At 68.8% G+C, this 53,047-nt stretch carries 51 protein-coding genes (1 of these 51 cut by a window edge); 23 read left to right on the top strand and 28 right to left on the bottom strand.

All coding sequences use genetic code 11. From position 1 onward, the window contains the following. Positions 1–552: L,D-transpeptidase family protein (locus ABB55_RS31265; protein WP_152982243.1), on the bottom strand; the 552-nt coding region annotated here is incomplete at its 3' end. Positions 553–654: 102 nt separating this feature from the next. Next, on the bottom strand, positions 655–2,265 hold the full coding sequence (locus ABB55_RS08250) for a sigma-54-dependent transcriptional regulator (RefSeq protein WP_054358388.1): 1,611 nt from the start codon (positions 2,263–2,265) through the stop codon (positions 655–657). Positions 2,266–2,503: 238 nt separating this feature from the next. Here ABB55_RS08250 and ABB55_RS08245 point away from each other — a divergent pair, with 238 nt between their 5' ends. The 6 genes from ABB55_RS08245 (at position 2,504) to ABB55_RS08220 (ending at position 8,119) form a co-directional block, all read left to right on the top strand. Continuing rightward, positions 2,504–4,351, top strand: a complete 1,848-nt coding sequence (locus ABB55_RS08245; protein WP_054358387.1) for a M3 family oligoendopeptidase — start codon at positions 2,504–2,506, stop codon at positions 4,349–4,351. 53 nt (positions 4,352–4,404) lie between these two features. Beyond that, positions 4,405–4,878: a hypothetical protein gene (locus ABB55_RS08240; protein ID WP_054358386.1), complete on the top strand. Its 474-nt coding sequence runs from the start codon at positions 4,405–4,407 to the stop codon at positions 4,876–4,878. A 109-nt stretch (positions 4,879–4,987) separates the two neighbouring features. Beyond that, positions 4,988–5,878 (top strand): heme-dependent oxidative N-demethylase family protein, encoded by an 891-nt coding sequence (locus ABB55_RS08235; RefSeq protein WP_054358385.1) that lies wholly within the window; start codon positions 4,988–4,990, stop codon positions 5,876–5,878. 102 nt (positions 5,879–5,980) lie between these two features. Beyond that, on the top strand, positions 5,981–6,205 hold the full coding sequence (locus ABB55_RS08230; protein WP_054358384.1) for an AbrB/MazE/SpoVT family DNA-binding domain-containing protein: 225 nt from the start codon (positions 5,981–5,983) through the stop codon (positions 6,203–6,205). Further along, positions 6,202–6,642, top strand: coding sequence for a type II toxin-antitoxin system death-on-curing family toxin (locus tag ABB55_RS08225; RefSeq protein ID WP_054358383.1), 441 nt, complete (start codon positions 6,202–6,204; stop codon positions 6,640–6,642). The genes ABB55_RS08230 and ABB55_RS08225 overlap by 4 nt, the downstream gene beginning before the upstream one ends. A 97-nt stretch (positions 6,643–6,739) precedes the next feature. Then, positions 6,740–8,119, top strand: a complete 1,380-nt coding sequence (locus ABB55_RS08220) for an ABC1 kinase family protein (RefSeq protein ID WP_054361912.1) — start codon at positions 6,740–6,742, stop codon at positions 8,117–8,119. A gap of 186 nt (positions 8,120–8,305) precedes the next feature. Here ABB55_RS08220 and ABB55_RS08215 read toward each other — a convergent pair whose 3' ends face one another. After that, positions 8,306–11,254 (bottom strand): autotransporter outer membrane beta-barrel domain-containing protein, encoded by a 2,949-nt coding sequence (locus ABB55_RS08215; protein WP_160321195.1) that lies wholly within the window; start codon positions 11,252–11,254, stop codon positions 8,306–8,308. Positions 11,255–11,815: 561 nt separating this feature from the next. Here ABB55_RS08215 and ABB55_RS08210 point away from each other — a divergent pair. Then, entirely contained in the window at positions 11,816–13,318 is a 1,503-nt protein-coding gene (locus ABB55_RS08210; protein ID WP_054358381.1) for an MDR family MFS transporter, read from the top strand. Between the two features lie 125 nt (positions 13,319–13,443). Next, complete coding sequence (locus tag ABB55_RS08205) at positions 13,444–13,818, top strand: hypothetical protein (protein WP_152981970.1); 375 nt, start codon at positions 13,444–13,446, stop codon at positions 13,816–13,818. Between the two features lie 68 nt (positions 13,819–13,886). On the opposite strand, the gene ABB55_RS08200 is transcribed toward ABB55_RS08205, so the two are convergent. Together ABB55_RS08200 and ABB55_RS30290 are read right to left on the bottom strand one after the other, a co-directional pair. Continuing rightward, a complete protein-coding gene (locus ABB55_RS08200; RefSeq protein ID WP_054358379.1) occupies positions 13,887–14,585 on the bottom strand; it encodes a hypothetical protein in 699 nt (232 codons plus the stop codon). Between the two features lie 12 nt (positions 14,586–14,597). Continuing rightward, a complete protein-coding gene (locus ABB55_RS30290; protein ID WP_054358378.1) occupies positions 14,598–15,074 on the bottom strand; it encodes a type III secretion system chaperone in 477 nt (158 codons plus the stop codon). A gap of 256 nt (positions 15,075–15,330) precedes the next feature. Between ABB55_RS30290 and ABB55_RS08190 the strand changes: the two genes are divergently transcribed. The 5 genes from ABB55_RS08190 to ABB55_RS08170 all read left to right on the top strand — a co-directional run bounded on the left by ABB55_RS08190 (position 15,331) and on the right by ABB55_RS08170 (position 19,675). Beyond that, positions 15,331–15,486 (top strand): aa3-type cytochrome c oxidase subunit IV, encoded by a 156-nt coding sequence (locus tag ABB55_RS08190; RefSeq protein WP_338053646.1) that lies wholly within the window; start codon positions 15,331–15,333, stop codon positions 15,484–15,486. A gap of 253 nt (positions 15,487–15,739) precedes the next feature. Next, the gene (locus ABB55_RS08185) at positions 15,740–16,870 is read left to right on the top strand and encodes a Re/Si-specific NAD(P)(+) transhydrogenase subunit alpha (RefSeq protein WP_054358376.1); all 1,131 of its coding nucleotides are present in this window, start codon (positions 15,740–15,742) and stop codon (positions 16,868–16,870) included. Positions 16,871–16,881: 11 nt separating this feature from the next. Continuing rightward, positions 16,882–17,340, top strand: coding sequence for a proton-translocating transhydrogenase family protein (locus ABB55_RS08180; RefSeq protein ID WP_054358375.1), 459 nt, complete (start codon positions 16,882–16,884; stop codon positions 17,338–17,340). Positions 17,341–17,353: 13 nt separating this feature from the next. Beyond that, complete coding sequence (locus tag ABB55_RS08175; protein ID WP_054358374.1) at positions 17,354–18,751, top strand: NAD(P)(+) transhydrogenase (Re/Si-specific) subunit beta; 1,398 nt, start codon at positions 17,354–17,356, stop codon at positions 18,749–18,751. Positions 18,752–18,859: 108 nt separating this feature from the next. Next, positions 18,860–19,675: an alpha/beta hydrolase gene (locus tag ABB55_RS08170; RefSeq protein WP_054358373.1), complete on the top strand. Its 816-nt coding sequence runs from the start codon at positions 18,860–18,862 to the stop codon at positions 19,673–19,675. A gap of 73 nt (positions 19,676–19,748) precedes the next feature. Here the strand turns inward: ABB55_RS08170 and ABB55_RS08165 are convergent, their stop codons facing one another. Next, complete coding sequence (locus tag ABB55_RS08165; RefSeq protein ID WP_054358372.1) at positions 19,749–20,582, bottom strand: hypothetical protein; 834 nt, start codon at positions 20,580–20,582, stop codon at positions 19,749–19,751. A 183-nt stretch (positions 20,583–20,765) separates the two neighbouring features. Here ABB55_RS08165 and ABB55_RS08160 point away from each other — a divergent pair, with 183 nt between their 5' ends. After that, a complete protein-coding gene (locus ABB55_RS08160; protein ID WP_054358371.1) occupies positions 20,766–21,014 on the top strand; it encodes a hypothetical protein in 249 nt (82 codons plus the stop codon). 21 nt (positions 21,015–21,035) lie between these two features. Here ABB55_RS08160 and ABB55_RS08155 read toward each other — a convergent pair whose 3' ends face one another. The 3 genes from ABB55_RS08155 to ABB55_RS08145 all read right to left on the bottom strand — a co-directional run bounded on the left by ABB55_RS08155 (position 21,036) and on the right by ABB55_RS08145 (position 23,762). Next, positions 21,036–21,497, bottom strand: a complete 462-nt coding sequence (locus tag ABB55_RS08155; RefSeq protein WP_054358370.1) for a hypothetical protein — start codon at positions 21,495–21,497, stop codon at positions 21,036–21,038. A 197-nt stretch (positions 21,498–21,694) separates the two neighbouring features. Beyond that, positions 21,695–23,107, bottom strand: coding sequence for a sensor histidine kinase (locus ABB55_RS08150; RefSeq protein ID WP_054358369.1), 1,413 nt, complete (start codon positions 23,105–23,107; stop codon positions 21,695–21,697). Continuing rightward, entirely contained in the window at positions 23,094–23,762 is a 669-nt protein-coding gene (locus ABB55_RS08145; protein ID WP_054358368.1) for a response regulator, read from the bottom strand. Before ABB55_RS08145 ends, ABB55_RS08150 begins: the two co-directional genes overlap by 14 nt. A 149-nt stretch (positions 23,763–23,911) precedes the next feature. Here ABB55_RS08145 and ABB55_RS08140 point away from each other — a divergent pair, with 149 nt between their 5' ends. The 4 genes from ABB55_RS08140 (at position 23,912) to ABB55_RS08125 (ending at position 28,414) form a co-directional block, all read left to right on the top strand. After that, positions 23,912–24,541, top strand: coding sequence for a cytochrome b (locus ABB55_RS08140; protein ID WP_054358367.1), 630 nt, complete (start codon positions 23,912–23,914; stop codon positions 24,539–24,541). Positions 24,542–24,612: 71 nt separating this feature from the next. After that, positions 24,613–25,953, top strand: coding sequence for a hypothetical protein (locus tag ABB55_RS08135; protein WP_054358366.1), 1,341 nt, complete (start codon positions 24,613–24,615; stop codon positions 25,951–25,953). Positions 25,954–26,166: 213 nt separating this feature from the next. Continuing rightward, entirely contained in the window at positions 26,167–26,550 is a 384-nt protein-coding gene (locus ABB55_RS08130) for a c-type cytochrome (protein ID WP_152981969.1), read from the top strand. 313 nt (positions 26,551–26,863) lie between these two features. Next, a complete protein-coding gene (locus ABB55_RS08125; RefSeq protein WP_160321194.1) occupies positions 26,864–28,414 on the top strand; it encodes a DUF4403 family protein in 1,551 nt (516 codons plus the stop codon). 38 nt (positions 28,415–28,452) lie between these two features. On the opposite strand, the gene ABB55_RS08120 is transcribed toward ABB55_RS08125, so the two are convergent. From ABB55_RS08120 to ABB55_RS08100, 5 genes are all read right to left on the bottom strand, one after another. Further along, on the bottom strand, positions 28,453–29,388 hold the full coding sequence (locus tag ABB55_RS08120; RefSeq protein ID WP_160321193.1) for a tetratricopeptide repeat protein: 936 nt from the start codon (positions 29,386–29,388) through the stop codon (positions 28,453–28,455). A gap of 508 nt (positions 29,389–29,896) precedes the next feature. Then, positions 29,897–30,142, bottom strand: coding sequence for a 30S ribosomal protein S21 (gene rpsU, locus ABB55_RS08115; RefSeq protein ID WP_054358363.1), 246 nt, complete (start codon positions 30,140–30,142; stop codon positions 29,897–29,899). A 418-nt stretch (positions 30,143–30,560) separates the two neighbouring features. Continuing rightward, positions 30,561–31,652 (bottom strand): 5-(carboxyamino)imidazole ribonucleotide synthase, encoded by a 1,092-nt coding sequence (locus tag ABB55_RS08110; protein WP_054358362.1) that lies wholly within the window; start codon positions 31,650–31,652, stop codon positions 30,561–30,563. After that, positions 31,649–32,146, bottom strand: coding sequence for a 5-(carboxyamino)imidazole ribonucleotide mutase (purE, locus tag ABB55_RS08105; RefSeq protein ID WP_054361910.1), 498 nt, complete (start codon positions 32,144–32,146; stop codon positions 31,649–31,651). Before purE ends, ABB55_RS08110 begins: the two co-directional genes overlap by 4 nt. Before the next feature lie 155 nt (positions 32,147–32,301). Next, complete coding sequence (locus tag ABB55_RS08100) at positions 32,302–32,508, bottom strand: YdcH family protein (RefSeq protein WP_054358361.1); 207 nt, start codon at positions 32,506–32,508, stop codon at positions 32,302–32,304. A 380-nt stretch (positions 32,509–32,888) separates the two neighbouring features. On the opposite strand from ABB55_RS08100, the gene ABB55_RS08095 reads away from it, so the two are divergent. Next, positions 32,889–33,068: a YdcH family protein gene (locus ABB55_RS08095; RefSeq protein ID WP_054358360.1), complete on the top strand. Its 180-nt coding sequence runs from the start codon at positions 32,889–32,891 to the stop codon at positions 33,066–33,068. Between the two features lie 854 nt (positions 33,069–33,922). On the opposite strand, the gene ABB55_RS08090 is transcribed toward ABB55_RS08095, so the two are convergent. Beyond that, positions 33,923–35,557 carry an acyl-CoA synthetase gene (locus ABB55_RS08090; protein WP_054358359.1) on the bottom strand — a complete coding sequence of 545 codons (1,635 nt, stop codon included), beginning with the start codon at positions 35,555–35,557 and terminating at the stop codon, positions 33,923–33,925. Positions 35,558–35,685: 128 nt separating this feature from the next. Further along, positions 35,686–36,165, bottom strand: a complete 480-nt coding sequence (locus tag ABB55_RS29620) for a hypothetical protein (protein WP_152981968.1) — start codon at positions 36,163–36,165, stop codon at positions 35,686–35,688. Positions 36,166–36,247: 82 nt separating this feature from the next. Here ABB55_RS29620 and ABB55_RS08085 point away from each other — a divergent pair, with 82 nt between their 5' ends. Then, positions 36,248–37,819 (top strand): S8 family serine peptidase, encoded by a 1,572-nt coding sequence (locus tag ABB55_RS08085; RefSeq protein WP_054358358.1) that lies wholly within the window; start codon positions 36,248–36,250, stop codon positions 37,817–37,819. Between the two features lie 214 nt (positions 37,820–38,033). On the opposite strand, the gene ABB55_RS08080 is transcribed toward ABB55_RS08085, so the two are convergent. Together ABB55_RS08080 and ABB55_RS08075 are read right to left on the bottom strand one after the other, a co-directional pair. Further along, positions 38,034–38,801 (bottom strand): sulfite exporter TauE/SafE family protein, encoded by a 768-nt coding sequence (locus ABB55_RS08080; protein WP_244471995.1) that lies wholly within the window; start codon positions 38,799–38,801, stop codon positions 38,034–38,036. Beyond that, on the bottom strand, positions 38,798–39,817 hold the full coding sequence (locus tag ABB55_RS08075) for a hypothetical protein (protein ID WP_054358356.1): 1,020 nt from the start codon (positions 39,815–39,817) through the stop codon (positions 38,798–38,800). Before ABB55_RS08075 ends, ABB55_RS08080 begins: the two co-directional genes overlap by 4 nt. A gap of 242 nt (positions 39,818–40,059) precedes the next feature. Here ABB55_RS08075 and ABB55_RS08070 point away from each other — a divergent pair, with 242 nt between their 5' ends. Then, positions 40,060–41,961 (top strand): propionyl-CoA synthetase, encoded by a 1,902-nt coding sequence (locus tag ABB55_RS08070; protein ID WP_054358355.1) that lies wholly within the window; start codon positions 40,060–40,062, stop codon positions 41,959–41,961. A gap of 105 nt (positions 41,962–42,066) precedes the next feature. On the opposite strand, the gene ABB55_RS08065 is transcribed toward ABB55_RS08070, so the two are convergent. After that, complete coding sequence (locus tag ABB55_RS08065) at positions 42,067–42,333, bottom strand: hypothetical protein (protein WP_152981967.1); 267 nt, start codon at positions 42,331–42,333, stop codon at positions 42,067–42,069. A gap of 555 nt (positions 42,334–42,888) precedes the next feature. Between ABB55_RS08065 and rcdA the strand changes: the two genes are divergently transcribed. After that, entirely contained in the window at positions 42,889–43,437 is a 549-nt protein-coding gene (rcdA, locus tag ABB55_RS08060) for a protease adaptor protein RcdA (protein ID WP_083463452.1), read from the top strand. Between the two features lie 243 nt (positions 43,438–43,680). Here the strand turns inward: rcdA and rpmE are convergent, their stop codons facing one another. Continuing rightward, positions 43,681–43,902 carry a 50S ribosomal protein L31 gene (gene rpmE / locus ABB55_RS08055; RefSeq protein ID WP_054358353.1) on the bottom strand — a complete coding sequence of 74 codons (222 nt, stop codon included), beginning with the start codon at positions 43,900–43,902 and terminating at the stop codon, positions 43,681–43,683. A gap of 385 nt (positions 43,903–44,287) precedes the next feature. Here rpmE and ABB55_RS08050 point away from each other — a divergent pair, with 385 nt between their 5' ends. Beyond that, positions 44,288–46,111 (top strand): ABC transporter transmembrane domain-containing protein, encoded by a 1,824-nt coding sequence (locus ABB55_RS08050; protein WP_083463451.1) that lies wholly within the window; start codon positions 44,288–44,290, stop codon positions 46,109–46,111. A gap of 57 nt (positions 46,112–46,168) precedes the next feature. On the opposite strand, the gene ABB55_RS08045 is transcribed toward ABB55_RS08050, so the two are convergent. From ABB55_RS08045 to ABB55_RS08010, 8 genes are all read right to left on the bottom strand, one after another. Next, positions 46,169–46,627 (bottom strand): GNAT family N-acetyltransferase, encoded by a 459-nt coding sequence (locus ABB55_RS08045; RefSeq protein WP_160321192.1) that lies wholly within the window; start codon positions 46,625–46,627, stop codon positions 46,169–46,171. Further along, positions 46,624–47,112: a GNAT family N-acetyltransferase gene (locus ABB55_RS08040; protein WP_054358350.1), complete on the bottom strand. Its 489-nt coding sequence runs from the start codon at positions 47,110–47,112 to the stop codon at positions 46,624–46,626. Before ABB55_RS08040 ends, ABB55_RS08045 begins: the two co-directional genes overlap by 4 nt. Next, on the bottom strand, positions 47,112–48,143 hold the full coding sequence (locus ABB55_RS08035) for a peptidoglycan -binding protein (protein WP_054358349.1): 1,032 nt from the start codon (positions 48,141–48,143) through the stop codon (positions 47,112–47,114). Before ABB55_RS08035 ends, ABB55_RS08040 begins: the two co-directional genes overlap by 1 nt. A 3-nt stretch (positions 48,144–48,146) precedes the next feature. After that, positions 48,147–49,178: a flagellar motor protein MotA gene (locus tag ABB55_RS08030; protein ID WP_054358348.1), complete on the bottom strand. Its 1,032-nt coding sequence runs from the start codon at positions 49,176–49,178 to the stop codon at positions 48,147–48,149. A 183-nt stretch (positions 49,179–49,361) separates the two neighbouring features. After that, positions 49,362–50,141: an inositol monophosphatase family protein gene (locus ABB55_RS08025; RefSeq protein ID WP_054358347.1), complete on the bottom strand. Its 780-nt coding sequence runs from the start codon at positions 50,139–50,141 to the stop codon at positions 49,362–49,364. Positions 50,142–50,260: 119 nt separating this feature from the next. Then, positions 50,261–51,949, bottom strand: a complete 1,689-nt coding sequence (locus tag ABB55_RS08020) for a tetratricopeptide repeat protein (RefSeq protein WP_054358346.1) — start codon at positions 51,947–51,949, stop codon at positions 50,261–50,263. Next, positions 51,946–52,581: a thiamine phosphate synthase gene (locus ABB55_RS08015; protein ID WP_054358345.1), complete on the bottom strand. Its 636-nt coding sequence runs from the start codon at positions 52,579–52,581 to the stop codon at positions 51,946–51,948. Before ABB55_RS08015 ends, ABB55_RS08020 begins: the two co-directional genes overlap by 4 nt. Positions 52,582–52,722: 141 nt before the next feature. Further along, on the bottom strand, positions 52,723–53,047 hold the 3' end of the coding sequence (locus tag ABB55_RS08010) for a phosphoglycerate kinase (RefSeq protein ID WP_054358344.1). 869 nt of this gene lie beyond the right edge of the window; only the last 325 of its 1,194 coding nucleotides appear in the window; its start codon lies off the right edge, out of view — the gene reads right to left on this strand; its stop codon occupies positions 52,723–52,725.

The following is a 53,047-nucleotide window of genomic DNA, read 5'->3' as shown; positions in this document are numbered from 1 at the left end:
GGCCGTGAAGTAGGCGAGGTGCACCTCGAGCTTGCGCTTCAGCCAGAGATACTTCTCGCCGCCGCCGATCATGCCCTTGAGCTGCTTGCCGTCGAGCCCACCCGGCTCCTCGGCGAGGAGCGCGTCGGCGAAGGCGAAGGGCTCGTGCACGCGCACGCAGCCATGCGACAGCGCCCGGTAGGTCTGCGAGAACAGGCCGCGCGAGGAGGTGTCGTGCAGGTAGACGGAATGCTGGTTCGGGAACATGAACTTGATGTTGCCGAGCGCATTGCCGCCGCCCGGACGCTGGCGCACCGAGACGGCATTCGGATTGACGTTGGCCCAGTCGACCTCGCTCGCGCTGACGACCCGCTTGCCGACGACGACCTCGTAATTGCCGCGGTCGAGATAGCTGCCGGCGATGTCCTGCGCATCATTGGCCGGCGCGACGCCGACGCCCGGGCCGGGTGTCTGACCCGGGGCGACGCCCGTCAGTTCCGCAGCCGCGCTCCCGGCGAGCAGCAGGAGGAGGGCGGTACCGGAGAAGAGATGCGACCACGAGCGGCGGATCATGCCTGGCTCCCGAACGAGGACCGAAACTTTTGGATGTCCCCGGCATCAGCAAAAACCCGAGCCGGTGATTCCTTTCAACAGCCATCGCACCGGGGCACGGCTTCACTCGGCCGCTTCGACATCCGGTGTGTCATCGAAACCATATTCCTTGAGCTTGCGATAGAGGGTCGACCGCCCGATGCCCAGCCGCCGCGCGACTTCTGACATTCGACCGCCATAGTGTTCGATCGCGATCCGGATCATTTCGGCTTCGATCGCGGCCAGGTCGCGGACATGCCCGTTCTGGTCGAGACTGCGCAGAAAACCGAAGGGTGCCGGGCCGGTTCCGCTCGAGAAGGCGCCCGGCGCCGGCGACCATCCGGACATCGGCGAGGCCGTCCCGGCCGACGTCGGAACGGGGGCGGCGGGCGGCGCGGGGGCATGAGTCAAAATGACGTGACCGGGGCTTTCGGACGGCGGATTCGGGGCGGCGGCGTCCCGAAGCGGCGCCGCCGCGCCGAGAATCGGCGGCATCCGCGGCTCGCCGACCAGGGCGGCAATCTGCGGGAATTCGCCGATGCCGAGATGGCTGGTGTCGTCGGCCAGCACCACGGCCCGGAACACCGCATTCTCCAACTGCCGGATGTTGCCGGGCCAGTCGTAGCGCTGCAGCAGGCCGATCGCCTCGGCCGTCACCCCGACCAGCCGGCGCTTCTTCTCCTCCGCGGCGAAGCGGGCGACGAAGTGCCGGACCAGATCCGGGATATCCTCCTTGCGTTCGCGCAGGGGCGGCACCCAGACCGGGAAGACGTTGAGCCGATAATACAGATCCTCGCGGAACCGACCCTGCCGGGTCATGTCGAGCAGGCTGCGGTTGGTCGCCGAGATCAGGCGGAAGTCGACCTTGACGGTGCGCCGCCCGCCGACCGGCTCGACCTCGCCCTCCTGGATCGCGCGCAGCAGCTTGACCTGCACGTCGGCCGGCAGTTCGCCGACCTCGTCGAGAAACAGGGTGCCGCCGTGCGCCTCCTGAAACTTGCCGGCATGCCGCTCCAGCGCGCCGGTGAAGGACCCCTTCTCGTGGCCGAACAGGATCGACTCGACGAGATTCTCCGGGATGGCGCCGCAATTGACCGTGACGAAGGGCTTCGAGCGGCGGTCGGACGAGCCCTGGATGGCGCGGGCGATCAGTTCCTTGCCGACGCCCGATTCGCCCTCGATCAGGATCGGGATGTTGGAGGCCGCGGCGCGCTCGCCGAGCCGCAGCACGCGCGCCATGGCGGGGCTGCGGGTGACCAGGTCGGAGAAGCCGAGGGTTCCCTGTTCGACCCGCCGGATGCGGCCGACCTCGTCCTCGAGGCTCGCCACCCTCAGCGCATTCTGGATCGAGACCTGCAGGCGCTCCGGACCGACCGGCTTGACCACGAAGTCGACCGCGCCGGCCCGCATCGCCGAGACGACCACGTCGATGCCGCCCTGGCTGGTCTGCACGATGACCGGGATGCTGACGCCGGCCTTGCCGAGACGGGTCAGGACCGACATGCCGTCGAGTTCGGGCATGACCAGATCGAGCACGACCAGGGAGATGTCGGCGGCCTCGGGTCCGGTCAGAATGTGCAGAGCCTCCAAGCCGTTGTCGACGCTACGCGAGGTATGGCCGAGGCGGCGGACGGCCTCCTCCAGCAGGCGCCGCTGGATGGGATCGTCGTCGACGATGAGGATGCGCTCGGCCATGGGACCCTGGAATCTGTTTCGAAACGGGACCGATCCTGGGGGCGAAGAGTTAACGGTTCGTTTGCCTTGGCGGGTCGTTTTGCAACGGACTGCAAACGGCCGGAGCCTGGGTGGTCTCCGCCGGCCTCCAAACGCTTGGCCAGGGAAGCGGCCCGTCGGCGTTGATCGGGAGGCGGCGAAAGGCCATATAGTCCGGCGAGGCCGACGGGATCGGCCGGTCATTTCGGTCGGGGTTGCCATGAAGAACGGGTCTTGCCGCGCTGCGCCTGCCATCGAGGGGGGACGCAAGCCCGCCGCCGATCTCGGGGCGTTGCCGGAATGGAACCTTGCCGATCTCTACCCGTCGATGGACGGGCCGGAGGTGAAGGGCGATCTCGACAAGGCGCTCGGCTGGTGCAGGACCTTCGAGGAGAACGCCAAGGGCAAGTTGGGCGGCCTCGCCGAGGCCGGGGCGGGCCACCGGCTGGCCGAGCTGCTGCGCGAATATGAGGCGCTGCAGGAACTGCTCGGCCGCCTCGTCTCCTATGCGGGCCTTGTCTATTCGGGCGATACCACCGACCCGAAGCGGGCAAAGTTCTATTCCGACCTGCAGGACAAGATCACCCAGGCTTCGACGCACCTGATCTTCTTCGAACTGGAGCTGAACCGTCTCGACGATGCCACCGTGGATGCGCTGATCGACGGAGATGCCGGCCTGCGTCACTACCGGCCGTGGCTCGAGGACATCCGCAAGGAGAAGCCGCACCAGCTCGCCGATCAGATCGAGCAGCTGTTCCACGAGAAGTCGACCACCGGCCGCGGCGCCTGGAACCGGCTCTTCGACGAGACCATCGCCAGCCTGCGCTTCCGCGTCGCCGGCGAGGACGAGGAACTGGCGATCGAGCCGACCCTGAACCTCTTCCAGGACCCGGACGAATCCCGCCGCAAGGCGGCCTCCGACGCGCTTGCGGAGACCTTCAAGGCGAACCTGCGCACCTTCGCGCTGGTCACCAACGTGCTCGCCAAGGACAAGGAAATCTCCGACCGCTGGCGCGGCTTCAGCGATGTCGCGGATTCGCGCCATCTCGCCAACCGGGTCGAGCGCGAGGTGGTCGATGCCCTGGTGGCGGCCGTGCGCAGCGCCTTCCCGCAGCTGTCGCACCGCTATTATGCGCTGAAGGCCAAGTGGCTCGGCAAGGACCAGCTCGACCACTGGGACCGCAACGCCCCGCTGCCGAAGTCCGACACCCGCTCGATCCCGTGGAGCGAGGCGCGCGAGACCGTGCTCGGCGCCTATTCGCGCTTCTCGCCGCGCATGTCGGAGATCGCCGGGCGGTTTTTCGAGCGCGGCTGGATCGACGCGCCGGTGCGTCCCGGCAAGGCGCCGGGCGCCTTCGCGCATCCGACCGTGCCCTCGGCGCATCCCTATGTGCTGCTCAACTACCAGGGCAAGACGCGCGACGTGATGACGCTCGCCCACGAGCTCGGCCACGGCGTGCATCAGGTGCTGGCCGGCCCGAATGGCGCGCTGATGGCGCCGACGCCGCTGACGCTGGCCGAGACGGCCTCGGTGTTCGGCGAGATGCTGACCTTCAAGGCGCTGCTCGCCAAGGCCGAGAGCCCGGCCCAGAAGCATGCCATGCTGGCCTCCAAGGTCGAGGACATGCTCAACACGGTCGTGCGCCAGATCGCCTTCTACACCTTCGAACGCAAGGTCCATACCGAGCGGCGCGAGGGCGAATTGACCGCCGACCGGCTGTGCGAGATCTGGATGGAGGTGCAGGCGGAAAGCCTCGGCCCGTCGATCCGCCTCGGCCCCGGCTACGAGACCTTCTGGACCTACATTCCGCACTTCATCCACTCGCCCTTCTACGTCTATGCCTACGCGTTCGGCGACTGCCTCGTGAACTCGCTCTATGCGGTCTACGAGAACGCCGCCGAGGGCTTCCAAGACAAGTATTTCGCCCTCCTGGAAGCCGGCGGCACCAAGCATCACAAGGAACTGCTCGCCCCCTTCGGCCTCGATGCCTCCGATCCGGGCTTCTGGTCCCTCGGCCTCGGCGTGGTCGAACGGATGATCGGCGAACTGGAAGCCATGGAGGCTTGACCGCAATGCGGCGCCAGTCGGCTCCGCAATCGGGTGGGGGAGGCTGAGATCATATGCGCCAGGTCCTGATGCTTGTCGGCGGCGTATTGGCCGGGTTCGTGCTCGCCAATGTGGCGATCTCCGCACTCTATTGGTGGCACGAACGCAACGAGGTGCCGCCGCCGCCGCATTTGGCCTTCTTGCGTGGGGCCTTGCAGGTCAAGGCCGACCGGATCGATTTCACCTCGCTCAACAACGGCAACTGGAGTTGGCTCTGCCTGTTCGGTCCCGGCACGCGGCCGGTCGATTTCGTGCGCACCGAATCGGCGCGGCGCGGCGAGACGGCCGACATTCAGATCCGCGACGCCCGGCCCGGCGTGCCGCGCGAGATCGGCGCGCTCGGAGCCCAGGACGGCGCCCTCTCGGTGGTCGATCCGCTCGGCTATGTCGCGATCGTCCTGTTCGCAGGGCTCGAGCCGATTGCCGGACTGAAGGGGCCGGTCTGCGCGGAACGCAAGGATCCGGTGATCAGCCTTGCCGGAAAGTAGGGGCTGGGACCTGAATCGCCCCCTGGTGCAGTGCAGCACGGCTCGCTAAGGTCGGCGCGTCGGCCTGCCGGACCCTGCGGCAGGCACCCCGGCTGGATCCGATCGACCGATGCTGCAATTCGCCCGCACGCCCTATGACGGCTCCAAGCAGCCCTTCTCCATCGGCCTGGCCCCGATCGACGAAGGCCGGTGGTTCGAGCCGGACGAGCATCTGATCGCCGAGCTTGACGAGAAGAACGCGCTCCTGCGCGACAAGGCCGATCTTGTCTTCCGCGCCGAGGCCGGGACCGAGGCGGCGCAGGCCGAGGTGCTGGAGCGCGTGTCGGCCTTCCTCGTCGGCCGCTACCCGGAGCGCTTCCGGCGCGAGGGCGACGGGATCGTGATCGCCGACGACGGCCGGCGCATCGAGGCCGGCGGCGAGCCCCCGCTGATGACCGCGGCGCGCCTCGTGCAGGACGATCTGGTCATCATGCGGCCCGCCGGTCCGGACGGCTACCGGCTGGTCGCAGCTGCGCTCTGCTTCCCGTCGTCCTGGTCGCTGTCCGAGCGCTTCGGCGTCTCGCTCGATGCGCTGCATCACAACGTGCCGGGCTACCAGGAGCGGCTCGCCGTGCGCATGAAGCGCATCTTCGACGGGCTCAAGGACGGCGTCATCGTCGAGCGGCTGAACTGGTCGATCTATCCGGACGCGGTCCTGCACCATCCGGAAACCAAGGAGCGCCCGCGCGACTGGTTCGGGCGCGACCGCGACGCCTTCGTCCGAGTGGAACGGCAGACGCTGCGCCGGCTGCCGGTCTCGGGCGACGTGCTCTTCACCATCCGCATTCTGGTCGATCCCTTCGCGGCCTTCGAGAGCAACCCGGACGGTCCGCGGCTGGCCGCCTCGCTGCGCGACCAGATCCTTAGCCTCGACCCCGATCAACTCCGCTACAAGAACCTGCACGAGCACCGGGATCTGGTCGCCGGCGAACTGGCGCGGATCGCCGGGCAGGCGCGGTAGGGCGGGCGGCCCCGAAGGATCGTGCACCTTCACGTCGACCATGGTGTCGAACCCTCAGGCGTGTTATACGTTTCGTACAACGCCGAAGCGGGGTATCGAGCCATGAAGTTGGAGATCAGGAAGATCGGCAATTCGACGGGCCTGATCCTGCCGCGCGATGCTCTGGCTCAACTGGGACTGAAGCTCGGCGATGTTGTCTTCGCCGTCGCGGACGGCGACGGTGGGCTGCGCCTGACGCCCTACGATCCGGAGTTCGAGGCGAGCATGCGGCTCGTCGACGAAATCATGGACGAATACAAGGATACTCTGAAAGAGCTCGCCAAATGACCGGGCCGGTCGCGGTCGGCTTCGGCGAACGGCCACAGGCCGGTTTCGGTCCGCGCTGGGTAGAGAAGGCCGAGGTTCTCGCCCTCCATGAGAAGCAGATCGACCGCTTTGGCGGTGCCGCGGGGATCCGGGACGAGGGTGCCCTCGAATCCGCTCTGGGGCGTCCGCGCAACAAGTGGGAGTACGAAGGTGGCGAGCTGGCCGTTCTGGCGGCCGCCTATGCTTTCGGAATCGCACGCAACCATCCCTTCGTCGATGGCAACAAGCGGGCCGCCTTCGTCACCATGATGCTGTTTCTGCGCAAGAACGGCACGATATTCCGGCCACCGCAGACCGAGGCGACGCGGATCATGTTGGACCTCGCCGCCGGATCGGTTTCGGAGGACGGTCTCGCCCGCTGGATCGGAAATCGGTCCGATGGCGCGGGAAATCCGTAGACGGGCCATGATGCCGGTCGGGGCGATCGTCGCCGCCGACCAACGGGGCAGCGACGATCAAGCGGACGTGCACTGCCTGAGGACTCAGCAGGAACAGATGACCTCATCTCAGGACGATGAAAAGAACCGCCTCACGGGCCGCGTGTCGCGCTATGCGCGGGTCGGCACGGGGATCGGGTCGGCGGCGGCGCGGATTGCCGGGGCGCGGCTGTTCGGCGGCGATCCGGACCTGCGGCGCGAGGGCGAACTGCTTGCCGCCGCGCTCGGCCAGTTGAAGGGGCCGCTGATGAAGGTCGCCCAATTGCTGGCGACCATTCCGGATGCGATCCCGCCCGAATGGGCGGCGGAACTGATGCGCCTGCAGGCCGATGCGCCGGCCATGGGCTGGGCCTTCGTCAAGCGGCGCATGACCGCCGAACTCGGGCTCGGCTGGGAACGCCGGTTCGCCGAATTCGAGCATCAGCCGGCCCATGCCGCCTCGCTCGGCCAGGTGCACCGCGCGACCGGCCATGACGGGGCGCGGCTTGCCGTCAAGCTGCAGTATCCCGACATGGAATCGGCCGTCGAGGCCGACCTGAAGCAGCTCGGCGTCATCTTCGCGCTGCATGCCCGGATGCGGCCGGCGATCGACACGACCGAGATCCGCCAGGAGATCGCGGCGCGCATCCGCGAGGAACTCGACTATGCCCGCGAGGCCCGCCATATGGGCCTCTATGCTGGCATCTTCGCCGGCGACCCGGACATCCGCGTGCCGGTCCCGGTTCCCGCCCTGTCGACCCGCCGTCTCCTGACCATGAATTGGCTCGAAGGCCGGCCGATCCTGAGCCATCGCGACGCCGGCCAGGACACCCGCAACCGCCTGGCGACCGCCATGTTCAAGGCCTGGTGGTATCCGTTCAGCCATTTCGGCGTGATCCACGGCGATCCGCATCTCGGCAACTACACGGTCTTCGACGACGCCGACGGGACGCCGACCGGCATCAACCTGCTCGACTACGGCTGCATCCGCATCTTCCCGCCGCGCTTCGTGGAGGGCGTGATCGATCTCTATCGCGGGCTGATGGCCGAGGATCGCGACCGGATCGTCTCGGCCTACGAGAGCTGGGGCTTCCGCGGCCTCGACACCGAACTGATCGACATCCTGAACATCTGGGCGCGGTTCATCTACGGGCCGCTCCTGACCGACCGGGTGCGCCGCATCGCCGACGGCGTCTCGCCGGCCGAGTATGGCCGGCGCGAGGCCATGCGGGTGGCGCAGGCGCTCAAGGCGCGCGGGCCGGTGACGGTGCCGCGCGAATTCGTGTTCATGGACCGCGCCGCCATCGGCCTCGGCGGCGTGTTCCTGCATCTCGATGCGGAACTGAATTTCTACCGGCTGTTCAACGAGCAGATCGAGGGCTTCGACCGCGCCGCCATGGGCCGCCGCCAGGCGGCCGCGCTGGCGTCCCAGGGGCTGGCATCGGCCGACGCGGCATAGGCCGTTCGCACTGCTACGTTTTGCAGGCGCCACGCTTCGCAAGCGCCACGCAGTGCCCGGCGGAAGGCAGGCGCGGGACTGCCCGCTTGCGGTCCATAGGCGATCCCGGACACAAGAACGCCCCGCTGCGGCGGCAGCGGGGCGCATTGAAGGGCGCTGGCGATCCCGGGCGGGACCGGCCCGGGGTCAGAAGGACCAGCGCAGATCGGCCCGGCCGGACAGCGACCGGGTGTCGCTGCCGAAAGTGCCGGTCGTGGTCAGTCCGAGGGTGGCACCGCCGGCCAGCCGGAAGTCCACGCCGCCTTCGGCCACCAGCGTGTTGCGGGCGATCGGCGTGCCGGTGACCGTGAAGGCCGAGCCGCTGCCGAAGCTCTGGCGCACGCCGGGCGTCACGTCGCCGAAGGCATGGCGCCAGGCCACCGAACCCCGCACCGCCAAGGGCTGGCCGGCGGCAGTGAAGTCCTGCCCGAACCGGAGGCCGAGGGTGGAGAAGCCGACCCCGGCATCGTTGTCGAGCACGTTCAGCTTGGCGGAAGATCCCGATTCCCGGTCGGACAGGCCGTTGACGCGGACATAGGCGGCGGCCGCGAAGGGTTCCAGGGCGAGCGAGCCCATGCGGATATTGTAGCCGAGATCGGCATTGACCTGAGAGGTCATGAGGCGCTGCCGGCCCTTGGTGTCTTCCGAGAAGCCGGAGAAATTCAGATGCCGCTCGGTATCCGCGTCGCGCAGCGACAGGGCACCGCCCAGCCGCAGGCCGAGCGCTCCCCATTGTTGGCCGCCATAGACGCCGACATGGTAGTCGTCGGTGGTGGCACTGGAACTGCGGCCCGTGCTCGACACCGAGCCGCGGCCATAGCCGAACATCATGCCGATACGGGTCGACGGATCGTTCAGCGCGGCATCCGCGCCGAACAGGACCCCGCCGATCGTCTGCCGGGCGCCCGCGGCATTGCCGTTGCCCCGGCTATCCAGCCAGTTGCCATAGGCCCGGGTCCAGACGGCAGGCCCGGGCGTGGTCGGCGCCGCGATCGCCTTGCCGGCCGGGTCGTTCGGCGCCGGTCCATAGGAGAGCTGTGTCGCGACCGGACCTTGCGAGGCCCCGGCGAGACCGAAGGCGGCACGCAGGCGATCCGTCATGCTGTCGCGGACGATCTGCGAGGCCTCGATGGTCTGGCCGACCAGCGTGGCGTTGAACTCGCCCGAGAGCGAATCGTAGGCGGCGCGGGCGTCCTTGCCGGTCTGCTGATGGGCGGCCGCAATGACGAGTTCGGAATCGACCGGCAAGCCGTCGAGGACCGTGGCGACGGCGCGCTGGTTGGCCGACTTGCCCGCCGACGCGAAGCTGCGCGACTTGGAGACGGTCAGGACCACGTCGCTGTCGTCGACATAGCTGAGCGTGCCGGTGGCGAAGGCCGAGAGCCGGACCGTGTCGCTGGCATAGGTGCCGCTCAGGTCGTCCGCCGACAGGATGGTGAAGCTCTGGCCGAACCGGTAGCTGCTGTCCCCCGTGACGCGGACCGACCCGCCGAGCGTCGCCGTGCCGCCGACGGAGATCAGGTCCGAAGGGCCCGCGGAGGAGAGCTCGGCGAGGTAGGTGGAGCCCGCCAATTGGGTGAAGGTCTCCGCGACGTGCAGCGTACCGATCGAATTGCCCGGGGCGACGGTGCCGCCGGATTGGACGGTCAGGGCTCCGATCGTCCCGCTGCCACCGAAGGTGCCGCCGAAGACGTTGGCGGAGGCGGCGGACAGGGTGCCGTTCACCTTCAGAGTGCCGCCGACGACCGTCATGAAGCCCGCGAAGTCGGGCGAGTTCGCCGTCAGGTCGGTGACGCCGGCGATCTGGCGGATCGCGCCGTTGGCACCCGACAGGACGTTGTTGAAGATCAGGTTGTCGCTGGTGTGATTGAAGACCAGGGTGGCCGAGCCGTCGCCGAACGCGATGCCGCCAGCGGCAACGATATTGCCGGCACCGGCCGCGGCCTCGCTTTCCTTGGCGCCGATGACCAGGAGCCCGGTCGCGGTTTCGCCGTAGGCGATGCGGATCTGGTTGTCGGTTGTCACCGTGGCGCCGTTGCGCACGATCAGCGTGCCGTCGCCATCCGAGCCGACATAGAAGTTGCCCGTGAAGGTGCCGCTGGCGACGGCGCTCAGCCGGGAGCCGGCGCCCGTCACCAGGATTGTCCCGGTCGAGCGCTCATCGACGCCGACCCCGACGACGGAGGCGGACACATGCGCGCCGTCCGCAATGGTCAATTCGCCGTTGCCGTCGTCATTGCCGTTGCCGTTGCCGGCGACATAGAGCGAGATGCCGGAATTCCAGGTGGTGCCGGCGCCGGTGACGGTCATCTTGGCATAGCCGCCGGCGAGGGTGCCGGAGACGTAACCGCCGTCCGATTCCAGCGAGGCGCCATTGGACAGGGTCGCGGTGCCGTCGCCGATATAGAACCAGCCGTCCGCCGTCGTCCAATCCGAGGGCGTGCCGCTGTGGCGCGATCCGATCACGACGCTGGTGCCGGCATCGCGGATGGTGACGGTGCCGCCGCCGCCGATATAGAGGCCGCCGCCGGCATCGCTGCCGTAGCCGCCGACCGTCTCCAGGCTGGCGCCCTTTTCGACGACCAGCGAGCCCGGCGTCCCATTCGACACGCCGATGGACATGTGCTGGATCGAGGTCAGCTTGCTGCCGCTGCCGGAGACGACGACGCTGCCCGTTCCCCCCGTAGAGGCAATCTCCAGGCTCGTCACCGTGACGGTGCCGCCGTTGAGTACCGACAGCGCGCCGGTCCCCTCCCGTCCGACTTCGACCGCCGCGCCGACGTCGGTCCAGTTCGCGCCGCTGCCGCGGACCACGACGGTTCCGACGGACCCGCTGGCGTCGCCGATCACCGCGCCGCCGTCAGTGGCCAGGGTGGTCCCCGCGCCGACCTTGAGGGTCCCGGATTCGCCGGCCTGGGCGCCGACGGTCACCGCCCCCCAGGTCTCGTTCCCGGACACCACATAGGTCTCGCCCGGCGTCGCGCTGATCTCCAGCGACGGTGACACGGCCAGGACGGCGGAAGCGGAAAAGGCGAGGGCGACCATGCTCAGGGCCGTCGACGCGAGCAATGCGGTCCGGCGATTTTGACGCGGCACGATATCTTCTCCCAACAAGAACACCGGGCTCCGCCGCCGACGCTGTCCCGGAACAGCAATCGGGACGAGGCCCGCAACATCCCATGTATCGGCCTGTCCGAAGCCCTCCCGGCTGTCCGGCCAAGCCGCTGTCCGGCGCCGCGGGCTCGGCGGAGCGCGCGACCAGACGACGATGACATCGGAGAGCATGCCAAGCCGACCGCGCTGGTGCAATCGGGACGCGAGTCTATTTGCTGGATTGTTTCTGCACGTCAGCCCTGCATGTCGCGAAGCTGTCCGTGGTCTGGAAAATAATCGATATGAAACAATCCGTAGGCTGGGGTGGTCGCAGGATTTGGCGAATTCAATACATTCAGAAATATCAATCTATGATTGAGCATTCCGATACGGAAAGACGCCGCGAATCGCGCGAGCCGGGCGTCCGGCGCATGGCGACTGCCGGGAATCGGGACGATCGAACGGTGGCCAGAGAGGGGCGGAGCAGTCCATAGTCTGCGACTGCCACCTGTCGCGTTGCGGTCGGGCGCCGATCCCTCCTCCCAGTCCGAGAGCTCCCGTTCGATGACCGAAACTGCCGCGCCCGGATCCCGGGCGAATGTTCCCGCCATCAGCGAGATCGACAAGCGCAACATCGTCGTCGGCGCGCTGATCTCGATGCTGCTCGCCGCGCTCGACCAGACCATCGTGGCGCCCGCCCTGCCGACCATCGGGGCGACGCTCGGCGACCCGGAATGGCTGTCCTGGGTGATCTCGGCCTATTTCCTGACCGCCACCGCGGTGACGCCGCTCTATGGCAAGCTGGCTGATATCCGCGGGCGCCGGCCGGTCCTGTTCGCCGCCGTCGGCATCTTTCTCGCCGCCTCGGTGGTCTGTGCGCTGGCACCCAATATGGGCGTGCTGATCGCCGGGCGCGCCCTGCAGGGGCTCGGCGGCGGCGGCCTGATCGCGCTCGCCCAGACCATCATCGGCGACGTGGTGCCGCCGCGGGAGCGCCCGCGCTACGTCACCTACATCACGGGCGTCTGGGCGACGGCGAGCCTGGCCGGACCGGTGGTCGGCGGTCTGTTCGCGCAGCATATCCACTGGTCGCTGATCTTCTGGATCAATCTGCCGCTCGGCGCGGTCGCGCTCTTCCTCTCCGAACGGACCCTGCGCAAGCTGCCGCGGGTGCAGCGCAACCATCAGCTCGACTGGCCGGGTTCGTTGATGGTGGTCGGCGCCACGGTCATGCTGATGCTGGCGCTGACGCTCGGCGGCCACCGGCTGGCCTGGCTTTCGGCCGGAACGGTCGGGCTCCTCCTGGGGGCGGCGGCCTTGGCCGGCCTGTTCCTGTGGCACCAGACCCGCGCGGCCGAGCCGCTCATTCCGCCCCGGGTGATGCGCAACCCCGTGATCGCCCCGATGACGCTCGGTCTCTTCTTCGCGATGGCGTCCTCGATCGGGCTTTCGGTCTATTTCCCGGTCTATCTCGAACTGGTCGAGGGCATGGGGCCGGCCAACGCGGGCTTCGCCCTGGTGGTCTATCTCGGCGGCACGGTGGCGGGCGCCAACCTGTCGGGCCGGGTCATCGCCCGGGTCGAGCGCTACGAATGGGTGGCGATCGTCGGCGGTCTGGTCGCGGCCGCCGCCCTGTTCGGTCTGGCGGCGGGGGCAGGCCTGCTGCCGTTCTGGGCGGTCGAACTGGCCGTCGGCATCGCCGGCATGGGCACCGGCACGCTGTTCCCGGTCGGCACCATCTCGGTCCAGAATGCCGCCGAGCCGCGCGATCTCGGCGTTGCGACCGCCTCGATGTCGTTCCTGCGCACGCTCGGCTCCGTGGTCGGCGTCACGGTGCTCGGCGCGATCCTGACCGGGACCGGCGTCGTCGCCGAAATCGGCGAGGGCGCGCGCCACGCGGCGGTCGATCCGGCCGTTGCGGCCCGGGCGGTGGACAGCTTCCGCTGGGTGTTTCTGGTCGCCGCCATCGCTCAGACGATCGCGGTGGCGATTCTGAGCCGCGCCGAGCACCGGCCGCTGCGCGGCAATACGGCGTCGACACCGGGCCCTGCGGCGGGGCCGGAGTAACCGGTCGTTGCCGAAAAGCGCCGACCGGTTGCAATCCAGCCCTGACGTGATGCCGTGGCTCTGGCCAGGGGCGGGGGGCTCGCTTAGACTTCCCGCCGGGGTTGAATGACGGGGCCGGCGCGATGATGGACGAATTGCCTCCCTATGTGATTTCCGGAGATCGGGGCGGTCGCGTCATCGAGCGCGTGACCACGGCCTTGGACGTGGCCGATTCCGGTCGCCTCGTCCGCATCGAAGGACTGTGCGCCTCGGCCTGCACGGTCTATCTGGCACTGACCAGGGTCAACCGCGTCTGCCTCGGTCCGGGCGCGGTGCTGGCCTTTCATCAGACGACGGACATCAAGACCGGCAAGACCAACCCGAAGGCCAACAAGATCGTCCTGTCCCTCTATCCGATCTCGGTGCAGAACTGGATCAAGGCGCGCGGCGGTCTGACCGCCAAGCTTCTGGTCATGGACTTCGCCGAGGCGCGCAAGCATGTCCGCGTCTGCCCCTCCTGAGGTGTGGGGCCTTGGGGCCTTGGGGCATGGGCATGGGGCAGGGCTGGCCCGTCGCGCGAAGCAATGCCTCAGAGCTTGTCGAAGGGCAGCGTGACGCCGATCTCCTGGAAGCGCTCGCCGACATAGTCGACGGTGCGGTCCTTGAAGAGCTGGCGCGCGTCGCGGGCCTGCTGCTGGACCAAGGCGTTGATGCGGACATCCTCGTCGGTCGGCTTGGCGAGCGAACGCAGATGCGCGTGGGTGCCGACCGCATTGGAGGTCGAGGCCGCGGCATAGAGGCCGGACAGCAGCAATGGCGCCAGACCCGTGAAGGTCGTGGTCCGGTTGGCGACCTTGAACAGCTTCTGCGCGCCCTTCGGCACCGGCAGGGCGTCGAGGACCTCGGAGGTCGTATCGCCGACCTGCTTGACCTTCTGGGCGACGGTGTCGAGCGTCTGGAACTGCTTGTCGATGCTGTCCATGACCGTGCCGCGATAGGCCAGGTCCGAAGGCTTGCCGGCATCCGGGCCGGGCGACGGCAGGGACGGGGCGGACGACTGCGGACCCGAACCGTTCGAGGACGGTGTCTGCGACACGAACCGGCCGCCGATCGTCGCGACCATGCCGAGCACGGCGTTGCCGAGGAAGCTTGCCCTCTGGACCGACAGAAACCGATCGCCCTGGTAGCGCTGCGTCGGGACGACGGTCGCTTCGGGTCGCTGCGAACCCGTGGTCTCGATCGCGACCGGACCTGTCGGCCGGCCTGAATTCACGCCTCCCGTGGCCATATCCGACCTCCCTCAGGCGCGCACCAGGGTGAATTCCTGCGGCGCACCCGGCGGCAGGGGCGGACCGTCGGACCACGAGAGGGCAGTGCGGCGCCGTTCCTCGGCAGCATCCGCGAAAGCCTCCAGAAAGCCCAGGAAGGCCTCCTCGGTCGCGGTCATGAAGCGATCCCAGCGCATTTGCCAGCACAATTGCCGGGTTTCCGGCGTGATGCAGAACCAGCCGACGCCGCTTTCCGCCTGGAACAGGTTGCCGGCCAGCACCCTGACCAGGAAATCCTCCGCAGGCTCGGGCACTTCGCGCAGCGACGCCGTGAAGAAGAAACTGCCGAGTTGCAGGACCGGCGTGATCAGGATCTCGACCCCGCCCTTGCTGTTGAGAATCAACTGCGGGTCGTCCACCGTCAGGTCGGTCTCGAAGAGCCGGTTGAACGTCTCGATCCAGAATGCAAGCCGATCGGCAGCCCGTTCGAGCGGGTCCCTGTCGTTCATCCCTCGGGTCTCCAAGCCACCGCATGTTCCCGAGCGGCATATGAGGTGAATTGCTCTTTGTATGCAAGGGGGTGATTGCCATGGTCGGGAGCCGCAGGTCGCTTGACGCCATCTGGCATTTGGCATACCAGATAGGTGGGATCGGGTCGGTCGTGCGCCGTGCCGCATCCGTCGTCGGAACCGGCACTGCGGCCACCAGGACGCGTTGCCCGTGGGACAGCCATCTCCTATAAAGACGCCGGCCCGCAAGGGAACGATGACCATGACACGCGAGGGGCGAACAATGGCCGAGCACAGCCCGATGGACTACGCCGAGCACGAGAAGACCTACAAGCTGTTCATCGCCATGACCAAGTGGGGCACCATCGGTGTGGTCGTCCTGCTCGCCTTGATGGCAGTATTCCTGCTCTGATCCGGCCGGCCGGACCGATCCGCAGGGAGCGGCAGGCCAGCCAACCCGAAGGTTCGATCGGGCGGGATTCGGAATTTCATCGCCGGCCCCTGACCCCCGCGTTCCTGACGGAGCGGGGTCGGTGGCCGGATTTCGTCGGAACGGGTGGCGCCGCATCGCCGGCGGCCGGTAGCGATCGGCTTCTCCACCCCGTCTCCGGCCGGCCATTCCTGCGGATGGACGGCACCGGAGGGGTGCCGAAAGGGGGCAATCCATGAAGATAGCCGTGCCGATGGAGCGTGATCCGGCGGAGGCCCGCGTCGCGGCCACTCCGGATACCGTGAAGAAGTTCAAGGGTCTCGGCGCCGAGGTGGTGGTCGAGACGGGTGCCGGGCTGAAGAGCCGCATCCTGGACTCGGAGTACGAAGCTGCCGGCGCCACCATCGCCCCCGACGCCGCTTCGGTCTGGTCCGGCGCCGATATCGTGCTGACGGTCCGTCGCCCCTCCGCCGAGGCTGCGGCGCTGGCCAAGCGCGGCGCGCTGCTGATCGGCGCGCTCGACCCCTACGGCCAGCAGGCTGCCGTTCAGGCGCTCGCCGATGCCGGCCTGACCGCCTTCTCGATGGAGTTCATGCCGCGCATCACCCGCGCGCAGGTCATGGACATCCTGTCGTCGCAGGCCAATCTCGCCGGCTATCGGGCCGTCATCGACGGCGCCGCCGAATATGATCGCGCCTTCCCGATGATGATGACCGCGGCCGGCACGGTCTCGGCCGCCAAGGTGTTCGTCATGGGCGCCGGCGTCGCCGGCCTGCAGGCGATCGCGACCGCCCGCCGCCTCGGCGCGGTGGTCACCGCCACCGACGTGCGCCCCGCCGCCAAGGAACAGGTCGCCTCGCTCGGCGCCAAGTTCGTCGCCGTCGAGGACGAGGAGTTCAAGCAGGCCGAGACCGCGGCCGGCTACGCCAAGCCGATGTCGGCCGAATACCAGGCCAAGCAGGCCGCGCTCGTCGCCGAGCACATCAAGAAGCAGGACATGGTCATCACCACGGCCCTGATCCCCGGCCGGCCGGCGCCGAAGCTGATCACCGCCGCGATGGTCGCGTCGATGCGGCCGGGCTCCGTGCTGGTCGATCTCGCGGTCGAGCGCGGCGGCAATATCGAGGGCTCGGTGCCGGGCGAGGTGGTCACCATCGGCGGCGTCAAGATCCTCGGCCATCTCAACGTGGCCGGCCGCGTCGCCGCCAGCGCCTCGCTGCTCTACGCCAAGAACCTGTTCGCCTTCGTCGAGACCATGATCGACAAGAAGGAGAAGACGCTCGCGGTCAACTACGAGGATGAACTCGTCAAGGCGACCATGATCACGCGGGACGGCCAGATCGTCCATCCGTCGCTGAAGGGCTGAAGGGGGCAACCATGGCCAATCTCACTCCCGAACAGGCATTGGAACAGGCCCGGGCCGCCGCCAAGGCCGCCCAGGATGCGGCCGCTGCCGCGGTCGGTGCGGCCGACAAGGCGCAGGGCATCCTCGGCGACCTCTCCGCGCAGGTCGCCAGTGCCCATGCGGCCGCGTCCGCGGTCGATCCCTTCGTGTTCCAGTTCTCCATCTTCGTGATGGCGATCTTCGTCGGCTACTACGTGGTCTGGTCGGTGACCCCGGCCCTGCACACGCCGCTGATGTCGGTCACCAACGCCATTTCGTCGGTGATCGTGGTCGGCGCGCTGCTCGCCGTCGGCGTCGACTGGGCTTCCGGCCCGGGCGCCGGCTGGGCGCGCGGCTTCGGCTTCGTCGGAACCGTTCTCGCCGCGGTGAACATCTTCGGCGGCTTCATGGTCACGTCGCGCATGCTCGCGATGTACAAGAAGAAGTCGTGAGGGGGGCGCATCCATGTCTCAGAACATCACTGCGCTGCTCTACCTCGTCTCCGGCGTGCTCTTCATCATGGCGCTGCGCGGGCTGTCCAGCCCGGCCACGTCGCGCAAGGGCAATGTCTACGGCATGGTCGGCATGGCCATCGCCATCGGCACCACGCTGGCCCTGATCAAGCCCTCCTTCGGCGCCTATGCGCTGATCCTGCTGGCGCTCGCCATCGGCGGCGGCGTCGGCGCGATCACGGCCAAGCGCATCGCCATGACGGCGATGCCGCAGCTGGTCGCCTTCTTCCACTCGCTGGTCGGCCTGGCGGCGGTGTTCGTCGCGGCGGCCGCCATCAATGCCCCGGCGGCCTTCGGCATCGGCTCGCCCGGCCATATCCACGGCCAGGCGCTGGTCGAGATGAGCCTCGGCGTGGCGATCGGCGCGATCACCTTCACGGGTTCGGTCATCGCCTTCCTCAAGCTCGACGGCCGGATGAGCGGCAAGCCCATCCTGCTGCCGATGCGGCATCTGGTGAACATCGCGCTCGCCGTGATCCTGGTCGTGCTGATCGCGACCCTGGTCATGACCGGCAGCCAGGTCGTGTTCTGGCTGATCGTGCTGGTCTCGCTGGCGCTCGGCGTGCTGATCATCGTCCCGATCGGCGGCGCCGACATGCCGGTGGTCGTCTCGATGCTGAACAGCTACTCGGGCTGGGCGGCGGCCGGCATCGGCTTCACGCTGCAGAACTCGGCGCTGATCATCACCGGCGCGCTGGTCGGCTCGTCGGGCGCGATCCTCAGCTACATCATGTGCAAGGGCATGAACCGGAGCTTCATCTCGGTCATCCTCGGCGGCTTCGGCGGCGAGACCGCCGGTCCGGCCGGCGGGGCGGTCGAGTCGCGGCCGGTCAAGCAGGGTTCGGCCGACGACGCGGCCTTCATCATGAAGAACGCGTCCAAGGTGATCATCGTGCCGGGCTACGGCATGGCGGTCGCCCAGGCCCAGCATGCCGTGCGCGAGATGGCCGACAAGCTGAAGCACGAGGGCGTGGAGGTGAAATACGCCATCCACCCGGTCGCCGGGCGCATGCCGGGCCACATGAACGTGCTGCTCGCCGAGGCCAACGTGCCCTATGACGAGGTGTTCGAGCTCGAGGACATCAACAACGATTTCGCGCAGGCCGACGTGGCCTATGTGATCGGCGCCAACGACGTGACCAACCCGGCCGCCAAGACGGACCCGGCCTCGCCGATCTTCGGCATGCCGATCCTGGACGTGGAGAAGGCCAAGACGGTCCTGTTCATCAAGCGCGGCATGGGCTCGGGCTATGCCGGCGTCGAGAACGAGCTGTTCTTCCGCGACAACACCATGATGCTGTTCGGCGACGCCAAGAAGATGACCGAGGAGATCATCAAGAACCTCGACTGAGGCCCTCCGGACCCGCGCGATCCGCGCGGTCACGAAGTCTCCATCGTCGCACACGAGTCTGGACCGGTCGGGACCCTCCCGGCCGGTCCTTTCGCATCCGGAGGCGCGATGCTGTCGAAACTGGTTGCGGTCGCCCTCGGCCTGGCGCTGCCCTATGGGGCGGCGGTCGGCTGGCTCGCCCTGTCGCAGCGCTCGCTGCTCTACCGGCCCTGGCCGGGACCGGAAACGCCCGAGGCGGCCGGCCTGCAGGGCTTCCGGCTGGACCGGCTGGCGACCGCCGACGGCCTCGCCGTCCCGGTCTGGCGGCGGCCGGGCGTGCCGGACCGCTTTACCATCGTGCATTTCCACGGCAATGGCGGCGGCCTGCATGGCTCGGTCAGCCGGCTCGCAGGTTTGTCGGCAGCCGGTCACGGCATCGCCGCGCTGGAATATCGCGGCTATCCCGGGGCGCCGGGCCGGCCGAGCGAGCCCGCGCTCGTCGCCGACGCCGTCGCGCTGCTCGACCGGCTCGCCGCCGAGGGCGTGCCCTCCGACCGGATCGTGCTGCACGGCTGGTCGCTCGGCTCCGCGGTCGCGATCCAGGCCGCCGTCCGCCGCCCCGTCGCCGCGCTGATGCTCGAAGCCCCGCCGACCGCCATCGTCGACCGCGCCGCGGAGATCTTCCCCTATGTCCCGGTGCGGTGGCTCCTCGCCGATGCCTGGCTCAGCCGCGAGGCCGTCGCGGCGATCCGGCGGCCGATCCTGATCCTGCACGGCACCCTGGACCGCACCGTCCCGATCGCCCATGGCCGCCGGCTGGCGACACGCGCCGGCCCGGATGCCGAATTCGTCGAGCTGCCCGAAGCCGGCCACGCCGATCTCGACCAGCATGGCGGCATCGCCCACATGCTCGGCTTCCTGGACCGGCTCGCCGCAAGCCGGTGAGGGCGGCCGGTGCGGCGGTCAGACCGAAATCGCCCGGCCGCACCTGCTGCCGCCGGACCGGAGCCTCGATCGCTTATGGCTCCAGCAGCCCCCGGAACAGGCGGGCGCCCTTCTGCTCGCCGAGGGACACCAGGGCCTTGTAGAACTCGATGGCGATGCGGCAGCCCTCGTCCGGCGGGATTGCGGACGACCCGGTCAGTTTCGGCAGATCCCGAATGTCGGCGCCGGTATTCTTGTAGGCCTCGACGAAGAGGCTCTTGATCTCCTCCGGACTGACCGGCTCGCGGGGCGGGGACGGGTTCGCGATCGAACTCTCGATGATGTCGGCCTTCAGGTTCAGCTCATCTTCCATCAATTTCGGAGTCATTGCCGCTGAAGGGACCTGGCCGCTGGCCTTGTAGAAGGCCAAGCAGATGTCCGGGCGCGTGCGGAAGGATTCGATGGTGACGAGGTTGCTCTGCAGGCCCTTGAACAGCATCTGGTCGGGCGCCGTCAGCAGGTGGGCATTCACGTATTTTGTCGACAGTTCCGCGACAAAGGCTCGCAACTGGGATTGCTTGGCTTCGTCGAGACCGCCCGAGGCCAGTTTTTTGATTTCGTCACGCACAAGCGCTTCGGCTTCCGGGTGTGCGCGGAACAGGACCGCGCCATAGCGCGTCTTTTTCATCTCTTCCACGATGCGGCGTGCCGGATCGGCGTTCCTCGCCTTGAAGATCGTCACATCGGGAACCTTCAAGCCCAGCACGACGAAGCCCGTGACGATGGCCGCCGCAACCGTCTTGTTGAGCGTGACGATCCTCGAGATCGCCGCCACGATCAGCGAGCCGAGAAGGGCGCCTACGCCGCCGAACAGGCCCGCGACCAGAGGGGCCGGCCATTGCGAGAGAGACTCGACGACGAAATCCATGTCAGGCCGATCCTGCTGCGGGTTGCATCTGCACCACGGAACTACAGTCTGAGAGTGCAAACGTGAAGGTTGTTTGACCCCGTGGTCGGTCCGAACGCCTATCCGGCGAGTTGTGGGCTGCCATGCGATGGACGGCGGTCCGCACCGGCGCAGCCCGGACCGCAGAGGCAAGAGGCTCGAGGGATGCCGATGACGCGTCAAAGGACCGACTGGTTTCAGGCGATCAAGGACATCCGCGCGCAGCACGGCTGCGACATCCTGGCGGCGGAACGGATTGCGTTGAGCGATCCGGACTGGCGTCGCTGGGTCGATGCGCAGATCAACCGTGACCCGGACTGCCGAAAGATGGCGCGACGCCATATGAAAAGCCGCGGGCCGGCGTCATTGATCGTCGTGGCGGATGGGCGCCTGAAGATCGGCGATGCCATCTGACCGACCGCCCGCATCCGCGAATCACACGGGGTCGTCCTGATATTTCAGGACGAAGGGCTTGCCGTTGAAAGTATGGGTACAGCAGGCGCAGCCGGGCTTCAGGCGCTCGATGCGCAAGTCCGGGTCGACCAGAGCGAGACGGTTGGCATCGTCGACATAAAGGCCGCTGAAGAAGGTGCTTTCCCCGGTCAGGACGATCGGCTTTCGCTCGGACTCGGTCAGGGCGACGATCCAGAAGATCGGCTCCGGGCTGTCGAGACGGGATACCGCCTCCGCATGGACGGCATCCCAATCGTCGCCGACATGCGACAGGAGAAAGCGGAACAGGGGGGTGTAGTCGCGGCCGCGTCGGGTCTTGCCGTGCATGGCGCCCTGACCGGTATGATCGTCGCGCCGCCGCGACCAGCGATATTCGCCGCTCGGGTGGCGTACGCCGTGCGTCCGGGTATTGACGCTTCGATAGAGCGGTTCCTTCCGCCGCATGGATGTCCTCTCCAAGGCCCAGCGCGGATTGTCATCAAAGCCGGGGACCCGGGCAAGGCTTCGGCGTCGGGCGGAAGAGGTGGCGCACGTTCCGAAGATGCAGACGCCGGGTGGAAACGTCAGGCGAGGGGGAGCCGTGGATGACCTGCGGGTCCGAACCGGACCTCGAAATGGCATGCAGCGCTTTCCGGCCGGTCCTATGGACCGCGAGTCCCGTCGCCGGCCCGCGCATCCGGCGCCGGAAAGGTGACGCGCACGAGGCAACCGGGAAAATCGGGGCGCGAGCGCAGGCTGACGGTCGCGCGGTGCCGGTCGGCGACCTCCTTGACGATGGCGAGGCCGAGGCCCGTGCCGGGGGCGGTCTGCCCCTCGGCGCGATAGAAGCGCTCGAAGATGCGCTCCCGCTCCGCCGCCGGCACGCCGGGGCCGTCATCCTCGACCTCCAGGAAGGCCTTGCCGTGCTCATCGACGCCGGAGCGCATCATCACCCGCGCCTCCGGGCCGGCATAGGCGACGGCATTGTCGATCAGGTTGCCGGCCAGTTCGCCGATCAGCCAGGCCGAGCCGATCAGCGGCGCCGGCGCGGTTTCGAACTCCAGGTCGACCCGGCGCGCCAGCGCCCGGTCGTACCAGTCGGAGCCGTTCTCGGCGATCACGGTGGCGAGGTCGATGGTCTCGACCGGATGGCCGGCGCTCGCTTCCGGCGCCGAGCGGGCCAGCGCCAGCAGCTGGCCGGCGAGCCGGGCGATGCGCCCGGTCGCCTCGACGAGCCGCGTGATCTTGCTGCGGTGGGCGGGCGGCAGGTCCTGGGCGGCCAGTTCCAACTGGGTCTGCAGGCCGGCGAGCGGGGTGCGCAACTGATGCGCGGCGTTCGACAGGAAGGCGCGCTGGGCGGCCGCGGAGGCGGCGAGATCGTCGAGCAGGCGGTTGATCGCGGCGACCAGCGGCGCGGCCTCCTGGGGCACGTCGGCGCCGTCGAGCGGCCGGATGTCGGTGCGCGGCGTCTCCTCGATCGCCCGCGACAGGGCGTTGAGCGGCGCCAGGCCGGCGGCGATGCCGAAATAGACCAGGACGAAGGTCGCGATCAGGATCAGCACGTTGGGGATCAGCAGCGCCGCCAGGATGCGCGAGCGGGCCTCGTCGCGCTTGTTGGTGGTTTCCGCAAAGGCAACCGTGATGAGGCCGGCCGGCGTCGCGATCGCATAGCTCGCCTTGCGCACCGGCCGGCCGCGCATGACGATATCGGTGAGCACGGGACTGCGCCCGGCCTCGACCGCATCCGGCATGAGGTCGGCATCGCCGCCCAGGAGCCGCCCGTCCGGCCCGCGCACGGCCAGGAACTCGGCATCCTCGCTGTCGGTGCGGAGGATCGCCTCGGCGGCCGGCGGCAGGTCGACGGCCAGTTCGCCGTTGCGCAGGGCGACGCGCGAGGCGAGCGCCAGGGCGTCGTCGGCGAGGCCGTGGTCGAAGGCCGTCTCGGCGGTGGAACTGGCGATGCGATAGTCGATCAGGCCGCTGATCAGCGCCAGCAGGAAGAGCGGCGCCAGCAAGAGGACGAGCAGCCGCCGGCGCAGGCTGGTGCCGGCCCGCCGCGCATCAGGCGAGTTCATCGAGACGATATCCGAGGCCGCGGATGGTCCGGATCGCGATGCCGCAATTCTGCAGCTTGGCGCGCAGCCGGGAGACGTAGATCTCGATCGCGTTCGGGGTCAGTTCGTTGCCCCAGTCGCTCAGGCTCTCGACCATCTTCTGCTTCGGCACGACCTTCGGGCAGGTCAGGGCCAACTGCTGCAGAATGTCCCATTCCCGCCCGGTCAGGTCGATCGCCACCCCGCCGGCATCGGCGCTGCGCCGGCCGAGGTCGATGTTGAGGGCGCCGATGCGGATTTCCGAGCTCGACACGGCCTGGCTGCGCCGGATCAGCGCGCGGGCCCGCGCCAGAAGTTCGGGCAGCTGGAACGGCTTCACCATGTAGTCGTCGGCGCCGAGATCGAGCCCGCGCACCCGCTCCTCGAGCGCATCGTGGGCGGACAGGATCAGCACCGGCAGCGAGAGACCCTTGCGGCGGATGTGCCGGATCAGGTCGCGGCCGTTCATGCGCGGCAGGCCGATATCGATCACCGCCAGATCGTATTGCGTCGTGGCCAGCGCCTCGATCGCGGTCTCCGCCGAAGTGGCGTGATCGACCTGATACCCGGCGCGGGAAAAGGCCTCGACGAGGCCAGCAGCCACCACCGCATCGTCTTCGACCGTCAGGATCCGCAAGGCCCAGCCCTCTCGTGTGCGCTGCCTTCAAAGCCGGTCAATCCGCCGATTTGACGACGGCGAGCTTTCGACACCCTGACGGCGGCCGAAAGGACGCGGACAGCGCCCGGAACCCATGGTCGCGCCACGACTCGAACCCCGGAGCGACCGTGACCGACAGCCTGATTGCCCACCGCCCCGAGCGCGCGCCGGCCCCGTCCGATGCCCACTACGCCGCCCCCCTGCGCGTGCTGCATTGGACCACCGCCGTCACGCTCGTGGCCGCCCTGACGGCGGTGCTGGCGCGCGACCTCGTCGACGATGTCGCGCTCGACCGCAGCCTGCTCGACCTGCACCGCAGCCTCGGCGCCACCGTCCTGATCCTGCTCGTGGCGCGGGTCGCCATCCGGCTGGTGGTCGGCGGCGTCGAACATGCCGGTCTCGACCGCTGGAGCCGGCAGGCGGCCGCTCTCGTCCACGGCTTCCTCTACGGCCTCACCCTGCTCGTGCCGGTTCTCGGCTGGCTGCTCACCAATGCCTCCGGCAAGGCCGCCAGCCTGTTCGGGCTCGTCGTCCTGCCCGCGCTGACCGGACGCGACCGTGATCTCGCCGACCTGCTCGAAATCTGGCACCCGACCGCCGCCTGGCTGCTGCTCGGCCTCGTCGCCCTGCATGTCGCCGCCGCGCTGTGGCACGGCTTCGTCCGCCGCGACGGCGTGCTGCCGTCCATGCTGCCCGCGGCCGGTCCCGCGCGTCCCGCCCATCCTGCGCGTCCCGCCCGCGCGACGGCACCCCGGTGACCATCTCGACCCGCCGCCCCGAATTCGCACCATCCGGCGCCGCAGACGCGGCCTCATGGGAGGAAATCGCCTTGTCGCCGTCTCTCGCCTTCCGGCCCGCATCGTCGCGCCGTCGCACGGGCCTTCTCGCAGCGCTTATCGGTCTCCTCGCCTGGGTGACGGCCGATCCGGCCCTGGCCGTGCCGAGCTATTCCCGGCAGACCGGCCAGGAATGCGCCACCTGCCATGTCGGTGCCTTCGGGCCGCAGCTGACGCCCTACGGCGTCAAGTTCAAGATCGGCGGCTATACCGAGACCAACGGCGAGGATACCAAGATCCCGCTCTCCGGCATGGCGGTCGGCACCTTCACCCACACCCAGGCGAACCAGTCGCCGCCGCCGGCGCGCTTCTCAACCAACGACAATGCCGCCGTGCAGGAACTGTCGGCCTTCGTGGCCGGCAAGCTGATGGACCATGTCGGCGCCTTCGCGCAGGTGACCTATTCGGGCATCGACCGCAAGCTGGTGCTCGACAATGTCGACCTGCGCATCACCTTCGACGCCACCCTGCTCGATCGCAACACGACCTTCGGGCTCTCGATCAACAACAACCCGACCATCCAGGATCCCTTCAACACGCTGCCGGCCTGGCGCTATCCCTTCGTGACCTCCGATCTGGCGCCGTCGCCCGCCCACGCGCCGCTGCTCGACGGCGGACTGGAGGGCCGGGTGATCGGCGCGACCGCCTATGCGTCGATGGACAACGGCCTCTATGCCGAGGCCGGCGGCTATGGCGGGCTCAGCCGCGGCTTCCTCCAGGCGGTCAACGTGATCGATCCGACCGATCCCGGCAGCCGGCTGATCGGCGGGGCGCCCTATGGACGGCTGGCCTGGTTCAAGGACATGCGCTCGCAGGCGGTCTCGCTCGGCATCGTCGCCATGAGCGCGGATCTCGGCGTGTTCGGCCAGCGCGGCCGGGCCGACCACTACCGCGATATCGGCGCCGACCTCGCCTACCAGTATCTCGGCGACCGCACCCATGTCTTCACGGTCGCCACCTCGTTCATCCACGAGATGCAGCAGCTGGACGGCTCGGTGCGCAGCGGCGCGGCGGCCCATGCGGCGCAGACTATGGAGCAGTTCAACGTCACCGGCTCCTACACCTTCGACAAGACCTACGGCCTGACTGCCAAGTATTTCAACAACTGGGGCTCTGCCGACAAGCTGCTCTATGCCCCGACCGGCAAGCCGGACAATAGCGGCCTGATGTTCCAGGCCGACTGGTCGCCCTTCGGCAAGGAGACGAGCTGGGGTGCGCCCTGGGCCAATGTCCGGGTCGGCGTGCAATACACCGCCTACGCCAAGTTCGACGGAACGACCCGGCACGCCAGCGACAACAACACCCTGATGGGCTTCGTCTGGACGGCCTTCTGACGGACACGCCGCCCATGGCGGCCCCGGTCGTCGCCGGCGACCGGGCCGGTGGGGCGCCGCGAGGCTGCCCCCGGGCGGGCCGGCTCGGTTCGGGCCCGGTCTCCCAGGGGCACGGTTGCGGCCCGATCGGATCGACCAGGGACGGCGGGACGGGGTGTCCGTCGGCCGGCGGATCGCAGGACGGGATTGAGCTCACATCTTCGGAGACGCATCATGGGTCGCATCGCATCTCTCACCCTCGCCGCCAGCCTCGTCGCGGCCGGATCCGGCCTCCCCGGGGTATCGACGATCGCCCATGCCAGTGACGCATCGGCGTTCGATCAGGAATGCGGCGATTGCCATTCGGTCACGCCGGGCAAGAACAAGAAGGGTCCGAGCCTCGCCGGCGTGGTCGGCCGCAAGCCCGGCACGGCCGCCGGCTTCGCCAACTATTCGGCCGCCATGAAGGCCAACGCCACGCCCTGGAGCGCGGCGCGGATCGACGCCTATATCCGCAATCCGAAAGCCGTCGTCCCAGGCGGGACGATGAAATACGAGGGCAGCGCCGACGACGCCCTGCGCGCCTCGATCGTCAGCTATCTGGTCTCGGGCCGCTGACGGCCCGGCGCCGGGGGCGGGGCAGGGGAGGCGCCAGCAGGCGCCCCTGACCCCTTCCGCAGCGCCCAGGCGACGTTTGGACACTGGACATTTCTCCTGATTGCGGCAGGATGGATGTGCAAGCGGCGGGCACCGGATGCCGCCTCGGCCCGTGCAATGCACCCTTCCGGGTCCGCTTTCCTCTCGGCACGGTCGGGTTCTGCAGCGGCCTGGGCGAGGCCATGCGGCGCGACGGGACGCGCATCCGCACCGCTCCGATGGCCGGGCGGGGCCGATCCTCGAGCCGTCAGAACCGTGCCGGGAGAATGATCCCTTGACGGTCAGACGCTGGATTCCGATACGGCGGGCCGCGGTCCTGTTGGCTGCGATTGCGGTCGCAGGCGGCGCATTCGGCTATTGGCGCGCGGCACAGGCGACCTATCATGGACCACCCGTCACGGCGGAACGCGAGGATCTGCCGTCCGGAACGTCCTCGCTGCTGGTCCCGGTCACGATCTCGCTGGACGATCTGCAGGCGAAGCTGAACGAGCAGGTCCCGACGCGCGTCCATGCCGTCGACGAGGACAGGAATGCCTGCGTGCCGGCCAAGTGGGTCGACGAGTGCATCCTTCCGAATCCGTTCAACGGAGGCTGTGCCAAGCGGTTCAAGACCAAGGTCTCGCCCGAGATCGATTGCCATATCGACGGCGTGGTGGATCGCGGCGCCATCGCGGTCGCGGGGCAGGGCGATCGGATCGCCATCACCCTGCCGGTCTCCGCCACCATCAAGGTGCGGGGCCGCGGCGACATCGGCAAGCATATCCGCGAGACCGCGACCGGTTCGGTCACCGCAGCGGCGACGGTCAAGGCGGAGATCGGTGGCGACTGGAACCCGACCGCCACGGTCGATGCCGACTATGCGTGGAAAGACCGCATCGGCGTCGACGTGCTCGGCTTCCGCATCACCTTCGCCAGCAAGGTCGATCCGAAGATCCGGGAGGCCATCGAATCGTTCAAGGCGAAGATTCCCGCGCTGCTGGCCAAGGTGGATGTCCGGGCGATGGCCGAGCGGGGATGGCGCGCGGCACATGCGGTGGTGCAGGTCGGCAGCGCGCCGGACATCTGGCTGCGGATCGCGCCGCGCAGCGTCGGGTTCGACGGTCTGCGCATTGAGGGGCGAAACCTGACGACCAACATCATGCTAACGGGGGATGCGGCGACCTTCGTCGGCGAACGGCCTGCCGCCGCGGAGCCGCTGCCGCTGTCGGCGCTGCAGAAGTCGCTGCCGGGACCCGGCTTCGCCTTCTCGGTTCCGGTCACGGTCGACTTTCCGGCTCTCGCCGCTCTGGCCGAGAAGGCCCTCAAGGTCGGGACCCGACGCGACATCGAGGTCCCCAAGGTCGGCAAGGTGGCCGTGACCTTCAGGACGGTCACCGTTCACCAGACCACGGCCCGGCGTCTGGCCGTCGGCGTGACGCTCGACGCGGACGCCCCGTCGGCTCTCTTCGATACCAGGGGAACGATCTGGCTGACCGCCGCGGTGACCTTCGACAATCAACGCAAGCGGGTATCGCTCGCCGAATTCGACATCTTCAGCAGCACCGACAATGCGCCGGTCGACCTGCTTGCCGCGATCCTGCGCACGGACCCGGTCAACGCGATCCTGCGCGAGAGCCTCGAATACGACTTCACGGCGCTGCACGCGGCAGCTCTCGCCAAGGCCGGCAAGGCCATGACCCGGCAGCTGTCAGCCGATGCCTATGTCGTCGGTTCGGTGCGCTCGCTCGATGCCGAGCGCATGGTCGTGGGGCCGGACGCGCTCGTGCTGCAGCTGTCGGCCAAGGGGACCGCCGAAGTCCGCTCCGGCAAGCTTGCCGCCAATTGACGGATTTGGCCGCGCGGAAGCCGCGACGGAGGCGGGGATCAGCCCGCCACGCCGCCGGTGCGCTGGACGCAGGCCCGGGCCACCGCCGAGCCCGGCGACAGCGACAGCGCGCGCTGGCAGGCGGCGCGGGCGTCGTCCCGATTGCCGAGCTGCTCCTGCACCATGCCGCGGTTGAGCCAGGCGTCGGCGTAGTTCTTGTTGAGGTTCAGCGCGGCGTTGAAATCGTCCAACGCCCCCTTGGAATCGCCGGTCGCGAGCTTGGAGAGCCCACGGCCGTTCCAGGGCTCCGGCGCGGTGGCGTCGCGTTCGATCGCCGCCGAAAAGTCGTTGATCGCCGCCTGATGCTCGCCGCGCAGCTGGTAGATCAGGCCGCGGTCGTGATAGGCGCCCGGATTCTGGCTGTTGATCTGGATCGCGGCTGCGAAATCCGCCAGCGCGAGATCGACGCGATTGGTCTGGCGGTAGACGTTGGCGCGGCCGACATAGGCCTGATCGTAGTTCGGATTGATCTCGATCGCCCGCGAGAAGTCGGCAATGGCGAGGTCGAGCTTGCCGAGCCGGCGCAGCACCAGGGCGCGATTGGCATAGGCCTGGTAGAGGCGCGGGTCGATCGTGATGGCGTTGGAGAAGTCCTGCAGCGCCTCGTTGTTGGCCCCGGCGCGCGCATAGGCGGTGCCGCGCACGTTGAGGGCGCCGGCATCGCGCGGATTGGCGCGGACCACTTCGGAGAGCGAGGCGATATTGGCCTGGGCGCCGGCGACCGAACCGGGATCGCTCTCCGCGCCCGGAATGGTCGAGATGGCGCCGGACCCGCCGAAGCCCGGCCCGGAAATGCAGCCGGTCAGCAGGAGCGGTGCCGCCAGCATCATGCCGAACGCCCGGGCACGCCGCGCCGAACCGGTGCGCAAGCCGATGGCGCCATCCGGCACGGGGCCGGTCGGGGTGCAGCCGCTCGAAGGGCCGATTCGCGTCACGGGGCTCTCAGATCGGGGCATGGCGTCTCTCGGGTGTGGCCCGTGGGGGCCGAGCGGACCAGAGGATCATGTCGGGCGTGGGGCGATTGTGTCGATCCGTCCCGAAATCGCAATCCGGAAGGCTAAGGAACGCATCCGCCCGGTCGCGGCCGGCAAAACATAAACCGCCGCAGCCGGCCTTTCGACGAATTGGTGTTGCGTCGCGAAGCGGGACCGACCGTCGGGAGCGAGCCGTCGAAGCCGAAATCCCCGCCCCGAAAAGCAAGACCGCGCCGACGGCTGGTGCCGGCGCGGCCAGGATCGATAGGGGACGCGCCGGGGTGTCGCCGGGACCATGTCACAGCGGCGAGGTGCCGCCACGACCCGGATGCGAAACGCACCTTCGCCGGACGTCAGCACCAACGCCAACCGGACCTGTCAGAAGGGCGGCTGTGCCGACGATATCGGAAGGCGGAGCGTTCGGCCGGCATGGTCCATGCCGGTCCGATGGCGCGCCGGCCTTGCGGCGTCAGCGCTTGCCGGGGGCCGGGGTGACGGCCGGCTTGCCGGGGATCAGGCCTTCGCGCTGGGCGCGCTTGCGGGCCAGCTTGCGCGCGCGACGAACCGCCTCGGCCCGCTCGCGGGCCTTCTTCTCGGAGGGCTTCTCGTAGTGGCCGCGGAGCTTCATCTCACGGAAGATGCCCTCACGCTGCATCTTCTTCTTCAGCGCCTTCAGAGCCTGGTCGACATTGTTGTCGCGAACGAGAACCTGCACGCGTCGGATCCCTTGTCTTTGCTCGGTCCCGGCGGGACCGTGATCGTTTCCATCCCGAGCGGTGACCCGACCAGGACGTGGTTGAATGGTCGCGACCCGCCGGAAAACCGGCCGGACGCCTTTGCCAGAGCGGCGGCGAGCCGCACCGGTCGGAAGTCGCTTCGGGAACGGGTTTCGTTCCGCCGGTCACCCGCGATCGCCGCCCGCCGTCGATCCGGCGGGTGTCTCGGGTCAGGCACCGGGTTGCCGATTTCGTTGGGCACGTCATCCGGGCAAGCGGCCGTTGCGGGCGAATTGCTCGGTAATAGACCTCCCGGCGCCGCTTTCGCGTCGCTCGAAATCCAGGACTTGCTACCAGAGTCCGCCGGCTCTGTCCACCGGCATTAACGACCGGCCGCGACGCCCGGCCCTCGGCGGGTCACCGGCGCGGCGCGATGCGGTTGACATGCCCCATCTTCCGGCCGGCGCGCACCTCGTGCTTGCCGTAGAGATGCAGGCTGGCGCCCGGCTCGGCGAGAATCGCCGCCATGCGGGCCACGTCGTCGCCGATCAGATTCTCCATCACCACGTCGGAATGGCGGGCAAGATCGCCGATCGGCAGGCCGGCGACCGCGCGCATATGCGCCTCGAACTGCGAGACGACGCAGGCGGTTTCGGTCCAGTGGCCGGAATTGTGCACCCGCGGCGCGATCTCGTTGGCGACCAGCCGCTCCCGGCCGTCCTCTTCGACCACGAAGAGCTCGACCGCCAGCACGCCGACATAGTCGAGCTCTGCCGCCACGGTCTCGCCGATGGCCCGCGCTGCCGCCGCAGTCCCGGCGTCGAGCCGTGCCGGCACGCGGGAATATTTGAGGATATGGTCGCGGTGCTCGTTCTCCGGGATGTCGAACGAGGCGCAGCTGCCGTCGAGACCGCGCACGGTCAGGACCGAGATCTCGCGCGAGAAGGGCACCCAGCCCTCCAGGATCGCGGGCGCGCCCCTCATCGCCGCGAAGGCCCCGTCGGCATCCTCGGGGCGGGCGATCTTGGCCTGGCCCTTGCCGTCGTACCCCATGCGCCGCGTCTTCAGAACGGCCGGATAGCCGATCGCGCCGAGCGCGGCCTCGAGCCCCGCGCGGTCGTCGACCGCCCGGAACGGAGCGGTCGGGATGCCGCAGGCGGCCAGGAAGGTCTTCTCCGGCAGGCGGTCCTGCGCGATGGCCAAGGCCCGGGTCCCGGGGCGGACCGGGACGCGCGCGGCCAGGAAGGCGGCGGTTGCGGCCGGAACATTCTCGAACTCGTAGGTGACGGCGTCCAGGCCCTCGGCGAAGCGCGTCAGAGCGGCCTCATCCTCGTAGTCGGCGACGACGATGTCGGAGGTCACGTCGAAGGCCGGGCTTTTCGGATCGGGGCACAGGACGCGGGTGGCGATGCCCAGGCGCGCGGCGGCGAGCGCCATCATGCGGCCGAGCTGTCCGCCACCGAGAATGCCGATCCGGAGGGCGCCGGCGGATGCGGCCGGGCGGGTCATGCGAGGTCGACCGGCTGGTCGGCGACGGCTTCGGTCTGACGGGCGCGCCAGGCATCGAGCCGATCCGCCAGCGCCTCGTCGCCGAGCGCCAGCACGGCCGCAGCCAGGAGCGCGGCATTGACGGCGCCGGCCTTGCCGATCGCCAGCGTGCCGACGGGGATCCCGGCCGGCATCTGGACGATGGAATGCAGGCTGTCGACGCCCTTCAGGACGCGCGATTCGACCGGAACGCCGAAGACCGGCAGCGGCGTCAGCGCGGCGGTCATCCCGGGCAGGTGGGCGGCCCCGCCGGCCCCGGCGATGATCACCTTGTAGCCGGCCTGCTTGGCGCCCTTGGCGAAGCGATAGAGCCGGTCCGGGGTCCGATGGGCGGAGACGATCCGGGCGTGGTGGGCGATGCCGAGCGCTTCGAGCGTCTCGGCCGTGTGGCGCATGCAATCCCAGTCGGATTGACTGCCCATGATGATCGCCACGGGCGGCGCTTTCTCGGCCATCGTCACCCCCGAAAGGCCCCAAGGCCCGGAAAGCGCGCTCTATAGACAATCGCCGATGTGGCGGCAAGGCGCCGCGGCTGGCGAAACGCCCCCGAGGTCGCGCCGCCGGTCCCGGATGCCGTTCGGGACCGGGGCCGGCCGGCGATCGCCCGTCCTCAGGCGATGATGTCCGGAACCAGCCGATCCTCAAGGTGCTGGATGCGATCCCGGATCGACAGCTTGCGCTTCTTGAGCCGCTGGATGGTGAGATGGTCGCCGCGGGCGGTCACCACCAGGGCATCGATGGCCGTGTCGAGATCGCGATGTTCCTGCCGGAGCCGCCCGAGTTCCCGGCGGACGTCCTCTTCTTCCTCGTCGGTCATCTGCGCGCCGTGTCTTTCCGGTCTTCCGTCTCTGGATACCTCTTCGGACGGCGCGGCAAGTCCGGCCATCCGGCGCTCCTGCCGATCCGGCCACCCGATCGCACGGCCGCCGTGTCACAGATCCACGGCACCGGCGCGGCAGACCTCCGCCTCCCCTTCTGGGAGCGGCCCGGCACGTCGAACATCATAACGCGGCCGAGCGAAAAAGGGGACTCCGATCCGCGTCGGCCCGGGTCCCGCGACGTTAGGAATTCATGAACCACGAATTTTCGGGGACGGGGTGGTGTGCCGGCGAAAAAACCCCACATCCATCCTTGCGGGCCTGACGCGTTGTGTCATGCTCGCTTCGTCAAGTCCTGCGAACATGGGAGGCTTACAGCATGTCCATCCAATCGCATCTTGCAGAGTTGAAGCGCCGCCATCAGGCCCTCGAGACCGAGCTGCGCGACGCCATGACCCATCCCAGCTCCGACTCTCTGGCAATCGCGGATCTGAAGCGGCGCAAGCTGCTGCTGAAGGACGAAATCAACCGGTTGGGGACCGGCGTCACGGTCCACTGACGGCTTCGCCAGGCGGGGTGCACCCGCCGATGCTCCGATCCTGAACAACGATCCTGCCGGATCGGCGATCGATGCGGTCGCGAGGTGGCCATTCAGGATGCCATGCCGAGCCCGGACGGCGCGGATCGCCGGGCTCGCCTTCGGATATACAACGCACAGACCTGCCCGAGACGGCGTGCCGGAGCCCTTTGCCGGGGTGGCGCCGTGTATCGGCAGGTCGACCCGGATCGACGGCGCCCCTCAGAGCGGATCGCGGCCATGGGCTGCAGCCCGCCGCATGGCCGCTCGGCCGGCGCCATCGTCGGGACGGGTTGCGACCGTCCAATCGCAGGGTCCCCGCAGGGCGGATGCCCGCGCGTCGGGACGCTCTCCTTCAATCTTCCTCTCCGAGCCGCGGTTGATCCGACGGCGCCTGTGGCCGAAGCCTGCATGGACGGCCTCCGTGCGGGCCCAGCCCGTTGCGGCGACATCGACCCCGTCCATTTGGCAGGCGACCGCGGCCGGGCAGCGGTGAGCACGCCCCACTGTCGACCCGATCGGCTATTGGCCCAACCGGCTATCGTCCCGACCGGCTATCGACCCGACCCGACCGGCAGCGGATCCGGCGCGGTTCGAATCGACCGGCTCCCAGCGTCGGGACGCAATTCCAGCGAGAGCATTTGCCGACAGGATGGAAACGTCCGACCGATCCGGAAACGCTCCAGAGTCGCCGGCTTGAGCCGAACCTCTTCGGTCGGATCGGTTCGATCTGACCGGGACCGGCGTTAAGCCCGATGAAGTCGTTTCCGGTCACGCGGTAGCGCGCGGGACGGGCCTGCGCGTTTCCGCTTTCCGGATGCCGTCGGCGCGGCGCCTCACAGGGCCTTGGCCATCTCGCGCAGGCGGAATTTCTGCACCTTGCCGGTCGAGGTCTTGGGCAGTTCGGTGAACACCACCGTGCGCGGGCATTTGAAGGCCGCGAGATGCTGCCGGCACCACTGCATGATGTCGTCGGCGGTGGTTTCCGCATTCGGCTTCAGCTCGACGAAGGCGCAGGGCGTCTCGCCCCATTTCTCGTCCGGCCGCGCCACGACGGCGGCGGCCTGCACGGCCGGATGCTTGTAGAGCGCATCCTCGACCTCGATCGACGAGATGTTCTCGCCGCCCGAGATGATGATGTCCTTGGAGCGGTCTTTCAGCTGGATGTAGCCATCGGGATGGATCACGCCGAGATCGCCCGAATGGAACCAGCCGCCCGCGAAGGCGTCGTCGCTGGCCTTCTTGTTGCGCAGATAGCCCTTCATAACGACGTTGCCGCGGAACATGACCTCGCCCATGGTCTGGCCGTCGGCCGGGACGGGCGTCATGGTCTCGGGATCCATCACGGTCAAGGCCTCCAGCGCGGCGTAGCGCACGCCCTGGCGCGCCTTCTTGCCGGCCTTGGCCGCACCGTCGAGCGCGTCCCATTCGGACTTCCAGTCGTTGACCACCGCCGGGCCATAGGTTTCCGTCAGCCCGTAGAGATGGGTCACGTTGAAGCCGGCCTCCGCCATGGCGGCGAGCACGGCCTCCGGCGGCGGCGCCGCGGCGGTGAAGAATTCGACCGTGTTGGAGAGCGTGCGCTTCTCGGCGGCGGGCGCGTTGAGCAGCGTCGACATCACGATCGGCGCGCCGCACAGATGCGTCACGCCATGTTCGGCGAGCGCCTCCCAGATCGCCCCGGCCCGCACCCAGCGCAGGCAGACATGGGTGCCGGCGACCACCGACAGCGACCAGGTGAAGCACCAGCCGTTGCAGTGAAACATCGGCAGGGTCCAGAGATAGACCGGATGCTTGCGCATCGAGGCGGTGATCACGTTGCCCTGGGCGAGCAGCGCGGCGCCGCGATGATGGTAGACCACGCCCTTCGGATTGCCGGTCGTGCCGGAGGTGTAGTTGAGCGAGATGGCGTCCCATTCGTCGGCCGGCATCTGCCAGTCGTAGTCGGGATCGCCGCCGGCCAGGAAGTCCTCGTAGTCGATCGCGCCGAGCCGCGCGCCGGTCTGCGGGAACTCAAGATCGTCATAGTCGATCACGATCGGCTTGTGGGTGGCGAGGGCCAGCGCCTCGGCGACCACCTTGGAATATTCGCGGTCGGTGATCAGCACCCGGGTCTCGGCATGGTCGAGCGAGAAGGCGATGATCGGCGCATCGAGCCGGGTGTTGAGCGTGTTCAGCACCGCGCCGCACATCGGCACGCCGTAATGGGCCTCCAGCATGGGCGGCGTGTTGGAGAGCATCACCGAGACGGTATCGCCCTTGCCGATGCCGCGCGCGGCCAGCGCCGAGGCGAGCCGGCGGGACCGGGCATAGAGCTCGGCATAGCTGGTGCGCGCCTTGCCGTGGATGATGGCAATGCGATCGGGAAACACCTTGGCGGAGCGTTCCAGGAAGCTGAGCGGCGTCAGGGGCTGGAAATTGGCCGGATTCTTGTCGAGGTCGATCTCATACCAGTTCGTTTCCGCAGCCATCGGGCGCTCCCATCGCATCGTTTGGCCGGGAATAGACCCCGCCCGCCGACGCAAGGCAAGTCGCAATGGGGCGTAGCTGGAGGGGCGCCCCAGGCGGACCGTCGGCCTGCGGGGCCGGACGAAGGCGATTACTTGGTGGCCTTCGGATAGAGCAACTGTGGCGTTACCGCCTGGGCGCCGGCGAGGCCCGCCACGATCTCGATCTTGTCGAGCGCATCGGCGATGTCGTGTTTGCGCGGTTGGACAAGCATCATGGTGTCCGATCGGCGGATGATGTCGAAACCGAGATCGTCCAAGGCCACGGTGAGTCCATCCGTGGGCGTGCCCTCCGCCAGTTGCAGCGTCAGCCGGCCTGTTGGAACCGCCACCGCTCCCGACGCCGCGGCCTTGTAGACGGGCCCGAGCGATCGACCGCTCTTGCGCTCTCGCCCAACCGCCGGCGCCTTCGCGCGCGCAACGGCGAAAGTCTCGGCTCCGTCCCGCAAGACCGATTCCGCCCAGGCGGGTGTCTTGCCGCCTTCGAGGCGCACGACGACGAGGTCGGGATCGAGATCCAGGGCAACGGTGACCGGTCCGGACCCGGTTAAACGTATTGGTGCATTCGACATTCGAAGATCCATTCTGATTGCGCGCCTATCCGTAGCGTCATATGATTCATGCAATCATATAGGGCATCGGAGGAAAATAGACATGGTCGAGGTCGTCTTCGGCGGCAAGAGCGGCGTCAGCTTCACTTTTTCCCCAGATGGCGCGGAACTGTCCGCAAGCCTGTCCCAGGTCGCGACCCAAGGCAAGATATCGGTCGCGATGAAGCCGCTATTGCCCCTGGCCCGCTCCCTTTCCCAGAGTCTGGCCGTTTCGCGAGCGTCGGCCGAGTTGGTCCGCCCGGCCGGCACAGGCTCGGTCTCAGCCCGCGATCGGCTGACCAAGGCCTTCGCCAATCATCTGCTCATCGACAATCGCAGTCATCAACCCGTCGGCTTTACCGAGCGAGTCTATCTCCGGTTCGAGGACGGGGTCTCGCCCGAGGAAATCCGCCGCACCCTTAGCCGCCAGAAACATATGCGGATCGTCAGAAAGGTCGGCTTTGCGGCAAATGCCTTCGTTCTGGAACCGAACATCGACCTCGGGACGGCGGTTTTCGAGGTTTCTCTCGAGTTGCTGAGGCACGTCTCGGTGTCGCGCTGTCACCCGGAACTTCTGCGCCCGCGTCAGAACCGGGCGGGCGCGCCGATGCAATGGCATCTGGGGTCGCGCCGGATCGGCGGTGCACAAGTCGACCAGCATGCCCATGTCGAAGCGGCCTGGAGTCACAGCCGGGGCGCCGGGATCAATGTCGCGATCATCGACGACGGGTTCGATCTCACCCATCCCGAATTGAAGCCGGGTCGTGTGATCGAATTCGACGCGACCACCCAGACCGCCGATGCGCGGCCGCGGTCCGCGCGCGAGAACCACGGCACCGCCTGCGCGGGTGTCGCGGTCGCCGCCGGGGTGGCCGGGGCGAGCGGGGTGGCGCCGGAAGCCAATCTGATCGCCATCCGCAGCGACGGCGCCCTTGGGTCGCTCACCGAGGCGGATGCCTTCGAATTCGCCGCCCGCCACGGTGCCGACGTGATCTCCTGCAGTTGGGGTCCCGTCGATGGTCACCCGGACGATCCGAACGATCCGCTCCATAACAACGTCGTGCCGATGTCCGACCTCACGCGCGATGCCCTCCAGCATTGCCTCCGCACCGGCCGGAACGGCCGTGGCATCGTGATCGCTTGGGCGGCGGGAAACGGCAACGAATCCGTCGACAACGACGGCTATGCGGCGCATCCGGACGTGATGGCGGTGGCGGCGTGCAACGACCGGGGCACGCGCTCGCACTACAGCGACATGGGCGACGCTATTGCATGCTGCTTCCCGAGCAGCGATCGCGGCGGCCCGACCCCGGGGATTTGGACGACTGACCGGCGCGGCCGGCGCGGCTACAATCCTGGCAATGCCTCGCTCGGCGATCCTGCCGGAGACTACACCAGCACCTTCGGGGGAACCTCCAGCGCCTGCCCTGGTGCGGCCGGTACCGCGGCCCTGGTCCTGGCGGCCGATCCGGATCTCACCTATCGCGATGTCATCGAACTGATCAAATCTACGGCCGACCGCATCGATCTGGCTGGCGGAAACTATGATGCGCGCGGCCACAGCCCCTTCTATGGCCATGGCCGCGTCAACGCGGAGCGCGCCGTCGTGCAAGCCCGTGCCTCGGCACTGGCCTAGTGGTTTGATCGAGACGGATGGCACCCATCCGTCTCGTGAATCCAAACCACTCACTCTTTGACCACTAGCGGTTCGAGCATGAGGGACGGTTCCCGACCGCCTCCTGGTTTCCGATCCCGGTCGGCTTGATTTCCGGGACCTCTGGAATGCTGGCGAAGCCGGCCGTCAAGCCGGTTCGCCATCCGACTGGCGACGCGTCGGCTTTCGAGCGATCTCACCCGGCGAGCGCGTGGGCGCCGTCCCAGATCAGCTTCAGGGAGATCGCGCAGAGGCCGAACTCGACCAAGCGGAAGAAGGCGCCCTCGGGGATCATCTTGACCACGCGGGCGCCCGCGAAGGTGGCGATCACCGCGGCCGGGGCGAGCGTCAGCGCGGTTTCGAGACTGCCGAGATTGAGCTGTCCGAGCATCCAGAAGGGGACCAGCTTGGTCAGGTTGATGACCGCGAACAGGATCGTCGTCGTGCCGGCATAGACATATTTGTCGAGCCGCTGCGGCAGCACGTACCATTGGTAGGGCGGGCTCCCGGCATGCGACACGAAGCTGGTGAAGCCGGTCAGCATGCCCCAGAAGATGCCGCGCGGGATGTCGGCCTGCTTCTTCTCCAGCGTGGCCGGGCGGAGCCAGCGGTCCAGGCAGAAGGCGAGGCCGATCAGGCCAAGCATCAGGGTGACGGCGGCTTCCGAGACCAGCGAGGCCGTCGCCCAGCCGACGCCGACGCCGGCGATCCCGGCCGGGATCAGGATCGCGAGGTTGCGGCGGTCGAAGGCGTGGCGATAGACCCACAGCCCGAACATGTCCGAGACGACGTAGATCGGCAGCAGCATGCCGACCGCCTGGATCGGCGGAACGACCAGCGTCAGCAGCGGTACCGCCAGCATTCCGACCATCGGCACGCCGCCCTTGGATCCGCCGACCAGGGCGGCGGCCGGGATGGCCAGGAGATAGAACAGAAGGTCGGCGGTCACGACTTGAGCGCTCACGGGCGGGCGATGCTCCGGATCGGTGGATGGCGTGCGGCAAGGCGATCGGCGAGAACGGCCCGATCCGACGTCCATGTCCCGTCGAGTGCCGCAACCAGGGACGGATCGAGCGTCACGGCCGGGTCGCCGGTGCGGGCGGAGAAGTGCCGGCTCAGAAAGGGACGCACGACCTGCGCCCAGGTCTGCGCGTCGACATGGGACCGCATGGCGTCGGCCAGCGCCACGCCGCGCGTCGACAGCGAGGCATTCGGGCGGCGCCAGGGGCCGAGGCCCGGAATGCGGTCCGCGATCCGCGCCGGCAGGGCGTCGACGGCGCCGCCGAGCGGACCCAGGCCCTGCAGTCGCGTCGGCTCCGGCAGCCCGAAGGCGGCCAGGAGATCGGTGGTGTAGGCACGGCCGCCGAGGCGCGGCAGGTCGGCGAAGTCGCGCAGCACCAGTCGCTGCCCGGCCGCCGCCTCGATGCTGGCGACAAGATCGCTCCAGCGGAACTGTGCCGGATCGATTCGCGACGGGTCGCGCAGCCGGGCGCGCCGGCCCTTGGCGGCTTCCTGGGCGAGGCAGGAGGCGAGGAAATCGGAGGTCCGGCGGATATGCATCACAAGCCGGAGGTCGACTTCCGGATGGGCGGAGAGAAGTCGCATCAGCCGTCGGATTCGCGTTCCGGCTTCGGGGTAGAGGCCGCGACCGTCGAACATGGCGGTGGTGCCGATGAAATCCTCCGCCGAGATCAGGAGCACGCGTCCGGTCTTGCGCCAGACCGCCAGGTGGCGCTCGAAATCGGCTTGCGGGTCGGCCTCGACCTTGCGGCCGCGGCACCAGAAGGCCCAGGGCTGGCCCTTCAGGTCCTGGTTCTGGGCGAAGGAGAATCGTTCGCGGCCGAGCCGGCCGTGGAGCGCGGCGATCCGGTTCTGCACGAGGGTCGTGCCGGTGCGATGGGCGCCGAGATGCAGGCACAGCACGAAGGGCGCGGCGGCCGTCCGTCTGGTCTCGGGTTCGCGGGAGGGTGGTTCGGGCACGCGACGATCCTCGAGCCGGCCCTTCGGCCGGAATGCCGGCAGTCGCGCAGGACGACCGCCCGGCGCCCGGGTCTATCCCTTCTGCCGAAGACGGGCAACGGCGCCGGGTTCGGAACTGCCGGGCGGCTCCGGAATGTCACGGATGCGGCCGCGGGATAGCCAAATGGCTGATTGCGGCTTCCTATGGGGCGTAACAAGAGTACGCGGCCCTCGGAGGGGGCGCGGGTCGGGAGGATGACACGATGGTGAGCCGCTACAGCGACGTCTATGGCCAGTGGCAGTCGGACCCGGAGGGCTTCTGGGCCGCCGCTGCCGCGGACCTCGACTGGTTCAAGCCCTGGGACAAGGCCTTCGATGCCGAGGCCGGCGTCTATGGGCGCTGGTTCGTCGGGGCCGAATGCAACACCTGCCACAACGCGGTCGACCGCCATGTGGCGGCCGGCCGGGGCGCGCAGGCGGCGATCATCTACGACAGCCCGCTGACCGGGACCAAGGCCCGGATCAGCTACGCCGAACTTCTGGCCAGCGTGCAGGCGATGGCGGCGACGCTGGTCGACCAGGGGGTCGGCAAGGGCGACGTGGTCATCGTCTACATGCCGATGATCCCGGAGGCCGCGGTGGCGATGCTCGCCTGCGCCCGCATCGGCGCGATCCATTCGGTGGTCTTCGGCGGCTTCGCCTCCCGCGAACTGGCGACCCGCATCGACGACGCCAAGCCGAAGGCCATCATTTCGGCCTCCTGCGGCATCGAGCCGAACCGCGTGATCGCCTACAAGCCGCTGATCGACGAAGCGATCGAGATCGCCGGCCACAAGCCGGAAGCGGTCTTCGTGCTGCAGCGCCCGCAGGTCGCCGCGGCGCTGAAGCCCGGCCGCGACCACGATCTCGGCCAGGCGATGGCCGCCAATGCCGGCCGCGCCGCGCCCTGCACGCCGGTCGCCGCGACCGACCCGCTCTATATCCTCTACACCTCCGGCACGACCGGCCAGCCGAAGGGCGTGGTGCGCGACAATGGCGGCCACATGGTCGCGCTGGTCTGGTCGATGCGCAACATCTACGGCGTCGAGCCCGGCGAGGTCTATTGGGCGGCCTCGGACGTGGGCTGGGTGGTCGGCCATTCCTATATCGTCTATGCGCCGCTCCTGTTCGGCGCGACCACCATCGTGTTCGAGGGCAAGCCGGTCGGCACGCCCGACCCGGGCACCTTCTGGCGCGTGATCTCCGAGCACAAGGTCGCGGCCTTCTTCACCGCGCCGACCGCGTTCCGCGCGATCAAGAAGGAGGACCCGAACGGGACCTATCTCGCGAAATACGACGTGTCGTGCCTGCGGACCCTGTTCCTGGCCGGCGAGCGCGCCGATCCGGATACGGTCCAGTGGGCCGAGACCATGCTCAAGATTCCGGTCGTCGACCATTGGTGGCAGACCGAGACCGGCTGGACCATCGCCGGCAATCCGGTCGGGCTCGGTCTCCTGCCGATCAAGCACGGTTCGCCGACCGTGCCGATGCCGGGCTGGGACATCCGGATCCTGGACGATGCCGGCCACGAGGTCGCTCCGGGCACGCTCGGCAACATCGTTGCCCGTCTGCCGCTGCCTCCGGGTTGCCTGCCGACGCTCTGGAAAGCCGACGCGCGCTTCCGGTCGGCCTACCTGGACGAGTTCCCGGGCTACTACAAGACGGCCGACGCCGGCTTCCGCGACCAGGACGGCTACCTGTTCATCATGGCGCGCACCGACGACATCATCAACGTCGCCGGACACCGCCTCTCGACCGGCGGCATGGAGGAGGTGCTCGCCTCGCATCCGGATGTCGCCGAATGCGCGGTGATCGGCATCCACGATGAGATGAAGGGGCAGATCCCCTGCGGCTTCGTGGTGCTGAAGTCGGGCGTCAGCAAGGATGCCGAGGCGATCGAGAAGGAACTGGTCAAGCTCGTCCGCGACAAGATCGGGCCGGTTGCGGCCTTCAAGCTGGCGATCAAGGTCGAGCGGCTGCCGAAGACCCGCTCGGGCAAGATCCTGCGCGGCACGATGCAGAAAATCGCCGATCACGAGCCGTGGAACATGCCGGCCACGATCGACGATCCGGCCATCCTGGACGAGATCGAAAGCGCCATCCGCGCCCGCGGCATCGGGGTGTGAAGTCTCCGGTCCTGACCGATCAGGTCCGGACGCCGGCCTCCGATCCGACGGATCGGGGGCCGTTTTCGTTTTCGGAACGTGGGCGGCGAACCGGGCCGGGCGGGCTCAGGCGCAGCGCTTCAGGAGTTCGTCCAGAGCGTGCTGGCGCTCGACCATCGAGGCGTTGAAGGCGCGGGCGACCGGGATGGCCTGCACTTCGATCTGCTTGCCGCCGACGAGGTCGACGGCGATCGCGCCCTCGTCCGCCACGGTGACGCTGCGCACGGTCGGCAGCACGGCGACGCGGTCTGCGATCAGCTGGGTCATCTCGTCGACCGACAGCTTGGCCTTGTCGAACAGGGCGTCGCGACGCACGGCACTCACGGGTTCCATCGGATTGATCCTCTTGCTCTCGTCCACTTGCACCCATCCTAGGACGGGTCGGCTTTATGCCGGCTTAAGTCTCGGTTCATCCGGCGCTCATCGCGCCGCCGCTGTCGTCGGCGGGCCGGGCAGGCGCCGGAACCGCCGGTCAGTTCGGCCCGGATCGTGTCGGAAGCGAGGCATGGCGCGATTGTTTGGGTGCAAACTTTTGGGGAGGGTCCCATGTGCCGATTTGGATCAGGTCACGCGTCGAGGCGTCCCGATTTACGCTTCGTTAAGGTTTACGAGGCATGATCGTCTGGTCCGGAAGTCCCGGACCCGAGTGGCTCCTATCCACTCCTCTTTTTGACGCCTCCCTGTACTTTCTTCGAGCCGTGCCCGTCACGGCTCGTTTTTTTGAGCACTCCGGTATTTTGTAACGAAGCGTTAACCCCAACGCCGATTTCGGTGGAAGGCCGCGTGCCGCGCGGCGCCTTCTGGCATTCGGCCTGCTAGTCCTGCCGCACGAGACGGGCGCTGTTCCGTTCGGCCTCGGAAGAGGCTAGAGTTGCGGGAGTTGTCGGCATGACGCGGGGCGAAAGCATGGACCGGAACCCGACCCATGATCGGGGCGGCGCTGGAACTGGAACGATCGATTTCGCCCAGCGATTCGCCGGCTCGGAGACCTTTCGAACCCTGTTCCGCGAAGGGATGGGGCTCGTCGAGGAGACGGCGGCCTATCTGGATGGTCCCGGGCGCTCGGAGTCGCGCGACCTGACGCGGACCGGCTCGCTCGTCTACGCGACCGAATCCATGCGGCTGACCACGCGCCTGATGCAACTCGCCTCCTGGCTTCTCCTGCAGCGCGCGGTCAACGACGGCGAGATGACCCAGGCCCAGGCCGGCCAGGAGAAGTCCAAGGTCCGCATCGACGGCCCGACCACGGCCCGCACCGGTCCCGGCTGGGACGAGGTCCCCGACATGCTGAAGCAGCTGATCGAACGCTCGGTCCGCCTGCAGGAGCGCATCCGCAAGCTCGATGCGGCCATCTATGGCGGCGAGCGCGAGGCGGCGCCGAATCCGGTCTTCGCCCAGCTCGGCAAGCTCAATCAGGTCTTCGGCTCGGGCAACTGACCGTCGGCCGTCCGTCTGCCGCATGGGCGGCAGCGGCGCGCGCGTCTTCTCCAGATACCGCCAGATATCCGTCAGGCGGCCACCGTTCAGGCAGAGGGGCGGGGGCTGCCTTGGCTTGTCCGGCGGGTGCTCCGCCCGTCGCCCGATCGGACGCGTCGGCCTGCCGGCATCGCGGCGGCGGGCAATAAAAAACCCCGGCCGAAGCCGGGGTTTCGAGGTCGGACCCTTGCGGACCCGGGATGTTCAGAGGCCGAAGCCCTTGAACTTGTCCTTGAACTTGGAGATGCGGCCGCCGCGGTCCAGGAGCTGCTGGTTGCCGCCGGTCCAGGCCGGATGCGACCGCGGGTCGATGTCAAGGTTCAGCGTGTCGCCTTCCTTGCCATAGGTCGACCGGGTCATGTACTCGGTGCCGTCGGTCATGACGACCTTGATCATGTGGTAGTCGGGGTGAATGCCCTGCTTCATAGCCGTCGTCCCAATCGTGTTCCAATCAAGCCGCAGGCCGGAGCGGACGATTTCGTCACACCATGCCGATCGCGGGCTTCGGACGACACCACGACCCGAAGGCCGCGCGAACCGTCCACCATGCCGTCGGGCCACCGCCCGTGCGGCGAGCAGCCCAAAATCCGAGGGCCGCGAGCCTGTCGGCGCGCAGCCCCGAAATCCAGTCGGCGCTGCTATAGCGGAAGGGGCCGCGCGGGGCAAGCGGTCCGCGGCGGTTTTCCGCATCCCGCCGGGGCATCGGCGAGAAACCGATTTGCCGGTTCGCGGACAAACACCGACTTGAACATGCCGCCGGAACCGGCCATCAAACCGGCGGACGGGGCCGGCGACGGCGAGGAGACGATTGGTGGCGAGGACTGACAGTAAGGCGGCGGCCGAGACACGCTCACGGTCGGTGCGACCGCTTGCGATGCTGGCCCCCTATGCGCGGCGCTATCGCGGCCGCATCCTCCAAGCCCTGGCGGCACTCACGGCGGCATCGGCCGCCACCCTGGTGGTTCCGCTCGCGGTGCGGCGGATGATCGACCACGGCTTCACCGGGGCCGATGCCGGGCTGATCGACCGCTATTTCCTGATGCTGCTGGTCGTGGCCGGCGCGCTCGCGGCGGCCAGTTCGGCCCGCTACTATCTCGTCACCTGGCTCGGCGAGCGCATCGTCGCCGATCTGCGCGCCGACGTCTTCGCCCATGTGATGCGGCTTTCGGCCGACTTCTTCGACCGCTCGATGTCGGGCGAGATCGTCTCGCGGCTGACCGCCGACGCGACCCAGATCAAGGCCGCGGTCGGCGCCTCCGCGTCGATCGCGCTGCGCAACTTCTTCCTGTTCGTCGGGGCGGTCGCCATGATGGTGGTGACCAGTCCGCGGCTTTCCGGCCTCGTCATCCTGGCGATCCCGTTCATCGTCCTGCCGCTGGTCGCCTTCGGGCGGCGGGTGCGCCGGAAGTCGCGGCTCGCGCAGGACACGCTCGCCGACGCGACCGCCTATGCCACCGAGGCGATCGGCGCGGTGCGCCAGGTCCAGGCCTTCACCGGCGAGACGGCCGCGATCGGCCGCTTCCGGGGCGGTGTCGAGCGCGCCTTCGAGGCGGCCCGCTCGTCGACGGCGGCGCGATCGATCCTGACTGCCGTGGCGATCTTCATGGTCTTCGGCAGCGTCGTGACGGTGCTCTGGATCGGCGCCACCGATGTGCTCGCCGGTCGGCTGACGCCCGGCGCCCTGTCGCAATTCGTGCTCTATGCGGTCTTCGCCGCCGGCGCGCTCGGCGAACTCAGTCAGGTCTGGGGCGAGATCAGCCAGGCGGCCGGCGCGGCCGAGCGTCTCGCCGAACTGCTCCAGGTCCGCCCGAGCGTCGCCGCTCCGGCCGACCCCGAGCCGATGCCGCCGCGGCGCGGTGCCGTCGCGCTCGACACGATCGGCTTCGCCTATCCGACGGCGCCCGAGCGGCCGGTGCTGAGCGGCTTCTCGCTCGCCGCCGAGCCCGGCGAGCGCATTGCGCTGGTCGGTCCGTCCGGGGCCGGCAAGTCGACCGTGTTCCACCTGCTGCTGCGCTTCTACGATCCCGGTTCGGGCCGGGTTCTGGTCGACGGCGCCGACCTGACGCGGGTCGATCCGACCGCCCTGCGCCAGCGCATCGCCGTGGTGCCGCAGGACACCGTGATCCTCGCCGGCACCGTGATGGAGAATATCCGCTTCGGCCGGCCCGAGGCGAGCGACGAGGAGGTGCGCCGCGCCGCCGAGGCGGCCCTGGTCGACGATTTCGTCCGCGCCATGCCGGACGGATACCAGACCCTCGTCGGCGAGCGCGGCGTCACGCTGTCGGGCGGCCAGCGCCAGCGCATCGCGATCGCCCGGGCCATCCTCAAGGATGCGCCGATCCTGCTGCTCGACGAGGCGACCAGCGCGCTCGACGCGGAATCCGAGACGCTGGTGCAGACCGCGCTCGACCGGCTGATGCAGGGCCGCACGACCATCGTCATCGCCCATCGCCTGGCGACGGTGCTCGAATGCGACCGCATCCTGGTCATCGACGGCGGCCGCGTTGTGGAGGAGGGGCGCCATGACGATCTCGTCGCCCGCGGCGGCCTCTATGCCCGGCTGGCCCGGCTGCAGTTCGAGACCGGCGCGGCCGCGCTCGCGGCGGACGGGAAACGCACCTCGGATCAGGCCTGATCGGAGAGGCCCACTGAACCGCCGGTCCGCCCGGCGGCGCCGGACAGGCGGTCGGGGTCAGCCGCGCCCGGCCGGCCAGACATAGCGCCAACTCGGCCAGCCCGTGGTCGGGCTCGCATCGGGCCGGAGCCGCACGCAGCCGAGCCGCTCGTAGAAGGCGATCGCGCCGGCATTGGCCTGCATGACGCGGAATTCGATCGGTCCGGCTTCGAGGTCGCGGATCGCCGCCATCAGGGCACGGCCGATGCCGGCGCGGTGGCGGGCCGGGTCGACCACCAGTTGATCGAGCCAGGAGCGGGCGGGATCGAAGATCGCGAAGCCCGCCAGCGCGCGATCGCATTCGGCGGCAAGCACGATGCGGGCGGGCAGATACTCGGCCGGCAGCTGGCGGCGCCAGCCGGGCTCCAGGGCGTCCATATCCAGGCTCGGGACGGCCGCGGCCCAGGCCCGCCGCCAGACGCCGTAGGAGGGCTCCAGATCGGCCTTGGCGAAGGGGCGGATGGCCGCCGGCGTCACGACGGGTCCGCAGCCTGCGCGGCCGGCCGCCATTCGAGCTTCAGCGTGGCGAGACCGGATTTCGCGTTGACCCCCTCGGCGATGACCTGGAAGCCGTTGCGCATGTAGAAGGCGACGGCGCGCGGATTGTCCTGGTTCACGTCGAGTTCGATGCGTCCAGGCGCCAGCCGGCGCGCCTCGTCGAGCAGAGCTTCGGCGATGCCCTTGCCCCACCAGGGCGAGCCGACCACGATCTGGTCGAGATAGCAGGTCGATGTGTCGATCAGCACGAAGCCGGCGATCTCGCCGGTCTCGACCAGGGCGCAGCGGATGGTCTGCCCGGCGTCTTCGGCCGCGATCAGGTGGTCGACCAGCCAGGCCCGCCGGGTCTCGAAGTCGATCGACGGCATGGTGCGCTGCCAGCTCTCGACCCAGACATCGGCGATCTCGGGAAGATAGGCGCTGTCGAACGGGAACAGGCCGCGCAGGGTGTTGCGGTGGTCCATCAGCGATCCGTCATCCTGATCTCGATGCGCCGGTTCTTGGCGTAGATCTCTTCCGACGTCCCCTCTTCGAGCGGCTGATACTCGCCGAAGCCGGCCGCGACCAGCCGCTTGGGCGACACGCCGCGGTCGATCAGGTAGCGCACCACCGAGATCGCGCGCGCCGCGGAAAGCTCCCAGTTCGAGCGGAAGCGGCCGGTCGACGAGGTCGGCCGCACGTCGGTATGGCCGTCGACGCGGAGCGTCCAGGCGACTTCGGTCGGGATCTGGCGTTCCAGTTCCAGGATCGCCAGCGCGAGCTTGTCGAGATCCGCCCGTCCGGCATCGTTGATGGTTTCCTGGCCGACCGGGAACAGCACCTCGGACTGGAACACGAAGCGGTCGCCGACGACGCGGATGTCGGAGCGGCTGCCGAGAATTTCGCGCAGGCGGCCGAAGAAGTCCGAGCGGTAGCGCTGCAGCTCCTGGACGCGCTGCGCCAGGGCCACGTTCAGCCGCTTGCCGAGGTCCGAAATCTTGGTCTGGCTCTCCCGGTCGCGCGATTCCGAGGCGTCCAGGGCCGTCTCCAGGGCCGCGATCTGGCGGCGCAGCGCGGAGATCTGCTGGTTCAGCAATTCGACCTGCGCCAGCGCCCGTGCGCTGACCCGCTTCTCATCGTCGAGCTGGGTCCCGAGCGTCTCGACCGCGCCGCTCGACGAACTGGCGGCGCCGGCCTGCTGCTCGATCAGCCCCTGCAACCGACCCTTCTCGCCCTCGACCGCCGTCAGGCTCGAGCGCAGCGTTCCGACCTGATCCTCGACCTCGCGTTTGCCCGCGCGTTCCAAGGCCAGCAGTTCGGTCAACTCCGCGATCTGGGAGTTGAGCCGCGACAAAGCGGTGTCCTTGCCGGTGATCTCGCGGGTCAGAAAGAACTGCGAGAGCATGAACACCGACAGGAGGAAGATGATCACCAGCAGCAACGTCGCCATGGCGTCGACGAAGCCCGGCCAATAGTCGATGCGCGTATCCCTGCGCCGGCCGCGGGCGAGGCTCATGGCCTATTCTCCGGGCCGTTCGGTCGTGCGGTAGTCGTCCTCGCGCCAGCCTTCCGGCAAGTCCTCCGGCGCCACCAGCTTCACGAGAACCCGGCGCATCTCGCGGGATTCCTCGGTCTGCTCCTCGACCCAGGCGCGGATCATCTGCTGTTCGGCACGCATGTGGGTGACCAGGCCCTGGACGCCTTCCGCGAGGCTCGCCATGGCGGTCGTGGCCGTGCGGTTGGCGCCGCTCTCCTGCACCGTGCGGTTCAGCCGCTCGATCGCGACGCGCAGCGATTCGACCGTGCCGAGCGGGCCCTCGCGTCGGTCGCCGAGATCGATGTCGGTGATCGCGGACAGCCAGTCCTCGAGCTCGTTGTAGAAGCGGTTCTGCGCCTGGCTCGCTTGAAGATCGAGGAAGCCGATCACCAGCGAGCCGGACAGGCCGAACAGCGAGGACGAGAACGCGACGCCCATGCCGCCGAGCGGGGCGGCAAGTCCGGTCTTCAGGTCTTCGAAGATGACGCCGAGATCGGCGGACCCGACGCTGAGCGTCGAGATGGTGCGGCCGACCGAGCCGACCGTCTCGGTCAGGCCCCAGAAGGTGCCGAGCAGGCCGAGGAAGACCAGCAGGCCGCCGATATAGCGGGTGATGTCGCGCGTCTCGTCGAGGCGCATCGAGATCGAATCGAGGATCGACCGCATCAGAACGGGCGAGACTTCGAGCCGGCCGGCGCGATCGCGCAGCAGCGCCGACATCGGGCCGAGCAACTGCGGCTGGGCGCTGACGGCGATGCCCGGATCGCCGACCCGGAAGGAATTGACCCAGTTGACTTCGGGGAACAGCCGCACGACCTGGCGGATCGCCAGGATGGAGCCGAGCAGCAAGACGCCGACGATCAGGCCGTTAAGGCCGGGATTGGCCATGAAGGCCGCCATCACCTGCCGGTACAGGATGACGACGACGAAGCCCGCGATGATCAGGAAGATGACCATGCGCCACAGAAACTGCTGCGGGCTGGACAGCCGGTGAGGGTCGAAATCCCGCGCCATGGAGTGCCCTTCTGATCGCCGCGACCCGGTCTTTCTACCGCGCTTCGGCGCGCGAACAAACACCGCAAATGCGTCTGCGCCAAGACAGTGAGCAATCCGGCACACGAACTGGCGCCGCCGGACGGGTCCGGCGGCCGTGCGGGGATGGACCGGCCGGCCTCGGGCGGGCCGCGGGGCTCGCGATCAGAGAATCGCCTGCAGGCGGCGATGAATATCCTCGTTGCCGGCCACCACCGTGCCGGTCTCGAGCATCTTGTCGCGGCCGTCGAGATCGGTGACGAAGCCGCCCGCCTCGCGGATCATCAGGATGCCGGCGGCGATGTCCCAGGGCGACAGGTCGGATTCCCAGAAGCCATCGAAACGGCCGGCGGCGACCCAGCACAGATCGAGCGCGGCGGAGCCGCAGCGGCGCACGCCGGCGACCTCGTTCATGACCTTCTGCAGGCGCTTCAGATAGGCCGGGTGATCGCCGCGGCCGAGATGCGGAATGCCGGTGCCGATGACGCAATCGGCCAGCGCGGAACGCTTGCTGACGCGCAGACGCCGATCGTTGAGGAACGCGCCGCCGCCGCGTTCGGCGACGAAGAGCTCGTCCATGGCCGGGTTGTAGACCACGCCGGCGACGATGGTGCCCTGCCGCTCCAGCGCGATGGAGACCGAGAACATCGGAATGCCGTGCAGGAAGTTGGTGGTGCCGTCGAGCGGATCGATGATCCAGCGATGCTGCGGGTCGGTGCCCTCGATGACGCCGCCTTCCTCCATCAGGAATCCGTAGCCGGGACGGACGCGGGCCAGTTCCTGCTGCAGGATCTGCTCGGCCTTGCGGTCGGCGGCGGAGACGAAATCCGACGGTCCCTTCACGGAGACCTGCAGGTTCTCGACCTCGCCGAAATCGCGGGTGAGCGAGCGGGCCGCCTTGCGGGCGGCCTCGACCATGACGTTGAGCAGCGCGGAACGGGCCATCGTGTACCTCGTCGTCCGCGGCGCAGATCGGTGGCGCGGCGGACGGTCTCGTAGAATTCTGGGGAAGCGCGGCAGCGGCGCTTGCGGACGGCCTTCGTCACCACATCCGCGGCTTCAGTTCAAGGCGATTTCGGCATCGGGTCGGGCAGGGCGGGGATCGGCGGCGGCGGCAGGCGCGCCGGGCCGTTGCCGGCATCGCCGCCCGCCGGGACCGCACCGGGCCGGGCGATCGACGCTGCGACGCCGGTCGTCGGCGCCGGGCCGGGCGTTGCCGCCCCGTTCGGGGACGGCTCGGTGTGCGGGGCGACCACCGCCTCGCGGCCCGCTTTCGGCGACGGTCGTGGCATCGGCAGGGCGGAGCCGGCTGTTGCGGCGCCGGCCGGGGCTGGGGCGGGCAGGGCTGCGGGCGCAGGCCCCGCCGTCGTCGCCGCCGTGACGGGCGTCGGTGCCGACCCGGCTGCGGTCGCGGCGGCCGGCGGCGACGGGACGTCCGGGTTCGGGGCGCGCGTCTCGGCCGGCGGCAGGGCCGACCGGGGGCCGGAGGGGCGAAGCAACGGCGCGGGCAGCGGCGACGTCGGCAGGCCGCCCGACAGGTTCGGCAGGCCTGCCGCGGCCCCGTCGGCGGGATCGCGCCGTTCCGGTCCGGCGACCGAGAAGGGGATCGGCGCCGGGCTCCACATCGGCAGGATGGTGACCGGCTTGTTGTCCGCCGTGGCGGCATCCGCCGGCCAGGCGGCGTCGTCGGTCGGCCGGCCGAGCGCGACCGGCTCGGGATCGTCGGGCGTGTCGGGGAAACGGGCCGCCAGCCGTTCGGCCAGCTTCATCTCGCCGTCGGTGAGCCCCGACATGGCTTGGTCCATCCAGAAGTCCGGGACGCCCTTGGCGCGCGCCAGAAGATGCCATTTGGCCGCCTCGATCAGGTCGAGCTTCACGCCGATGCCGACGGCATAGAGCCGGGCGAGGCGGTTCTGGGCGATCGGATTGCCCTTCCAGGCCGCGCGCCGGAAATACTGGGCGGCGCCGGGCAAGTCCTTGGCCACCCCGCGGCCGTTGGCGAGCAGGATGCCGTATTCGAGCTCGGCATCGGTCATGCCGGCGCGGGCGGCGTCGCCGATCCAGCGGGCGGCCTCGAAGGCGTCGGGAGGCACGCCCTCGCCGCTCTTCAGCAGGATGCCGTAGCCATACTGCGCCTCGACATTGCCGGCACGCGCCGCGCGCGCGAGCAGGGCCGCTGCCTTGACGGGATCGCGCGGCACCACCTCGTCGTCGAGATACATCAGCGCGAGATTGTAGAGGGCGCCGGGATGCTCGCGCGCCGCCGCCGCCTCGAACAGCCCCATGGCGCGCTTCTTGTCCTTCGGGACGCCGTTGCCGGTGACGGTCAGCAGGCCGAGGGCGGCGATCGCCTCCCGGTCGCCGCGGTCTGCGGCCAGGCGATACCAGCTCGCGGCGCGGAAATTGTCGCGCGCCACCCCGAGGCCCTGTTCGTAGAGGTGGCCGAGCATGGTCATGGCCACGGCATCGCCGGCACCGGCCTGCCGGGTGGCGATGGCGAAACATTCCAGGTAGAGGCCGCGCTGGTAAGCCGCATACAGCATGTCGGGCGCCGACGGCGCGGCAACCGGCTGCCCCGTCTGCGCCGGGCGCGGCAGCGGCACGACGCCGTTTTCGGAATCGCGGATCAGCGGCGCGATCGCATCCGGTCGGCTGCCCTTCTGGGCGGCGTTGCCGGCCGCGAGGGCGGACCCGGCAGCCGTCGCCGACGCCAGGGCGGCGATGAGGACGGCGAGGGGCCCGGGCCGGTTCACGCGACCGTCTCCGGGGCGGATTCGGCGATCCGTCGGGCGGCCTCGGCAAGGGCGGCTGCGGGGCCGCGCGGGTCCGACCAGACCGCGTCGCGCAATGCGACGAAGTCGACCCCGGTGGCCGCCAGGACATCGACCGAGGCCAGGTCCGATCCGGCCAGCGCGACGCAGGGCACCTGGAACACCGGCGCCCACCATTCGGCCAGTTCGAGCGTCTTGGGATGCACGTCCGGGGTTTCGGGCGCCTCGATCATGCCGAACAGCACGTAGTCGGCATTCGCCTCGGCGGCCTCCATGGCGTCGTGCCGGGTCTTCAGATTGCCGGCACCGACGATCCGCTGCGGCTGGAAGGCGGCGACGGCCGTCTTCAGATCGGCGACGCCGCTCGCCACATGGATGCCGTCCGCCTTGGCCCGGCCGGCCGCGCGGCTGTCGCCGGCGACCAGCACCGCCGCACCGTGGCGCTGGCCGATCGGCGTCAGCACCTCGGCGATGCGCTGCAGCACCATCTCGCTCACCCCCTCCGGCGCGATCAGGAGCGAGGCGACCGGAACGGCGGCCAGCGCCGCGTCGAGTTCGGCCGGGAACACGGCAAGATCGATCGCGCGCGGCGTGATCAGATAGAGGCTCGACAAGACGCTACTCCGGAGGGCGCCGGCAGGAACCGGCCGCGAAGGCATTCGACGCCAGCCCGTGCCGGCATCATGGCCGGCCGGGTCTGGCGCCGAATTCGGGCGGGCTCGTGACGGCGGCGGTCCCGCCGGTCACGCGCCGCATCATTTACGCAGAATTTCGACGCCGGGCAGCGGTTTGCCTTCCAGCCACTCCAGGAAGGCGCCGCCGGCGGTGGACACATACGAGAAGGCTTCGGCCACGCCGGCATGGTTCAGGGCCGCGGCCGTGTCGCCGCCGCCCGCCACGGTGAGCAGGCCGGCAGACCGAGTCCGCTCCGCCGCATGGCGCGCCGCCGCGACCGTCGCCCGGTCGAAGGGCTCGATCTCGAAGGCGCCGAGCGGGCCGTTCCAGACCAGCGTGCGGGCGCCGTCGATGCGGGCCGCGATGGCGGCGACCGATTTCGGCCCGACATCGAGGATCATCGCG

The organism is Prosthecodimorpha hirschii, from assembly GCF_001305515.1.
GTDB lineage: Bacteria > Pseudomonadota > Alphaproteobacteria > Rhizobiales > Ancalomicrobiaceae > Prosthecodimorpha > Prosthecodimorpha hirschii.
This window is presented reverse-complemented; position numbering and strand designations above follow the sequence as displayed.

Bases quoted from the DNA above. Each gene is read 5' to 3' on its own strand.
- ABB55_RS08085 (WP_054358358.1), top strand. From the start codon at position 36,248: ATGGTCGAGGTCGTCTTCGGCGGCAAGAGCGGCGTCAGCTTCACTTTT.
- ABB55_RS08040 (WP_054358350.1), bottom strand. From the start codon at position 47,112: ATGGACCACCGCAACACCCTGCGCGGCCTGTTCCCGTTCGACAGCGCC.
- ABB55_RS08155 (WP_054358370.1), bottom strand. From the start codon at position 21,497: ATGCGGCGGAAGGAACCGCTCTATCGAAGCGTCAATACCCGGACGCAC.
- ABB55_RS08240 (WP_054358386.1), top strand. From the start codon at position 4,405: ATGCGCCAGGTCCTGATGCTTGTCGGCGGCGTATTGGCCGGGTTCGTG.
- ABB55_RS08095 (WP_054358360.1), top strand. From the start codon at position 32,889: ATGTCCATCCAATCGCATCTTGCAGAGTTGAAGCGCCGCCATCAGGCC.
- ABB55_RS08025 (WP_054358347.1), bottom strand. From the start codon at position 50,141: ATGGCCCGTTCCGCGCTGCTCAACGTCATGGTCGAGGCCGCCCGCAAG.
- ABB55_RS08185 (WP_054358376.1), top strand. From the start codon at position 15,740: ATGAAGATAGCCGTGCCGATGGAGCGTGATCCGGCGGAGGCCCGCGTC.
- ABB55_RS08070 (WP_054358355.1), top strand. From the start codon at position 40,060: ATGGTGAGCCGCTACAGCGACGTCTATGGCCAGTGGCAGTCGGACCCG.
- ABB55_RS08205 (WP_152981970.1), top strand. From the start codon at position 13,444: ATGGACGAATTGCCTCCCTATGTGATTTCCGGAGATCGGGGCGGTCGC.
- ABB55_RS08030 (WP_054358348.1), bottom strand. From the start codon at position 49,178: ATGGCGCGGGATTTCGACCCTCACCGGCTGTCCAGCCCGCAGCAGTTT.
- ABB55_RS08130 (WP_152981969.1), top strand. From the start codon at position 26,167: ATGGGTCGCATCGCATCTCTCACCCTCGCCGCCAGCCTCGTCGCGGCC.
- ABB55_RS08250 (WP_054358388.1), bottom strand. From the start codon at position 2,265: ATGGCCGAGCGCATCCTCATCGTCGACGACGATCCCATCCAGCGGCGC.
- ABB55_RS08200 (WP_054358379.1), bottom strand. From the start codon at position 14,585: ATGGCCACGGGAGGCGTGAATTCAGGCCGGCCGACAGGTCCGGTCGCG.
- ABB55_RS08210 (WP_054358381.1), top strand. From the start codon at position 11,816: ATGACCGAAACTGCCGCGCCCGGATCCCGGGCGAATGTTCCCGCCATC.
- ABB55_RS08225 (WP_054358383.1), top strand. From the start codon at position 6,202: ATGACCGGGCCGGTCGCGGTCGGCTTCGGCGAACGGCCACAGGCCGGT.
- ABB55_RS08035 (WP_054358349.1), bottom strand. From the start codon at position 48,143: ATGAGCCTCGCCCGCGGCCGGCGCAGGGATACGCGCATCGACTATTGG.
- purE (WP_054361910.1), bottom strand. From the start codon at position 32,146: ATGGCCGAGAAAGCGCCGCCCGTGGCGATCATCATGGGCAGTCAATCC.
- ABB55_RS08165 (WP_054358372.1), bottom strand. From the start codon at position 20,582: ATGGATTTCGTCGTCGAGTCTCTCTCGCAATGGCCGGCCCCTCTGGTC.
- ABB55_RS30290 (WP_054358378.1), bottom strand. From the start codon at position 15,074: ATGAACGACAGGGACCCGCTCGAACGGGCTGCCGATCGGCTTGCATTC.
- ABB55_RS08235 (WP_054358385.1), top strand. From the start codon at position 4,988: ATGCTGCAATTCGCCCGCACGCCCTATGACGGCTCCAAGCAGCCCTTC.
- ABB55_RS08100 (WP_054358361.1), bottom strand. From the start codon at position 32,508: ATGACCGACGAGGAAGAAGAGGACGTCCGCCGGGAACTCGGGCGGCTC.
- ABB55_RS08170 (WP_054358373.1), top strand. From the start codon at position 18,860: ATGCTGTCGAAACTGGTTGCGGTCGCCCTCGGCCTGGCGCTGCCCTAT.
- ABB55_RS08160 (WP_054358371.1), top strand. From the start codon at position 20,766: ATGCCGATGACGCGTCAAAGGACCGACTGGTTTCAGGCGATCAAGGAC.
- ABB55_RS08065 (WP_152981967.1), bottom strand. From the start codon at position 42,333: ATGGAACCCGTGAGTGCCGTGCGTCGCGACGCCCTGTTCGACAAGGCC.
- ABB55_RS08090 (WP_054358359.1), bottom strand. From the start codon at position 35,557: ATGGCTGCGGAAACGAACTGGTATGAGATCGACCTCGACAAGAATCCG.
- ABB55_RS08230 (WP_054358384.1), top strand. From the start codon at position 5,981: ATGAAGTTGGAGATCAGGAAGATCGGCAATTCGACGGGCCTGATCCTG.
- ABB55_RS08220 (WP_054361912.1), top strand. From the start codon at position 6,740: ATGACCTCATCTCAGGACGATGAAAAGAACCGCCTCACGGGCCGCGTG.
- ABB55_RS08110 (WP_054358362.1), bottom strand. From the start codon at position 31,652: ATGACCCGCCCGGCCGCATCCGCCGGCGCCCTCCGGATCGGCATTCTC.
- ABB55_RS08190 (WP_338053646.1), top strand. From the start codon at position 15,331: ATGACCATGACACGCGAGGGGCGAACAATGGCCGAGCACAGCCCGATG.
- ABB55_RS08180 (WP_054358375.1), top strand. From the start codon at position 16,882: ATGGCCAATCTCACTCCCGAACAGGCATTGGAACAGGCCCGGGCCGCC.
- ABB55_RS29620 (WP_152981968.1), bottom strand. From the start codon at position 36,165: ATGTCGAATGCACCAATACGTTTAACCGGGTCCGGACCGGTCACCGTT.
- rcdA (WP_083463452.1), top strand. From the start codon at position 42,889: ATGACGCGGGGCGAAAGCATGGACCGGAACCCGACCCATGATCGGGGC.
- rpmE (WP_054358353.1), bottom strand. From the start codon at position 43,902: ATGAAGCAGGGCATTCACCCCGACTACCACATGATCAAGGTCGTCATG.
- ABB55_RS08150 (WP_054358369.1), bottom strand. From the start codon at position 23,107: ATGAACTCGCCTGATGCGCGGCGGGCCGGCACCAGCCTGCGCCGGCGG.
- ABB55_RS08175 (WP_054358374.1), top strand. From the start codon at position 17,354: ATGTCTCAGAACATCACTGCGCTGCTCTACCTCGTCTCCGGCGTGCTC.
- ABB55_RS08245 (WP_054358387.1), top strand. From the start codon at position 2,504: ATGAAGAACGGGTCTTGCCGCGCTGCGCCTGCCATCGAGGGGGGACGC.